This window comes from Mucilaginibacter sp. NFX135 (assembly GCF_048565145.1).
Taxonomy (GTDB): Bacteria; Bacteroidota; Bacteroidia; order Sphingobacteriales; family Sphingobacteriaceae; genus Mucilaginibacter.
Window position 1 is genome coordinate 5245476 of sequence record NZ_CP183412.1, and the last position, 57671, is coordinate 5303146.

Genomic DNA, 57671 nt, shown 5'->3' on the forward strand with positions numbered 1-57671 from the left:
TTATGCTAAAAAACGACTCGCTGCAAGCTGATAAGTTAAGCAGCTCGGCAGGCCAGTAATTCATTTGGAGGTTAATATTGGTGGTGAACTTACTGCCCCATGGCGGTGTCAGCAGGTTGTTCCACAAACCCTGTAAATTCGCCGGGCCATTACCCGGTCTTGATGAGGAGATGAGTAAATACCTGCCATACTGCACATACAAGCTGATAAAAGAAGGATCAGGAGAATGCCCAAACTTCAGAATCCGCTCATCAGTTGGCAGATCAGCATTTTCTCCTTTGCCTAAATCAACGGAAAACGTATTGAAATACTTTTGATAATCCTTGACATGGGCCGCTTTGATACCCCCATAACTCTTATGGACTATAGCAGCGATCTGTTTTCTGCAGATAGCTTCCGGACTACCCGATACATCATGATAGTTTTTAAAATTGGTTGCCGCCGTAAGATAAAAAGTTGCCTCGTTAGCTTCCGTAATTGATATATTTTTTGAGCTTACAACTACGTTACCGCCAGTTGCCTGTACACACAGATAGCTTACGCCACGTAAAACGCCACCTTTTACTTTCAACGACAGCGCAATTGTATGGTCATCAACTTTACGGGTGACGTAGTTTTTATGCAGACTGCTCAGCAATGCTTTCAGGGTAATTTTACCGGGCTTATCCGCCGTCAGATGCACAGCCATAACCTGATCTGGTGCGCTGCTGAAATATTCACGGGTGTAGGTTACGCCATCGGCTTTGTAGCTTACATGAGCCGTTGCATTGGTAAGATCGAGATCACGTTGATAATTTGTTACTTCCTGCTTTGGAAATTGCAGGTACAAATCGGCAAACGACTGATAATCTCCATTATAACGGGGATACGACGGTGGATTATCATCCTCTATCCAATATTTCCATTTTCCGGCAAGACTGATAGCGGCGCTTTCATCTCCTTCAGGATAAATTGATAGCGTTTTGGCGTTGCTCGTAAAACCACCCTTATCATAAAAATTAACTACCAGGACTGATAGCTCATTACTACCGAAATGCAAGTCGCCTACCGGGATAGTGTATTTCCGGTAGGCAGTGCCATTGGTTGTTCCAATACGCTTCCCATTGATGTAAGTAAAATCTACATCGCGGATGCGGCCAAGATTTACAACCAGGTTTTTACCTTTCCAATTGGCAGGTACATTAACGGTCGTCGTGAACCAAACTGCACCATCCAGCCCCTCCATGCTGGGCGTTGTTTCCCAGCCCTGCTCGGTTGGCAAGGTAATGTTTTCCCATAATTTGTCTTCAGCTTGCGGTCTTTTGGCCTGTATAGATGCAAACCACTTAGCCGAGTCAGCAGCATAGCTTAGCTCGCTGCTCTTCATCCCCATAAAATGCTGTTGCGCCAATGCTTCCCCCTCAGCTTGCTTACCTTCGGACAGCAGTTTGCGGATAGGCTCCAAATATTTCACAGCTCCTTTACGGTTGTAGTCGCGGGGACCACCTGTCCACAGTGTTTGTTCGTTGTATTGGATATGGTCTTCGGTAACGCCGCCATAGATCATGCCCCCTATGCGGCCATTGCCAATAGGCAAAGCATCAGTCCATTTTTGGGCGGGCTGTTTATACCAAAGCTTCAGGGGTTGCGACTGGCCAAATGCTTGCGCAATTCCAAACATAAATATTACAATAAATAAATTCTTCCTGCCTTTCATAAATCTCAGTTAAAAAGCCAGCGTAAATCTTTGATATTTCCTTCGTTGCTTAAGCCTGCATCGTAAACCGGTACATTGACATCTGCATCAACAATACCCAAAACCAGCGCCGCACCCTTGCCTAAGGTAAGGGTGTTTGCCCCCGCTTTAAATGTATAAGTATGAATATTCACAGGCGGCAAGCCATCAACTTGAATAGCATTTGCAATTCTGATATCCGCCTGACCGTAATCATTGGCGCTGGCATCTGTTTCCAGTTGCGGCTCGGGCAGGTATTGGGCCATTTTGCTGTTAAAAAAGCCAACCAGTACTTTTACTGGCTTATCACTTTTGAAATTGATCGCCGTTCCGTTCTTCTGTTGATCCGCCTTGGACAGCTTGATGCCTTTTAAACCTGCCAATTCTTTTGCTATATTTTTGATGATCGCGGTAGTATCCGTGTATACCTGTTCTCCGGCTTGTAATTGATAGTTGCCGGTATTAAGAATCACTGGCGCATCTTTCAAAACCGTAACCTCTTTTTGTTTTTGCTGCGTTTGCGGCGAATTCAGCGAATCGATATTCCTTTTAAAGTTGTCCAGTTCCTTTTGATAAACAGGCAATAACTCAACCCAGGTTTTCATTTTTGCATCATTACCGCCAATCGGGATTTTGCGCTGTTTAGTTTGCATGCTGTTGGCGTACAGGTAAGTATTTTCGGTTAGTTTAACCAGTTGTTTATAGTAATCCAAACTGGTTTGCAGCTCGGGCAGTGCCTTTTCCAGGTCGGCAACGCTGTCCGAATATTTATAGCGCAGTACCCATAAGGCTGCCTTTGCCTTGTAAGCATAACTTTTGGCCATCGCGTTATAGCAGTATATATCGTTCTTTAAACGGGTAAATTCAGCTTTATCTTTACTTACCCGGGGAAAGGCTTTGTCGATAGCCTCGACCGCTTTTTGCCCTTGCTGTATTACACTATCGATAACCTTAACCGGTGTTTCGCCGGTGTGAGGTTGGTGTCTCCACTCCTTTTCGGCATACTCGCTCATCATTTCACCAACCGGGCCTTCCGAATTATACAGTAAAGAAAACAAGCCAAACTTTTCGGGATTGACCAACTGGCTCATCAGCATTCCTAAAGTCATGGTTTGGCGGTTACCGTCAGTAATACCGAAACGGCGCAACAACTCTGGCGAGATATTGCCTGATTGTTCATAAGCTTTTAAAATGGCCTCGCCGCCGGCCTGATCACATCCATATTTATTGGCCAGTTGCTTTGCCCAGTAACGGATCTCGCCTGCCCGGTCCCTCTTGCTATCCCAGGCATAGCGCGACCATGCTTTGTACCAGATCCAATCCCTATCCAACTGCAACAAACGCTTGCCTCCTGTATTATCGGCCGTGTAAGGCCAGTCCCAGTAGGATGCCTGCGGATATAAATGCAGGGCATTTGCACCGTAAACTGTATGCATGGCCTGCACGCATTTTTGTATAAAATCGGCTGAGCCATAGCGGAATGGCTCCAGGTTGGCGAGGATATGTACATTTTCTATCTGCACGGTACCGATATTACTCAAGGTGCGGTGCAGATCGGCCCATGGGCCATGTACCTCGTAAGTGGTGAGGGCTTCACCATTGTATTTGGCCATAGTATACAGGTTGTGATACAACGGTTTGGCATATTTCATTACCGCCGGCGCATCACTGTCATGTGCGCGAAGTACAATCGGCGGTTCATCCGTGCGGCCTAAAGCTTTTAAGCCATCCTTCACTCCCGGAATAATGGTTTGCGTAAACCAGTCAATATCGTCCTGGCCAACGCCTTCCATGGCTTCGCCAAGGGTAACCAGCAAACCTACATGTGGGTATTTTTGTACAAAGGCAGCGATAGATTTACGGGTATAATCGGCAATTACAGGTAAGATGTGCCGGTTCCTGTCCTGTGTTTTGAGGTTATTTTTTTCGGCGAAGGGTTTGGATACAATAATATTGTAAAATCCCTGGATAAGCCAGATTCCCCGCTTATCAGCTTCATCGGCCAAAAAACTATAAATCTCTTCGTTTTTTTTGAAGGTAGCATCATCAACCTCAACAGCATAAGGATATTCTTTAACCCTCACTAATGATGCAAAAGGGTGTCCATTCCACAGATACAATGAATTCATGCGGTTTTGGGCCAGTGAATCCAGGTAGCGGATCCATAAAGCCTTGTCATAAAACCAGGGAAAGTTTTGCGGTGTATAAGGATACTCATAAGTACCGCGACCGGGCAGCAAGGCAGGCTTCTGTACGCCCACGCAGGCACCCCGCAAAACCATTTCAGGCTGGTCATGCACATTAATATTTACAGGCAGCTTTTTATTCAGGGCTATCTGGTCGGTCAGTTCAAGGCAGCCGTAAAGCGCGCCGGAATTGTCAGCACCACCTATTAGCAGTTTATTTTTAAGCCCATGATCACTGATGATAAAGCCTTCTTTGCCGGGAGGATTAATTGCAGAACCGACTAATTTCATAACTGGCGCATCAGTAAGTAAACCGACAATTATTGCATTGCCTGAGGGCATCGCGCCTTTATAGGATTGTTCTGCAACCGAATAGCCTGCGTGCTGCAAGGCAATCGTTAGCTTTTGCACGCCATAACTTATCCTTGCGTGATGTTTAGGCAAGGTAATAATGGTGATTTTTTTTGAAGGTTTTTGCGCGTGTAAGCTTGAATGAAAAGAAAAGATCAGCGCGAATAACAGCAGGAGATAACGATTGGACATCTTCATTTTCATTCGTATTAAACAGGCTTACCAAAGCCCGTTTTTTTAAAACGAAGGCTTCAGTATCTCAAACGATACCTTTGGTTGTGAACTTAATTGGTTGTATAGTATTCAAAAATATCAGTACGCTGCTGTAATTTCATCTGATATTTTCTCTATCTACTATACGATATTATCATCATTTAAGCCAGCAAAGCCAATAAAAGAGAGAAAATGAGTCAGGATTAAGCCGGGAGCTTTACCAGTACATGTTTTAATTGTACACTCCTGGATATCACCTTACCGTCGGCATAAATGATGAACCCCTTGCCCTTGTGATATTTTGTGCCTGTTTTATCCCAAACCACGCTGATAGTGTGCCCGTGATAAAGTACATTATCCAATGCAAACCATTTCCATTGGTTTTGGGGAACCAGCGGGAAGATTTCCAAAATATTATCCTCGCGGGGCTTTAAGCCCACAAGATCGCTGATAATCAGATCACAAAAGCCGGAATGGTTATAATAGCTGCTCCTTGGGTTATCACCTTTAAGCCAATAGCCTGTTTTTTCGTCCTGGTATTCACCCAAATAAGGCTGTCCCCGCTTAATGTGTGAAAGGGCATATTTATGCAGTTCATTATAAAAAACACCCGGCGTCATAGTGCCTTTATTTTGATACGCGGTAAGCAGATTGGCCAGTCCTTTTAAGGTTTGCGTGGTGGCAAATGGCCACACCGCTCCATCCCATTCGCAACCATGCCCGGTACCGTGGGTGCGGAACAGTGGGTGCCTGCGTTCGGCAGTGGTAATGCCCCATGGCGCGTTGAAACCTTTGGGATTTATCAACTGATCCCATTGTTTGGCATATACCGGCTTATCATCGGGCAGGTTAAAATACCAGGGGATAAAGCCCAGTTCCTCACGAGCACCGGCAAAATGCCCGTCGGGTTTGCGCACTTCAAAAAAGGAAGCGCTGTCATTCCATAAACTATCCTGCACCAATTTCTTTAGGTCGATAGCCTTTTGTGCGTATTTTATTTTCAGCGAATCATTGCCAGTTAGCGCTGCCATTTTTGACAGGGCTACCGCATTACCATACATATAGCTGTTAATAGTAGGCCGGATGTTTTTGACCTTGCGCGCCCCGCTGATACTTTCTTCCATCGCGTCGCGCACATCAAACTGCCAGAACAGTTTGGAAGGCAGCTGCTTTTCAGTTTCCCATACACGATAGTCGGTGTTGAGCAAAGGCAGGGCCTGCTCCACAAACTTTTTGTTAAGGTTTACGAGGTAGTAATTATAAACCGCGTCATCTATCCAGCTGCTGAAAGCATGGAGGTGCGGCTTCTTTTGCTTAGGATCGACATAAAGCCAAAAGTGAATATACTGATTGATATATTGCGGATCATGCAGCCAGCGCCCCTCATAAACCTGGTGACCGAGAGCACTGCTTGAACTATTATAAACGCCCGTAAAACTTACCGGAGTTATGAATTCGGTAAAAATAAAGCCGTCCGGCGTTTGTTTGAGGTGTTTCCTGAACGTCCACCAGCGGTAATAATAGATCTTCTGAATTGCCGAATCGGGACATTCAAACAAAGGAACATTTTTGGCAAGCCATTCGTAGGCATGGTCATTGGTAATGTAATTCTTTACCGTTTCGGTATCTATTTTATTAAAACCGTTTACGTAGGTTTTTAGCTTTTCAAAACCCAGCACAGGCTTTTGCTGTGCGAAAGCATTTACCACAACGCAAAAAAACAAGCCGATCAAAAACGCCCTTTTCATTATCACTTATACCTCCACAATTGCTTTTATAACTCCGTTGGCGGGGTTAAGCCAGCTTTCAAACTGATCTTTTATTTCATCGAAAGCCACCCGGTGGGTGATATACGTTTGCGGGTTTACCAGTCCGCTTTTCATAGAACGGATCACATGCTCAAAATCCTCGCGGGTGGCGTTACGGCTGCTCATTAAGGTAGATTCTCGCTTATGAAATTCGGGGTGACTTACAATGATCTCGTCACGCTGCAAGCCAACCAGCACGTATCTGCCGCCATGCGCCAGGTACAGGAACGCACCGTTTATAGCCCTTTGATTGCCGGTCGCATCGATAATCACCGTAGGCATATCGCCATTGGTGATCTCATTCACACGTTCGGCTACATCTTCGTTCTTTACGTTGATGGTATAATCGACTTTCAGGTTTTCGCGGCAAAAGTTAAGGCGCTGTTCATTTACGTCGGCAGCTATGACCTTTGCACCGGCAATGCGGGCAAATTCCATAATGCCTAAGCCAATCGGTCCGGCGCCTATCACCAGTACAAATTCGCCGGGTTTAACATTGGCCCGCCTAACGCCATGCGCACCGATGGCCAATGGCTCCACCAATGCCAGTTCATCAAAACTCAATCCCTCGCCATGAACCAGTAAATGCGATGGAACCTGCAGGTATTCGGCCATGCCACCATCGGTATGTACACCGCAAACCCGGATATTTACACAGCAGTTTGGCTTACCGGAGCGGCAGGCAATACAATGCCCACAATTGAAATAGGGAATAAAAGTTACTGATTCACCCTTTTCAAAACTTTCGGCATCACCGGTTTCAACCAACTCAGCGGCAAGCTCGTGACCTAAAATTCTTGGATAGCTAAAAAAAGGTTGTGTCCCTTCAAAAGCATGCAGATCGGTACCGCAAATACCTATGCGTTTTATTTTGAGCAACGAATAACCCGGTTTTAATTGCGGCATATCGGCATTGCCGTATTCCAGCTGACCGGGTGTGGTACAGGTTAATATTTTCATTAGTTTTTCGTCATGTTTCTCTCCTGTTTCCGTGTCCTCACGAAAACCTGGTGTTTTTTATTTTGGCTATTTCTTCCTTCTAACTCTCTTCATTCCATATAACCCTCAATACCTGTCTACGTGTGTTTGTGGGGACACGCACACGGGTGGAAAAAGTAAATATGCAATTTAAAGCGAAACTCCTCTTTTCCACGGGATAAAATCATCCTGTCCGTGACGTACCGCGTGGACTTCAATTTCTCCGCTCGCCACTTTTACAACATAGTCCAAAATGCGTTCTCCTGCTTGTTCAATGGTTTCATCACCCTCCACAATAGTACCGGTGTTGATGTCGATAATATCGTTCATACGGTTAAATAACGCGGTGTTGGTTGCAATTTTTACAACCGGCGCTATCGGGTTACCGGTAGGTGTCCCCAGGCCGGTGGTAAACAGTACGATGTTGGCACCTGAGCCAACTTCGGCGCTGGTTGATTCAACGTCATTGCCTGGTGTACACAGCAGGTTAAGACCCGGTTGTGTTACTTTTTCGGGATAATCTAACACATCGGCCACCGGCGATGTACCTCCTTTTTTAGCCGCCCCGGCAGATTTGATAGCATCGGTGATCAAACCATCTTTAATATTGCCCGGCGATGGGTTCATGTAAAAGCCTGAACCGGATTCCTCTGCGCGTTGACTATAAGTACGTACCAGGTCGGCAAAGCGTTCGGCCTTGGTTTTATCCAGGCAACGGTCAATAAGGTTTTGCTCCACGCCACATAGTTCCGGAAACTCGGCCAAAATAACGGAACCACCCAAAGCTACCAGTAGATCCGAAGTGTAACCGATAGCTGGGTTTGCCGAAATGCCCGAGAAGCCATCTGAACCGCCGCACTCCAACCCAATGGTCAGCTTACTTAAAGGAGCCGGTTTACGGGTATACTGATTGGCGTGCATCAAGCCAGCAAGTGTTTGCCTGATCGCCAGTTCCATCAAATCGGCCTCCTTGCCCGTTTTCTGTTGATCTAAAATATATAAGGGTTTGTCAAACTGTGGTGAGCGTTTGTTGATCTCTTCCTGCAAAGTTTTCACCTCGGCATTCTGACAGCCTAAGCTCAAAACCGTTGCTCCGGCTACATTCGGATGCGTAATGTAACCAGCCAGCAAACCGCAAAGCGCAGTCGAGTCTTGACGGGTACCGCCGCAACCACCTGTATGCGTTAAAAACTTAATGCCGTCAACGTTAGGGAAAACCTTGTTGCCTGCGCTTTGCGCGGTATCATTGCCTATTTCAGTATATAAAACCTCATCTATCTCTGCCCCCGCCTTTATTTTGCCAATCAACTCCTGTGCCTTGATCTCGTATGTTTTTTTTCGGCCATAGCCTAAAGGTTTAACCAAAGCTTCCTGCAATACTTCAATGTTACGATTTTCGCAAAACACCATCGGCACAACCAGCCAGTAATTTGCGGTGCCTACGCTGCCATCGCCCCGGTGATAGCCGTTAAATGTTTTGCCTTCCCATTTACTAATATCCGGCTTGTGCCAATCGGTATGGCTTTGGCCTGTTAAAAAGCTGTTTGCCGCGTGTTTTACATTGGCAGTACTAAGCAAACCGCCAACCGCTATTGGACTTTGAGCCTTACCTACCAATACCCCATACATGATGATCTCGCCCCCTTCAGGGATTTCCACAATGGCAAACTTATGTTTAGCCGATACTGGTTCCTTTACTGTATAACTTTCACCTTTGTAAGTAACCTGCTCGCCGGCCTGTAGATCGGTCAATGCTACCAGTACATTATCGGCAGGATGTATTTTTAATATATTCTGTTTCATCTCTCTTCCTGTTTAAATAGCACTTATTTCCAGTTTTCCATGTTCGTTAATAAGCTTAAACTGCGCTGTCACCGCTTCCGTAAAGCCGGATAACGTTGTCAGATCGGCATCCCAAAGGCCTTTATTTTTAAGGATAGAGGCTATGGCTGTTTCGACATCGGCAGCGTTCCATGCTTTGCTTAAAGTGGGTGCCTGGTCATCAGTTACCGCATAATTCTCTGAATACGCTGTTCCGGTGTACTTACCATCGGCAATTTCGGTAATTTGCATAAAGCGGATAAAAGCCGCGAAACCAAGGGCCATCAATTGAGGTGCTCTATTATTTTGTTTGTAATAGTTTAATAATAACGGAATAACCCTCATTTTAATTTTAGTGGCGTACTGCACCGAAATGCTTAACCATTCGTGCCTGATGTTCGGATTGCGAAACCTGTCGAGCACCTTATTACCAAAATCGCGGGCTACATCTTCATCAATCTGATAAGGGATGGACGGCATGATCTCGGTAAACATGAGCTGGGTAATGAACTTTGTAAAATGGGCATCGTCCATTGCTTCCTTTACCGTTTTAAAACCTGAAAGATAAGCTACGGCACAGCTCAGTGTATGCGTACCGTTAAGCAACCGGAGTTTTAACTCCCTGAACAATTCAATATCAGGCGTGATTACCACGCCTTTATCTGCCTGGGCAAAAGATAATACTTCGGCAATTTTTTCATCGCCCTGGATAACCCAAAGACTATAAGTTTCAGACATGATACTAAGGTTATCGGTATAACCGCGCTCGGCTTCCATGGCGTCGCTCATTTGCTGATCTGGTCTGCCGGGCACTATCCTGTCCACCAGCGAATTGCAAAAACTATTGCTGCTTTCCAGCCAGTCCATAAAAGTGGGCTCCAGTTTATTCAAATGCGCAAGTTCCAGCACAATGGATTCCAGTTTTTTGCCGTTATCGATGATCAGCTCGGTTGGGATGATCACCAAACCGGTATCAGGCCTTCAGTCAAATGCCCTATAGCGCTCATACAATATAGCCAGCAATTTGCCGGGAAATGATGCCGGCGGATGTTTGCGCACATCTTCCTTCACCAGTTGGATACCCACTTCAGTTGTGTTAGAGATCACTACCTGTAAATCTTTACTGCGGGCTATTTCCAAAATCTCCTCCCACTCGCTTGAAGCAGAAAGCACGCGGCTGATTGCCGAACAGATCACCTGCTCATTAACCTCTTCGCCGTTTTCAATCCCCTTGGAGTAAATGGTGTACAAACCATCCTGCATATCAAAATCAGTAGTTGAGCCTTTATCGGTAGATTTAACAACCGCTACCCTGCCGTTGAAGATCCCGGCACGATTAGCTTTATCGATAAAGTAATCGGGAAGGCCTCGCAGTAATACCCCCGTTCCGAACTGCAGCACTTTTTCAGGCAGATCGAATACATTAGCAGGCGGTAATTCAGTTGCCGGTACAGTTGTTTTGTTTAGGTTATATCGTGATAATATCATGTGCTTATGGGTTGTAATGAAGTTGCTATTTTTTTGTTTGAGGGATTTGTTTAACCAACCAGCTTACTAAATCGTTGGCTGCTTTAAAATTGTCATATTCGGGAGGCAGTTTCCGGCCGTCTGTATATTCGTTATAAAACCAGGGATCGCCAACTGCAAACACGGTGCCCTTGCCATATTTGGCAGTAGCTACAATGATATCTTTACCATTGATTAATTGTGGAACAGCGGGATTGGTTAGCTGCAACGTACTCAACTCCTTGATGTAAACCTTGCGCGCCGTTTTAAAGATGGAATTGCCGGCGGAAATATTAATTGCCCCTTGTTCAAAGTTGCGCCCTACTACCCTGTTAACACTATTTAGGTTAAAACTAATACCAAATTTTGCCATCAGTTTGTTCAGGTGCACAAACTCGGCATTGCCCGTATCGTTGTTTAATACAACCAATACCCCGCCATTTTTCACCCAGTTGCTAATCGATTTAACATGCGGTTCTTCAATATATTTAGCATCAGGGTTTTCCTTTGGGATATCGGGATCAACAATAACATAGGCTGCTGCCTTTTTGAGGTTATTCGCATCCGGCGCTTCATTTAAAGTTTTGGTTTGCAGACCGTAATTGTTAAAGATCTGCCCTAAAAACGAAAAGCCATTGTTATCTTGCTCCTCCCATTTGTAATGGAACGGGATACTTTTGCCGGTAACATCATTGTGATGCTCATTATTAAAATAGCTGTCCAAAAGCACGGTTTTTCCTTTGCCTAAATTCAGGTTAGTTAGGCGCTCCATCTCCACACTTGCTAACATAAAAGCGCCTACACCTTTGGTTTCGTTAGTAACAGTTTTTACGCCGGTGTAGTATTCGTAACTACCGTCGCGGTATGGCTCACCACCAACACCAACAGCGCCTGCCGTGCCGTTAAAGTTTACCTGCCCATCAGCATCTATTTCGATGAAATTTTTGATAATGCCATCATATGATTTCCGGGCTGCCGGTAAATACTTTCGAGGCAAATAGCCTTCCCTTACACCTTTAGCCAGCGTATAAACAAACATACAAGATGCGGATGCTTCCAAATAATTACCTTTTTTGCCCCCCTTATCAAGCACCTGGTACCACAAACCCGAGTTTTTATCCTGGCTACCTTGTATCGCCACAACAAGGCGGTTCAAAATGGCGAGCAGCGCGGCACGTTTAGGGTGATTGGTCGGAAAATAGGGTAACACATCAACCAGTGCCATGGCATACCAACCATTGGCACGGGCCCATAAACTTGCCGACAGGCCAGTTTGAGGATTTGCCCAGCGCTCCTTTTTACTTTCATCCCAGGCATGATACAACAACCCTGTTTTGCTATCCCGCGCATGTTGCTCCATCCAGATAAACTGATCGGCTACCTGGTCAAAATCGACATCCTCATGGTAAACCGATGCGTATTCTGCATAAAAAGGTTCGGCCATATATAAGCCATCCAGCCACATTTGATTGGGATATCTTTTTTTATGCCAGAAGCCTCCTTCAGCTGTTTTGGGCTGCCCATTTAATTGCTTACGAAGTAGTGAAGCTGCTTTATAGTACTTTTCGGCACCTGATACCTGGTGCAGAAACAACAAACTTCGGCCCGAAAGGATATTATCCAAAGTATAATCATTGGCCTTATAAGTGCGGATGGTTCCGTCTGTGCCTACATACCTATCCATTGATTTTTGGATATAACTAAAATATTCGCCTTTTGCCGATTGCTGCCAAACGCTTTGCAGTCCCTGTAAAACGATCCCCTGATCATACGACCAATTAGTTCCCGGCAACGAATCTTTCCAAATACGAATAGCGGTGTTAGCCATCCGCTGCGACCATGGCTGTGTTTGTGCCCTGAGCCCAATTCCTGCAGGCAGGAAAGCACATAGCATCAATATTTTCTTCATCATATAGCTCATTTTATCAATGTTACATCCGGTTATCATTCCCGGCACAGGTGCTGTTCAATGTATTTTTTCAATCAGCCACAATCTTTGTTTCGCCATTCATTATTTTGAACTGGTTAGCGTGCTTTCTGCTGCGCCTGAAACAAACTCAACTTTGTTTTTTGCCTTTGAGGCATCCGTATCAAGCAATTTAATTTGCTGCGACTTTTTCCCGGCGATCCTGAACAGCAGCCTGGTATCGCCATAGGTAATATGGTTAAAAGTTACGCTGCTGCTGTTTTGAATATTGATGAGCGGACTGGTTTCTTTGCTTTTGAAGCAGATATTTTTTAAGAAAATATTCTGTGCCTCTATTACATCGGCACCTTTAACAGTTTTGAAAGTGCTGTTTTCGATGTGGATGTCTTTAATCCCCATTTCCGGCAATCCCCTGATCATGAGCGCTTTTTCGGCACCGTTACAAACCACATTGTCCACATAAAACTTGCGAAATGAGGGTGTAGCTTCTGTTACCGCCACAACGGTCTGATTGTTTACATCATCTGATTCGCCCGGCGATTTACCACTGTAGTACATATCAAAAAGAATGGCCTCATGGGCAATATCCCTCATGCTGATATTTTTGATGAAGATATTTTCAACCATACCTCCGCGGCCGCGCGTGGTTTTAAAACGCAAACCGATATCCGTACCAATGAATGTACAGTCAGACACGAAAATATTACGCGCCCCGCCCGACATTTCACTGCCTATTACAAAACCACCATGGGCGCGATAAATCACATTATCCCTTACGATTACATTTTCGGTTGGCCTGCCTCGTTTACGGCCCTCTTCGTCCCTGCCCGATTTGATGCAGATGCCATCATCGCCCGCATCAAAAGTGCTCCCTTCAATCAAAACATTCCGGCAGGATTCCACATCAATGCCATCACCATTCTGCGCGTTCCAGGGATTTCTAACCCTTATATTCTGTACAGTAAGGTCTTCGCATAATAAAGTGTGAATATCCCAGGCGGGCGAATTTTGTAAAGTAACACCCTGCAGCAATACTTTTTTACAGTTGGTAAGCACCAGCATATTAGGCCGGAAAAAGTCTTTAAAAGGTTCATTGTCCCTGAGGGTTTTTCCATTACCTATTACACCTGCTCCCGAAGTTTTGAGCCCTTTAACATAGCTTTGGGATGGATACCACGATCTGCCATTTTCGCTCACTATACCGCCCGATGCTACGAGCTTATTCCATTCGGCTGCGGTGAGCCTGTCTTTACTGACCGCCCGCCAGGCCTCGCCGTGCCCGTCAATGATCCCCTCACCGGTAATAGCAATATTTGTAAGATTAGTACCGGATACCGGCGATTCATTACGCACCGCGACATGGCCTTCATAATTGCCTTCAACCAGTTTATACTGGCTTTTATCGTTAGTAAACTGCAACAGCGCTGCACGGCTTACATGCAGGTTTACATTGCTTTTCATAACCAGCGGACCAGTTAACCACAAACCCTGCGGAATGAGCACCACACCGCCGCCCTTTGCACTACATGCGGCAATTGCTTTGTTGATGCTGGTTGTATTTAGCGTAAGGCCATCTGCCTTAGCTCCATATTTTAAAATATTGATGGTATCCTTTTTAAACACGGGCTTACCTGCCTGCGGCAAATGCTGCCAGGAATATTGCTGAACCTGCGCCCGCGATGTAAAGCAACCTGCCAAAAGCAAAACCGCTATCCCAAACCTTATTTTTATTACCGACATGTTTTTATTTTAACACAGCTATTTCTCGCCTTATAATTGGAAGGACCGTTAAATCCTAAACAAGATTAGTGGCTGACAGCAAAAAAAAAAAGGATTTGGCTAACTAAAAACGTGCAAACGTTCCCAGAAACGTTTGCGCAAATTTTGAGCGGTCTGAAAGCCGCACCGAGTTTCTATTTTAAATCAGGATTAAAATGACATATCGAGGAACAAAGCAGTCCAAGACGTGCAGGTAACTATCTTTGGTCAATGAACTTACTTCGTCGCGCTCTTGGCCGCGCGAGAGCCAGTTACTTTTTTTGCCAAAAATGTAACCAAAAAGGCTTGCAGCAGAAAGGCTTCTTTGCGCTCAAGCCTTTGCCTGCAAACCGGACTGAACCACGGGCTGCAATTATTTTGCCCCGCTTCGCCGCTCTTACCCCCACTTCTGCAAAAACTTGCTATGCCCTTTCCATTACACATACCCACCATCGTTCTGCCTGCTTTCGCCCGAAGCTGATCCGCTGCGAAAAAGCATTCTCTTTTAACTTGGGTATGGTTAGTATTGACACTTGACTTACTTACTACCTTATTAAATTATTCACCTTTGATTTTGATAATTTATCAAATTCCACCATACCTACCCGGGTGGCCCAGGCGCTGTACATTGCTTCGAGTTCAGCTACTTTTTGAGGATATTTGGCGCTCAAGTCATTTAATTTGGAGCGGTCAGTACTGATTCCATTTATTCTCAGGTCGTTGCGATACTAATTTCCAGTCACCCAATCTTACAGCGTGGCTACCTTCGTGCTCAAAAAACAATCCGTTATGCTCTTTCCAGCTTTGTCTGGATATTCTGGGAGGCTTGACCAGGCGATTCCGTGCAATGTGAAGCACCGATTTGTATTATCACTTTTAGAGAATTACAATTATTGATCAATGAATTAATATGATCAAAGTGTTGCAGAACAAATGGTTCGTTATTTCCATACATGGTGATCAAGGGCTTCGGAATGTCCACTCAGAGACTATCGTCATGTTAAACAGACTTCAGTTCGACAGCGTTCTCAAAAAATTCATTTTTATATGTCTCAGTTTTTAAACAATTCCAGTTTCGAAAAAAAATCGCCGAACATTAACCGGGTGTCGATATGCTGATATACCCTAATTTTTCTTCCGCTGGGATTTGATTGGTAAACACCTGAGCTCGTAATGATGGGGCAAGGATTGTTCATGTAATCACTTGATGACGGATCGGCCTCGAACGATGATTGAAGAGCGGTTAGCAAAACCAACGGGCTATCCCCCAGCACATAGGTTTCGCCGATATTAAACTTGTATTTTTGCAGTCTTCCTATCAAATTCTCAAGGGTGTTGAAAAGGTACTTGCCGATCTCTCCATTTGGTTTGATCCGCGTTGCCAATTCCGCATAAGATATTAATGCTTGCCGGTAAACATTTCGCGGCACCTGCCATAAATTTACCTGGCTGCGGTTAAATAAAGCTCTTGCGGCAAAAATATCGATATTCAGGTTATACTCTACTGCCGAACCATTGGGTGGAGGTAAGGCAAGACCGCTGTACTCAGCGCCGCCGATCCATATTAGTGTTAGCTTTTCAGCAATTTCCGGTTTGGTTAATGCCGCCGAAGCAATTTCGGTAAGCCCGGCGCCGCATAACACATATAATGGCAACTTGGTATCGGTGCGTAATGCTTCCTTTAGAATAAAATCAACGGCATCGCTTTTTACCGGCGTGCTGTCGTTTGGCATGCCGGTATTGGATCCGGCTATAAGCGGGATCTTCCCATCCATTTTCATCACCGACAATAATTCATGCGCTTTTTTTGCAGCGTTATCCGCCTGTGTTTTAGAAGGGTCGAAACCATCGCGGGCATTTAGGTGCGTACCGATAATAGCCCTTATCTCAACCGATGGCGACAACAGCAGGTGTGTTAATTGGAAAAGACCGTCCGGATCACCGCCAAAATCATTGTCTATGATTACACGCATACGCGGTGTTATCAGAGGGGCCATTTGGCAATTGGCGATTAAAGGAGATACGAAGATCAGCAGAAAAAAAATGGTCTGGAATATTCTCATGGCAATTATTGTTTGATTAAATCTATATAAGCCCTCTTTCATTGTCTTTGGAAAATCTGTGGTATAAACCGCGGGCTTTCGGGCTATACGTCCCTTTAAAGTATGAAGATTTATTAATAATTTTTCTTTTGTGATCATGCTCAGGATAGGTCTTTTATTTCCGCCGTCTTCATTAATGGCAAGCTCATTACTAACTAAATTGAATAGCCTAACAAAATTTCAATTGCTTTAAAAAAAAAGAATCTATTACACAGGTTTACCATTGGTATAACATCTTCGTTTCCCGATTTGAAGAAAAACATAGTTGTTTCAAAATTTATGTTGAATTCGTAATTCACCTTCTTTTGAATACATTTTTTTTATATCATTAAATTTGTAAGTAAACTCCCGTCCAGTTGGCTTAATAAATGTAATAAAACCGATAACTACTTTAATGTACTTTTGGAAAATGTTTTTTTCGTGAGAATAAAGTGAAAATAATATATGAGCATCTCTTTGCAAATCACTTTCTAACCTATCCGATAAATAAACAGTCCAATATTTTTCAATAGTTCTGTAGAAGTTCAACATCGCCCCTTGGGAGTTAATGTCTGAGGTTTTCTTAAAATCACCTTCCCTAACTAAAAACAGTTTTCCAGTTACTCGGCTTAGGCACACATACACATAATTGGTTTGTTGATATACATAATTTCTTTTAACTTCCGTATAATGGGAATAGAAATCAGTCATTTCATTGAAATTAACATCTAAGTCAATAGGCAAATTTTCGCGGTTATCCAGGAACGAAAACTGTGCAAAACCGTTTATACCTATGAACAAATTCGTGTGAGTGAAATCATTGTTTGCGGCAACTGCGAATATTGAACCGCTACTTAGACCGGCGATGAGCACGTTAACCAAAATCAAATACAATCTATTAAAAATCAGAAAGTTATAACAAGAGGCAATTAATCGGTTCGATGTACCCCCAAAAATTCACTTTCGAAGAATTGCAACATCGAACCGCTTTTACAAGTGAATTATACTCTTGTATCTACTTGATAACAGCGAAATAAAAGGTAAAAAAGAAGACCAAACGACCGTTTTTTGGTGCTTGCCCATTCTGGCTCCAGACTGGACATAATTCGAACCACTTGATTCACCAGCTAAAGTTATTGAACGAACTAAAAGTTGCTTAAGAGATTCGACAAGGATATTGCATTGCTTTTTGGATGACTTAAAACTATTGGCAATTAAGATTTTTTAGATGCTAAACTGAGAAGTTTTTAATCCGGCGAATGACATGAGGCATGGAAAATGATATTAATACCTCATGTAAACATCATAAGCCGCCTAAGCCGAGCTGTAAAGAGCACAATAATAAATTGACTTCCGCTACAATCTTCATCGTTTTACATTAATAGCGGGTCTAATTGTTACAGGTCCGATTAGCCCTGCCGACATCACCTGGTCATCACTGGCTTTAAACTGCAGGTATCGTTGATCCCCGCTTTTTGCCTTTCCTATAAAGCTGTTTAACTGGCCGGTGGCCACACGTATCTCTATTTTGTTGCCGCCTTCCCCGGACTTTCCGTCCAAAGATAAAAATTTAAAAAAATGAAAGATCTGACACAAAGTAGCCGAATGCTGATTGATGAGAACACTGAACTCTTATTCTAAATTAATATTGATCGTATGATTTCTTTAAATCACTATTTTATTTTGTAGAGCGAAAAGCTCTAAAAGCGGAAGTCGCCGCTTTTAGGTTTGCTTTGATTTGTTAGTGCTGATTATTTCAGCGCATAATTTATAAAACCGCCGTCGGCAATCAGTTCGCATCCTGTAATAAAACTTGCATCTTCGGAAGCTAAGAATATAACTACTTTGGCAATTTCGTCAGCACTTCCCATTCTCTTTACGGCGGTGCTGGAAGCATAGTGCGCTTTAAATTGACCTACCGCTTCTTCAGGGAAACCAAGTTTAGAATAGTTAGGGGTATCTGTTGGCCCAGGGCTAACAATATTTACACGGTTGAAAGTAGATTATGAATTGACAGATTTTGGCAAATCTCTTATTCCTTTACTTAAATCCATCGCTGAATGGGGAAAAGAAACGGCAGAAAAAAACAAAAACATAAAATACACCCCTAACGAAGGTATGGATTGTTCAATCCAGAAATAGTTTCTTGCGCATCAAATCCTTAATCGCCTACACAGTTCTAAATGTTCAGCATAAGTTGCTTGACATCCAGGTTTGAATTTTATAATTTTGTGCATGAAAGATCAAACGCCTCGCGCAGTTTCGGAATTTAACAAGGAACTTAAACTAAAAGGCTTTAATATATTCAAAATTGAGGAAGACAGTAACGCCACACGCATTTACAGCCGGAAAGACTTTTATAAAATTTGCTTAACGACCGGCAAAAGTATTATTCATTATGCTGACAGAAGCTTTGAAGCCAATGACACGGTGTTGTTTTTTGGCAATCCCCATATTCCTTATTCCTGGGAGACGCTTTCAACCACTTATGTCGGTTATACATGTCTTTTTTCTGAAGATTTTTTAAAGCTTTCTGAGCGCTCCGAAAGCTTACAACAATCTCCGTTTTTTAAGATTGGTGGTACGCCGGTCTTAAAAATTAATCATCAGCAGCGGGATTTTTTAAATACCATCTTTCTGAAAATGATTGAAGAACAACGCACAGATTATGTTTACAAAGATGACCTGATCCGTAATTATATCAATCTTATCATACATGAGGCACTTAAATTACAGCCTTCAGAGAACTTTGATCAGCATAAAAATGCGGCGTCCCGCATCACATCGGTTTTTCTTGAATTGCTTGAACGTCAGTTTCCGATAGAAACGGCTGACCGTCCCCTGCAATTGAAGACCGCACAGGATTATGCCAGGAACCTAAATGTCCATGTCAACTATCTCAACCGGTCAGTTAATGAAATTACCGGGAAGTCAACGACAGCGCACATATCCGAACGGGTACTTCATGAGGCCAAGGCCATGCTGCAGCATACCGATTGGAACATTTCTGACATCGCCTATGCCCTCGGCTTTGATTATCCTTCTTACTTCAACAACTTCTTTAAAAAATTAGCAGGCACGAATCCCCGCAATTTCAGGGCGTCCGAGATTTGAAATTCTTAAGTATTGGTTTGAAATCTTTTAACTTGGGCGGCAATGCCTGCAGTACTTTTGCATCTGAAAAACAAATCAGATGCTATGAACATCGCAGGAAAGGAAAGTCCGGAATTAAAATTTGATACGTCTGTTGCAGATCTCCAACCATCCTGGAATGCAGTGTACGCTATTTCTCTGGGTGTAGCTTGTCTGATCATTTCGGAGTTCTTGCCAGTCAGTTTGCTGACCCCAATGGCTAAAAGCCTAAATATAAGCGAGGGAACAGCCGGTCAGGCAATATCGGTAACGGCAATAGTTGCCATGGCCTCAAGCCTGTTTACGGGCGTGTTAACTAAAAAAACGGACAGGCGATGGGTACTGTTAGCATTTTGCGTGTTGCAGGTCTTATCCAACCTCCTGGTAGCGCTCTCACCGAATTTTACATTTTTGCTGGCTGGCCGAATTTTATTAGGCATCGGGCTCGGCGGATTCTGGGGTATGGCCGCAGCGACAGCTATGCGCCTGGTACCACCTAAATTGGTTCCCGGAGCACTCTCCATCATATTTGGGGCAGTATCTGTTGCCACAGTAGCGGCGGCACCATTGGGAAGCTATTTGGGAACGCTGCTCGGTTGGCGAAACGTTTTTTTCATTGTATCAGGACTAAGTGTAGGTGCGCTGGTCTGGCAGGCGGCAACGCTGCCTTCGATGCCAACACAAAACCCGCCCGGTTTAGGTTCCGTGTTAAAACTGCTGAAGCGCCCCGCTGTCAAAGGAGGTATGCTGGGGACGTTCTTCATGTTCATCGGCTATGCATCGTTATTTACTTATCTCCGTCCGTTCCTGGAGAAAGTTACTGGGGTTGCTAATGACCAGCTTTCCGTTTTGCTCCTAGGGTTCGGTGTCGCGAATCTTATTGGAACAGTACTATCGAAATACCTTTTTGAGTGGAGCTTACAACGCTCTCTGATCCTTATGCCATTTTTAATGTGCGGCATAGCTGTTCTTCTGCCAATATTCGGGAACATCATCCCGGTCGCTTTTTTATTGACTGCATTTTGGGGAATGTTTTTGGGGGTAATCCAGGTAGGCTGGACGGCGTGGCTGACACGTGCGGTACCGGATGAAACTGAAAGCGGCGGCGGCTTGCAAATCGCGATTATTCAACTTGCTATAACCACGGGTGCGGCATCAGGCGGAATCATGATGGATCACACCGGCGTTAAAGGCGTTTTCCTTGCCAGCGCTGTTTTTACGTTCGTCGCTGCCCTGGCCGCTATGCTGGCCTTTAAGAAAAGAGAAAACAAATAATATAAATAATTAAACACATAGACCAATGAAATACTTAGCAGGAATAGTGCTGTTCTCAATGATGATGACAGGACATATACAGGCACAAACACAAAAAAACAAATTGAAAATGGAACAGATCTCAGCAACAGGCTTTACTACCTTTAAGGTAAGCGATAAGGTAAATTTATACCGGGTTTCTTTTTTAAACCAGTATCAGATGGAGGTTATAGGCCACTTTTTTATTCCTAAAAATCTCGATCAGAAGCAAAAGCAACCCGCTATCATCGTAGGTCATCCAATGGGCGCTGTTAAAGAACAGGGTGCGGATGTGTACGCCTCTACACTGGCAGACCGTGGATTTATTACACTGGCCATAGATCTGTCCTTTTGGGGAGAAAGTGAGGGTAAACCGATTAATGCGGTCTTGCCGGATGTGTATGCCGAGGACTTCAGTGCTGCGGTCGACTTTTTGGGTACACGTTCATTTATTGACAAAGAGCGCATCGGCATTATCGGAATTTGCGGTAGCGGAAGTTTTGTGGTGAGTGCGGCTAAAATCGATCCGAGGCTGAAAGCAATTGCAACCGTGAGTATGTATGATATGGGTGCTGTTACCCGCAATGGGTTGAACAAGTCGCAAACACTTGAACAGCGCAGGCAATTCCTGGCTGCGGCTGCAGAGCACCGTTATGCTGATTTCTTGGGCGGGAAACCCAATTATATGAATTATCTGCCGGAAAAATTACCTGCGGACGCTGATACAATACGCAAGGAGTTCTTTGACTTTTACAGAACAAAGCGTGGTATTCATATCCCCAAGGGACATACCCTGATGGAAACAGAGAACCGGACCAATTCTGCGGAAGTAAAATTTATGAATTTTTATCCTTTTGATGATATTGAAACCATTTCGCCGCGCCCAATGCTTTTTATTACCGGTTCAAATGCCCATTCAAGGGAATTTAGTTTTGATGCATATAAAAGGGCTGCGGAGCCGAAGGAATTGGTTGTAATTCCAAATGCCGGACACGTTGACCTTTACGACCGGACAGATTTGATTCCTTTTGATAAGCTGGAAGCTTTCTTTAAAACCAATTTAAAATAAAACACCTGAAGACAGTCGGTGCCCTGCGATTAAGAAGCCGGATCGTATTAACAATTTTGAAACAAATAAAATGAAAAGAACAAGTTTAATCATCTGTTTCCTGCTAATCACAGCTACAGGTTTTGCCCAGAAGACATTTACGCTTTATAGTAAAGACCTGCAGGGGCAGGCTACCATGAAAGAAAGACTGAATGGAGCCGGCTGTACCGGTCAAAATCAATCTCCGCAGCTTTCATGGACAAACGCTCCGGCAGGTACTAAAAGCTTTGCTATTACGATGTACGATAGTGATGCGCCGACCGGAAGTGGTTGGTGGCATTGGATTATGTTCGATATTCCCGCTAACGTTAATGAGCTTGTTACAAATGCCGGAAAGATTTCGGCAAACCTGGCTCCAAAAGGTGCAATACAATCTCTCACCGACTTTGGTGTTGGCGGGTATGGTGGGCCTTGCCCGCCTGCTAATACAGGCATACACCAATATATTATAACGGTGTATGCACTTAAAACCGATAAACTGGGATTAAATGCAAGCACCCTTCCTCCTGGCGTCGGATTTACGATTTATAAAAATACCCTGGCGAAGGCAAGTTTGGTATTTTACGATCAATATTAAATGGGTAAGACTAAAAATTAGCATGGCAACTGTATTTGGCATTTAAACAGGATAGCAAGTATCTAAAGCATAACTACAGGGAGGGCACATGATGTGCCCTCCGGCTCTTTGACCAGTATTTCCCGCCAGGACCAGGGTTTAGCATCGGGCGGATAGCAATGCAATGTCCTCATTAAATTTCTTCCAGAAAATCAACTACTATAAAAAATCAAATAATTACCTGTAAAACAGTAAATTAAAATAAAAAAATCGTTAATATATTTGCCCACTGCCCGTAAGGAGAATGGGCTTGAACCAAAATGTGCCCCTATTTCACTTAAACGCAGGTTTAAAAATGGGATAAAATTAAAAATGGCTTTTACGATATCGTAAAAGCCATTTCGCTCCCCAGACTGGACATAACTCGAACCATTTGATTGAACAACTGATGATTTTGAACGGATTACAGATTGCTTAGGACAGTAGTCAATTCCGGTGTGACCTACGAAGATTCTTTGCGAAAGTTGAGCGGCTTTTTGTTTTCTTATAATTCGGTGAAAACATCGAGATCTAGCTGAACATAGATTATTTTCGTGATTTTTGTTCATAAAAACCCATTCACTATTCCAAAATAAAATCTTATTTCGTGGTGTAACATAGGGCAAAATCGGATATCTTACAAGCATACTTTATATTTATGAACTTTACAAATACTATCAAAATCCTTTTAGTTGCAGCTTTTCTCACACCAATTTCTTCGCAAGCACAAAACCTTACATCCGACAGCATTGATGTGTTTATTAAACAAAAGATGCATCAGAAACATATCCCTGCATTGCAACTTGCTATAATACACAATAACAAGATCATTAAAACAACAACATATGGTACAGCTAATCTTGAATATAATATTGCTGCTACCGATAAAAGTATCTTTTCTATAAACTCTATCACAAAAGCCTTCACAGGTGTGGCTATTATGCAATTGGCCGAGGAAGGAAAACTCAAAATCACAGACCCTATATCCATGTACCTGGATAGCTTGCCTGTTGCATGGCAAAAAATTACTTTACAACAGGTGTTGACGCATACTTCCGGATTGCCCGATATACTTGACGAAGATGAAATGGTACTTGGACATGGAATAGAAAAACTTGCATTGAAACAGGTAAAAGCCTTGCCAATGGAATTTAATAGAGGTGAAAAATTCAGTTATAACCAAACAGGTTATGTATTGCTTGGCCAAATCATCAATAAATTAAGCGGCATGCATTTCACTCAATTCATTGAAGAAAGACAATTCAAAGTGGCTGGCATGCCTTTAACCCGGTTCGGAGACTCTTATGACGTCATTCCAAATACTGCAGGTGCTTATAGGATGACCAAAATGGTTGATGGTCAATTTACGATGAACAAAACGCCTGGTACAGCATATATCCAATTTCCTTTGTTTTTTAGAACCGCAGCTGGTATATTGTCTACAGCTGGGGATATGGCTACTTGGATTATTGCATTAAAAGAGGGTAAGCTATTGAAGGACAAAGCAAGTATTGAAACCCTGTGGAAACCGGCGATCCTGAATAATGGAAAAATAGGCGGATTTAACGGACTAACCAATGGTTATGCTTTGGGATGGCCAACAGTTACCAGGGATGAGCATCCTGCTGTAGGCCCGGTAGGCGGCGGCAGGTCTGCACTGTTTGTTTACCTAAAAGATGATCTTTCCATTGTTGTATTGACCAATCTAATGGGTGGTAACCCTGATCAGTTCATCGACGAAATCGCCGGGTACTATATCCCCGATATGCATGAGGCAAATGGTTTTGGCTTAGCTCCGAACCTTAAAAAATTAAGAGCCCAATTATTAACAAAAGGTTTTGATAAGGCTGTTTCTGTTGCTTCTTATTTAAAAAAACGAGATACTTCTTTCCGGTTGGAAGAAAATTCACTTAACACCTGGGGATACCAGTTGTTGAATCAAAAGAAAACTTCCGAAGCACTTAATATCTTTAAATTGAATACGATCCTCTATCCGGGCAGTGCTAATGCCTATGATAGCTATGCAGAAGTATTGGAGATAGCCGGTAATAAACCCGAGGCACTCACCAATTATAAAAAATCAATCCAGCTAAATCCAAATAATAAAAATGCTGCAGAACAAATAAGGAAACTTACTTCAAATTAGATTTTCACCCTGAGCCTGGGCTCGAACCAGCGATGTTCTTATTGATAGTCAAATCTAAAATATCACAAAAAACTCAATATAAACAATAGTCACAACTAATTAAAAACCGAGCGCTTGCTTCTGTCCACATCATTCAAAATTTTCAGAATATCATCATACTTATAGTAAAGTATACCACCTATTTTAGAAAAAGGGAGTGTACCATTATCTCTTAACGTTTGCAAGGTGTTTGTTGAAATTTTAAGCAGATTTTTAACCTGGTAACTCTTTAACCATTTTCGAGGTTCTTCGGTTGATTTGCCTACGATTGAAATAATTTTATTAATTAAACGCTCTTCGAACTCCTGCAAGTCCTCCTTCGTAATAATCTCTGCTGCCATAATCGTTATTTATTATTTGGTGATTAAACTGACCCAATTTCACTATTTCCCAAAACGATCTTATCCGATTTACTCCGACTCGGAGTAACAATTTTTAATTTATATATCAATCTACTGTTAAAATTTTTTATTTATTTTTGCAAAGCAGAACGTTAATAGCGTGCAGATTGCTGATTAAATTTCGATTTTAAAGTCAATACCTAACCGGTAACCTTTAAAATTACATACTTTGTAAGCATTTAAAAATCAATAGATTACGACTAAAGGTTCGATCCCAGCTGATACCACAAAAAAGCCTTCTCATTTAATATGAGAGGGCTTTTTAATTAACATTGACCGCCGGTTCCTCATTCTTATCCGTATAACGATCCGCGATCTGCTCATCATTTTCCAGACCAATACTACCCAGGTCTTTTATTCCCTGGTTATCACGTCCATTGCCGGAAGGGTTTCCTTTCGGCGGCGTAAAGCCGCCATGTGCTGTCTTTGCCATAATCTGTTCTTTAAACAGGCATCCGGAGCAAATAACGGCGATGCCAAGCTTATTCAGAACAGCATGCTATCGTTCTATTCAGTCCATATCTTCGGTCAATGCTGACTTGCGGATGCCTTGCATGATGGCTTCCCGGCAGGCGCTGGCCTCGCCGAATATATTGATCAATGGTTCCATCATCTTTTAACCGGCGCTTTACCACAAATGGCGACCGGCTTTTTTTGCTTAATCGTTTTGCGGGCGTACCAGGCATAAATCAAAGAGGTAGTTACCAACAGCAAAAAGGCTATCAGCAAGGTGAGTAAAAACTTTTTTCCTTCTGTTTTCATTGCACATAACGAATCGATACGTACTTCGCTGTCATCAGGTTAATGCCCGGCGAACAGCCACCGAAATAAATCAATAGGAGCAGCAAGATCAGCGTGGCCAGGTTTTGCTGGTAGCTATTACCAAAATTGCCGCTAATCGCTTCCATTGGTTTTGACGATCTTATTATAAATACCAAGAAGTAAAAAAGGCGCGGCCCACTGGCCGACAAAAAGCGCCTTATCGTCTTTTTTCATCAGTTTACAGGTTAACGATATCGCCATGGCCGCGATCGCGGCGCCTAAAAAAACGGTAGACGGGATCTTTGCCGTTTGTTCTTCGATCTGTTTGGTTAAATTTCCTTCGCTGTGTTCGGGATTGTTCAAATTTGTCATGATTTATTTTTTAAAGTAATTGCCAATTTAGCGTTGATTAAATGCGGTTTACTCGTTGCTGACCTGGGTTTGCAGGGTTTGCGAATCTGTTAGGTGTTCCTTTAACGTCGGCAGCTTACCGGAAGCAAAATTGCGGAGGTCGGCATCGGGCACCCCGCTGTTACCGGCAGCGTTCTGGAACAAGGCGATGGTCTCCTGGTGCGAGGTGATCATCATCATGGCAAACTGCTTGTCAAAAGCGGTGCCGCTTAGTCCAGCCAGCGTATTGTAATTATTTTGCTCTTTCGTTGCCATGGCGGTCGGCACCGTCCAACCTTTTTTAGCCGCGAGCGTGGCCATTTCGGTAGCTGCCTGCCCGTGATCGGTCACCATGTGGTTCCCAAAGGCTTTCACATTGGCGTTGGTGCTATTGTGCAGGGCCAGGTTGCCGGCGGCAATTTCGAACATGTTGCTGCTCGAAGCCTGTGTAACAAAGTCCTGGTTGCTCATGGTATAATGATCGTCACTTCATTTCCACCCAAAATAAGTATACACTGGGCATCTAATACCGATTCAGCAGTTATCTGTTTAGTCATCTTAAATATTAAGTGCAACAAATACAGCGTGCGTGGATTCTTTCTTTTCAGCAGTGTCAAAAGCCTGATTGATATCGTCCAATGAAAAACGGTGCGTGATCATTTTTTTTGCGTTCATTTTACCTTTGGCCAGCAGGTCAAGGCTAATCTGCATTTCCGGATAAATATCCCAATACGAATAGCTTGCACTCATGATCAGCTTGATCTCGGCCATCTGAATATGGCTCCAGTCCAATGCGATCTGCTGTTCCTTTTCAAAACCGCCAACTACGACTACTTTACCGCCGATGCGCACGCAGGAGACGGCCTGCGGCAGCGTCACCGGCATGGCGGTGCCGCCGGCACATTCAAAAACGATGTCGGCACCGCGACCTGATGTAAAGGCTTTTACCTTTTCCTGTATATCTTCTTTTTCCGGGTTGACCACCTGATCGGCGCCGAGTTCCCCTGCCAGTTGCAGTGCGGAGTCTACCTTGTCAATGATCAGCACATCGGCACCGCTTAGCTTAGCCAATTGTAGCTGCCCAAGTCCGATGCAGCCGGCACCGATCACCACCACTTTATCATTCAGTTTGATACCGCTCAACTGAATGGCGTGCAAACCGACCGAAAACGTATCAAGCAGTGCGGCTTCTTCAAAACTGACATGATCTGGCAGTTTATAAAATTTACGGCATGGTCCGGCTACATATTCCGCAAATGCCTGGGATAAAGTGCGCATCCTTACCGGGTAAAGGTTCGGGCATAAGTTATAATGCTGAATATTACACCATTCACAGGTATCATCGCCCAGTAAAGTTTCGATCACTACCCGGTCGCCTGGCTTTATATTTTTCACATCGGGCCCAACTTCCACTACTTCACCCGCCAGTTCATGACCCATGATTTTACAGGTGAGTTCATGCTCGGCTTTTTTCCAGTGGCGCAGGTCGGTGCCGCAGATACCCGCAACACGGATCCGTGCCAGCACCCAATCCGCTTTTTCGAGCTTCGGCCGGCCGACATTCTCCATTTCGAAGGTTCCTTCTTCCGTTTTTAAAGCGGCCTTCATTCCTTGTTCTTTTTCCATTGATAGTTTTAATTAGTTATATTTAAATCAGTTGCAATCTCGGCCGTAAACGGATCTCCACCACATCACAGCGTTCATCCTGCGCCAGTGCGTAACAAACAGCCGCGGCGATATCTTCTGCCGTCATCATTTCCTGTTTATCCACGGCCTGCTGTTTTTCATCCGTAGTCTGAGGCTGCATATCGGTGTCTACTGCTCCTGGTTCAATCAGGGTAATGCGTACACCACTTTCATTCACTTCTTTTCGCAGGCTTTCCGCAAAGCCTTGTATGCCGGCCTTAGTGGCTACATAAACGGAACCGTCAGGCTCCCGCACATCAGCGCTCATCGAGCCGATCAGCACGATATGTCCGCTTTTATTTTTCATGCGGTCCAGCGCCATCCGTGAACAGGCTATATATCCCAATAAATTTGTGTTCACTACCCGCTGCCAGTCAGGATAACCACCTTCCATCACGGAACCGTAGGCCAGGGCGGCATTGTTAACCATAATATCAAGTTTGCCTTCAAAAATCCGGTCGGCTTCCGCAAATAACTGCCTGATCCCTTCGTTAGTCGAAAGATCACTGGCGATCCCATGGAGTTGACCTTTACCGTTCATTTGGTTCCAGGCGGCAAACGTATCTTCCAGATGTTGTTGCTCCTGGCCTGCGATCAACACCCTGCCGCCTAAAACGGCAAGCTGCAATGCTATTTCCCGACCAATACCTGTTGTGCCGCCGGTCACCAGGATACGTCGGCCGCTAATCTTTTTTGTTAATTCTTCCATATGTTTGATTGTTTATTGCACCGAAAGACTGTCTTTGATCGTTCCGTGATATTTTGATTGCACATCTTTAAGCAATTGACCTTTTAACTCAGGTGCTACTGACCCTTTCAGTACCATGCTCGCTGAGTCAATGACGGCCAATGTTTGCGGGTACTTGGCCAGGATGCTGTCTGTTTCGAGTTTCAGCGGCGTTAGTGCATCCAGGGCAATCGGCGTTATTGTTACCTGATAACTGACGCTTTTGATCACATGGATATTACTGATGGTTTGTTTGATCTTGTCAAACGCCTTCTGCGAAGGGCATTCGCCGGTAAAAACAACAGCGCCATGGTTAACCGTGTATTGCAAGCCAGCAAAGTATAGGTCCTGCTGTGCTTTGCTGGCAATATCCGCCCGGATCTCCTGGTCGGAGGTATGGCAACCGGCCAGGCCAAGTAGTGTTAAACCGATCAGTATTTTTTTCATGTCAATTGGGTTTTGGTGATTTCCTCCACAGCAGAGACCCATTTTTCGTTGCCGCAGTTAGGGCAACATGTGTAAGGCTTTCCTACGGGCTTTTGTGGCAGGCCGCATTGCATGCAAAGCTGCTTTTCGGTATGCTCTTTAAAGAAACTCAGCATAGCATCATCCCAGGGCGGCAGCACACATAAACCCGGCACGGGTGCAGGATTGCTGATGAGCGCGAAGTTTCCGCTTGCTTCCATATAGTATCGGCTAACGCTGCCCAGTTGCAGTACGCCCTGCGAACGGAGCTGAGCAAGTACCCGCTCATGTGAAAGTCTGGATATGCCTAACTCCTTCATATTGATCACGCCGTCGCTCACCAGCGTGCTCACCTTGCCTAACACAACATCGCCAAAGCGTTCATTTTGAAAGCTTAACCTGGCGATCAAACGTTCGACAGCGATGAGTACAAAAGCTATGATCACGGCTGGCAAAAGGCCGCGGTCTGGCGCCATCATGGGAATACCGACGGCCGCAGCCAGGGATACCAGCGCTGCCAGTTCGTTACGCGTCAACTGCGAAGACATGCGTTTGCCCATTAGACGCATGGAAACCATTAAGATCAGGTAAACCGCAAAGGCCCTGATGAATAATTCGATAAAAAAGGAGACAGGCACCTCGCCAAGAAGGATGCGTTGCCAGTCGCTGAGATGGATATCTTGTGGTTGCATAGAAAATAGTTAACTGGTTACGGCTGCTGTCCAAGTGTTTGCTCCGCAGCGCGGACAGGTTTTTTGAGCATTTTGTGGTGCAACCGCATAACCGCAGTTTACACAAGCCAAATCGTTCGAATGATGCAATAGGTTTAGCACCTGTTTGTCATCAGGCGGGGTCGTTGGCAGGCCTGCTACAGGTGCATGGGCCTTAATTGTTGTAAATACACCGCAGGCCTCCAGATATACCCGGCTTACATCTCCCAGGTTCAGGATGCCTTTACCACGCAGCTCGGCCAGCAGTTGCTGACGCGATATCCGGCACGAGCGCATCTCATCTAAGTTAAATACACCGTTCTTTAATAACGTACTGATCTTACCCTGGCTTAGTTCCTCGATGCGGGCATTCTTTAACCCCCAGCGGCTAAGCCCGCGCTGGAACAATAGCGTACAGAGCAAGACAAACATGCTTAGCGCAATACCCCGGTCGGGCGTTTGCATCGCTACCGAAACAATGGCACCCAGCGTCAGCATGACCGCCATCTCCAGGATGGTTAGCTGACCACTCATGCGCTTACCCAGCCAGCGCAGCACCAGTAATAAAAAAATATAAATAATTACGCTGCGGATGAATACCTCCAGCAGAAACATAGGTGGCGCCTGTCCAAAAAGGATGCGCTGCCAGTCGGCCAAATGGATTTCGAACTTTTTCATAGTAATTGTTGATGGTTAACAGGCCGTCTGACCTTCCGGTTCGCTGTTTTTTGCAAAACAGGTACTCTGCCCCGGCAAATGGATCAAAATAACGCGCTTCACGCGAAAAATACCGGTGAATGGAGCAAAGTACCTGATTTGCGGTTCCGCTTAAACAAATGAGGCCGGTAGGCATTTTCCTTTCATGCAAGCAAGTGATATCCAATACCTGATCGGCGGTTACACCGGCGCGATTGGCATTTATGATTTTGATGTTCGGGACAGGAAACTGCAAGCTATGGCCGGCTCGTCAGTATTGACAACCCGTCTTATTTATGTCTTGATCATATCGAGTCGTTCAATACGCCATTAGTGAGCAAGAGGAAAGCGGAATGGTGTATGCTTGTTGATCCAGTAAAGAACTTTGGAAACAAATAACTAAAAACAAAACCTATGAAATTTATTAAGAGAAGAACCCACGCCATGTTAGATTACCTGGTAGGTATTATTATGATCGCCTCGCCCTGGCTGCTTGGCTTTGCCACAGTATTCATATCCAAAGCTGTGTTTACCAAATGGTGGTGATTAGATCTGCTTTGGTGCCGGGATGATACAACAGCTTATCAGGTATGACTTTATTAAAGGGGGCATACGAAGAATTACAACCTATGATTAACAGAACCATTAGGGACAAAGGCTCTTATAAATGGTATAGCATTGATAGTAAACCTAATGGTTCTGCTTCTTTTAAAGGATCGGCAGGTGTATTAGCCAACGCTATGGATCAATTAAAAGAGAGGCAAAAATGAACGGTAACTGTTATTTAATCTATGATCGGTAACAAATCAATCAGGTCATTGATGACATAATCGGGGTTAGCTGAAAGTAACTGTTCTTTCGTATGGGCCCCGGTAGTTATACCTATACTCAAGCCGCATCCGGCGTTTTGTCCTTCCTGGATATCTACGGTTGAATCGCCAACCTTAACCACTTCTTTGCCGTTTACTATTCCAAATTTTTTCATCGCGAAGTATATCATATCGGGGTTTGGCCTGTTTTCACCGACATCTGAGGCCGTTACCAGGCTATCAAAATCTATACCCTCTTCCCATCCCAGTTTTTCAATGATCGATTGCGCTGTTGACCTATCATACCCAGTATTCAACACAGCGTATATATTACGCTGTTTCAATGCTGTAAAAAGTGATAAAGCATTATTTTGAGGCATGATATCAGCCATATTGTAGGCTTCTGTAAGCTGCTTCATGAAACTTTGATAGATTTTTTCTATAATCACTTCATCATTAATACCTGCATAAACCGACAAAATCGACCTGATAGCCTGTTTTTTCTCTTTCCCTGCGCCCTCTGTGAGTACCTGATCAAAATTAAAATTAAAACCAGCCTCATTAATGGCTTTCTGAAGAGTTTTATATACCAGATTATTTTCGTTAACTGTTGTTCCGGCCATATCAAAAACGACCATTTTGATGTTATACTTCATTTATTTTTTTATTTCTTGTATTTAATGGTGATGCCAACATGTATGGGCTTACTTTTTGGATAATGGGAATTATTTTGGAAAAGCATTTTAACCACACAAGCATTGTTTAGTAAAACTAAATAATGTTTAATATTTATCTACATTTTACCTATTATGCTTGTGTTAACAATTGATTAAATTTTATGGTTTTCCTAAAAAGCATTAATTCTACGCAATGCTTAACCATTTCACGGTAAAAATCTAAGCGAATGCTCTATTTGCCTGCTAACTGTTTTTTTATAGTTATAAATGGCCAAACTATTAAACACCAGCGCAAACAAAGCGATGCAGCCAAGTTGTGGCGCTATATTTTAAAAACCACTCCCCTTCAGCATGATCATCCTCATCACTTCAATGAGATCAAAAAAGTATAACATTATTAAATTGAAACACAAACGTTTGCGTAAATATTTATACGCAATTTATAGCATCCGTTCAAATTGCGTTCTTAAACTATGCTGCTTTCAGAAATTTATCGATTGAAAATCTCTTTCTTTATTATAAAGGATTGCGTGCTATCCAAAACTGTCATGAATATTCCCATAATTACTGCTTATTTACACAAACGTTTGCGTAACAATAAAAATACAGATCACATCTTTTTGATTTACATTCACTTAGTGTTAGATAGGTTATAACACAGTTATTACGCAAAATACCGGCCGCACCTGATGGCCGGTGTAATTAGGAATTGGCTGTTATCCGGAGTGAGACCTGGAGATGGTTGATTAAGTGGTTAGTATATGGACCCTTTTTAGGAAGGGTCCTTTTTTTTGATATTTTAAAATTTTGAACAAGCCCGGATAAATCTCCGGGCTTGTTTTTTTGTATAAAGTTTAGGCTGTATTTATTTTTTTATCGCAGGTGACGTTCAGATCATTATCATGGGATGAAGTGACCGTTGTTTAAATCGTTCAGTTGCCCCTTTATTGGCAAATTGTTTAAAGTGCACCAAATTTCCGATGTCAGCTAATCGCTGGTTCATGACCACATTATTATTTAATTTACGCAACACCTGAAAATCATCCCGTAAAAGATCGTTTTTTTGAAGTATCCCCTCATCTAAAGCGTCCTTAATAAGTTCGGCCAGTTTCAGGTTGGCATATACATGCTCGGGCTTTTTAAAATAAGCCTCATTTAAACGCCGGAATTGATTTTTGATCCAGTCGCCTGCCTTTTCAGACCTAACGACCATGCAACCATCCTGGATGGTAAGTTCACTGATAAAGTTCCGGATCTCAGTTAGCCCGATAAAGTCTGCCTGGTATAGATCTCTCAGCGTATAGTCTACCCGGTCGGCACAAAGTGCAGGGAGTGGCTGCTCCAGAATAGTATGAGCCTGCTTAAACAAAGAGGTGCTGTTAAACCCATATTTTTTGAGAATGACCGGAATTTCTGAGCGGTTGATCACCTCGTCGAATATGGTTTCATGATAATCTTCATTGGTATTTTCAAACACATAATCAGCAACGTGCGAAAAAGCGGTATGCGAAACATCATGTAACAAAGCGGCTATTTGTTCTTCAATACCTCCGCCAAAATGTTTTACCAGGTAAAATACACCAACAGAATGCGCGTAGCGGTTTTGGTTTAAGGCTGGGTTAACCAGAAATATAGCCCCACCCTGATGAATGTTCTTTAACCGCTGTACAGGTGCCGACAAGATCAATTCTTCCAGCACCGGCCCAACTTCAAAATTACCGTAAATCTTATCCTCAATCTTCATATCACTTTTTTTATAACCGTTATAAGGCCCGATACCGGCCCGATTCCGTGATACAAACCTATATTAAATTTTATTAAAATACTAATATTTTTAGTATTTATTTCATCATTTTAAAAAGCTTTAACATTGCATCAATATTATTTTTAATGTCCTGCTAAAACAAAAAGGCCACCCTCCGGATGACCTTTTACTATTGATAATTAATATAACCTATTTCACTTTCAATTCTTTACCTGCAATATCTTCCCAACGATAGTAGTGGAAAGTTTTGTCATTACTCATCACCACAAAAATGCCATGTTTAAAAGTAGCATTAAGCGGTGTAGCCACAACATCAGAACCATCGCTTTGCTGGGCAGCCACATTGGCAATTTTTACCAGCTTATGTTCAAAAGGATTAGCTTTTGTTCCTTCGCGACTAAAGATCTGGAAACGGTTGGCACCCTGATCCGATACCAGGATATAACCTGTTTTATCTGTTAGCTTATAAATAGAGATACCTTCATGATCGGCTTCAAAACCCGATGTACCAAATATGGCCAGCTGCTTATCACCTTTCTCCGGATCGGCATAGTACTGGCGCACACCTACCTGCTCGTCTGAATAATAAATATAACCCAATTCATTATCTACCGCTATCGATTCAATTTCCTTTTTACCGCTGTACTGGCCAAATTTGCGTACCAGTGTTGCCTTAACGTTTCCGCTGCCATCATCTTCCAGTAAATACTGCCATATATAGCCGCCATCTTTCGGACCATTTTTGCGGCCAACCACCGCGTACATTTTACCATTTTTTGCCGTGTAGATAGATATGCCCATCAGGTCGCGGTACTCGAAACCGGTTTCGCCTGCAAACACTTCAATACCTCCGTTATCCACCGCCTTCATATCCGGCAGGGAAAATATCCGCAGTTTATGGGTCATACGTTCAGTGGTAATAGCAATATCGGTAGACTTGCCACCCAACATCAGGCCATAAGCCAGATCGACATTGTTTGGCCGTTTTAAGCCGCGCACCACTTTGTCTTTCACAATTTTTCCCTGCAGATCAAATACGTATAATGCCCCTTCACTGTTTTTATCGGTACCAATAACCAAACTTTTAGCAGCATCGACCGGGTTTATCCATATGGCCGGGTCATCGGTATCAAACAATACAGGTTCGGTAACAATAACAGGCTTAATAGCCTGCGGGGAAACTGTGGGCATCACATTTCCTTTGTGATCACGTACCTGGCTCTGGCCACAAGCTGTGTTAAACAGCATTACACCTGCTGATATAATTATTATATAACTGCTTAATTTATTCATTAATTATATTTTAAAAAACAGCCCGGCTATATAGCCAGGCTGCATCGTATTCTACATTCAATTATTTTGTTCCGAAAGCGCCAATGTAATTAGCCGGATCCGGCGATATATAGGTTACCCCATTTACCGTAATGCCTGCTGCATGGTGGCGCGTAAAGTTGGTAATACCATGGTTTAAAGCCGGCGAACCGCTTTGCAAATGAAAATCCCAGGCCGTATTAAATACCGCGTTCAGTACCGGGGTCGATTCCGGGTAGTTCACAAACTTAGGATCGTTATCACCGGCTTGGGTACTGATGATATCATTTACACCGGCAACAATATCTTTTGACGGTTGGAACTGGTTTACCGTAGTTTGATCATAACCATAATAAAGGTTATTGCTGATCACCGAACGTTTATCTTCCGGCGCTTTAGTATCTCTTTTGATGCCAAAACGGGTATTGGCAAACAGGTTATTATATAAATCAGCATGTACCGTACTTTCTACCCAGATAGAACCACCTTTGGCCGATGGTCTGCGCCAGCCGGTGTTGATCATGGTATTATTATAGGCAATAATATATGCCTGCGGATTACGATCGCCTGCATTTGACAACTTGAGGGCATTGGTATTGGCGCTATACACCAGGTTAAAGCCCACATCGGCCAAACATCCCGACTTAAAGTTCATGGCCTCGCCACCGGTTACACCTGTGGTATAAAAAGTATTGTTGGCAAAAATGATCTTGCCGCCTTCAATATAGGTACAGTCTTCCTGAAAATTACGAACGATGGAGTTAACCACAATGAGTTTACCATTCACATTAGAAAACCAGAGTGCCGGTAGATTTTCTCCTGATTTAGCTTTATATAAACCCTGTTTTACCGAAGTTGAGGCATCTGATGTGGTATTGCCGCCGTACTCCAGTATAGTATGATCCAAAACCAATTCCTGACAGGTTTTAACTGCCAATACCCCACCCCACAATTTTCCGAATTTTTTGGCATCGGTTTTATAAGCGTCGTTCACCGTAAATCTTATCGGATTTTCCGCGGTACCTCTTGAATACAGATTCCCTTTTACTATAAATTCGGGTTTGGCTATTGTATCCATCAACACAGTCACCCCTTCTTCAATGATCAGTGATTTCCCTTCAGGAATGATCACATCACCCTTAATAACCTGGGTACTGCCTTTTGCCCACACGCCGGATATCTCGCCCAGGGCCGAACCGTCGCCAGAGCTGGTATCAACATCCAGGTTGGCTTTTCTGCAACCGCTAATGGCTATGGCCGATAATAGCAGTGCCGTAAATATTGGTTTTAAGTTCATCTTATTTTTGATTAAAATGATTAATGTTTTAAAGTTTATAGCGCACACCTATCAGGTATGTCTGTTTGTAATAATCGCTGCGAATTAAAGTATGGCCGTTTGATTCATCTATCCCTTCTACATTCGCGTTGGCGGCATTGGTACCTTTTATGAATAATTTATTGGGCGTATTTAGCAGGTTACCTGCTTTTACAAAAACGCTTATACCACTTTTAAATCTTTTTTCGGCAGAGGCATCCATTTGTATAAAGCCTTTTTGCCACAGATCATTATCCAGAAATTGGGATACCGTATTGATCCTCGGACCGGTATAACTTGTAGCCAGCTGTGCATCCCATCCCTTTTTGGTATCCTTATATAAAAGGGAAACATTTGCAATATGCTCCGACTGGCCGTAAAGCGGTCTCGTTTGATTTACAGATTCCAGCTGGGGATTGCCATTGGCATCAATGTATCTGGAGCTTTTTGGAGTGGTAATGCGAGAGTGCGTGTAGGTGTAATTGGCTTTTATACCAAACTTATTAAAGTACTTGATGAAATCAAGCTCTAAACCATAGTTGTGTGCTGTACCAAAATTACCCGGAGTGTAATATATATCCTGCCCGCGTGTAGCATCCGGTTTAAAAATATATTCGATAGGATCTTTAATGGTTTTATAAAAGCCACCAACCAGCAATTGTGTAGATGCACTTGGGAAGAGCTCATATCGTAAATCAAAATTATCGGCTATAGCGCGTTTCAGATCCGGATTACCGCGTTCCTCATACTCTTCATTTACTATTTTGCTGGGCACTATCTCGTAAAAGCCAGGCCGGTTAATTGACCGAAAATAAGACGCATGCAACTGTTCTTTATCGGTTAAAAAGTATTTTAAAGTAAGACTTGGCAACACATCGGTATAAACCTGGTTACCCTTCGGACGCAGTTCACCTTGCGGGAAAAGCAAATTGTATCCCTGATCGGTATGCTCAACCCTTGCACCACCTACTACCTGAACAGCTTTTGTTGTAAACTTAAACATACCATAACCCGCGCCTATTTTCTCAGAAGCATCATAAGTTAAAGGGTTATTTACCGCACCTGTGCCCGGACTGTTTACGGTAAAAGACAGGTCGGTATAATTTTGAAAGTCTTTACCATATAATGCGCTCGCATTAGCTGCGCTAAGTCCGTAATTATTGTAAAAGCTACTGCGTTGTTTATCTCGGTATAAACCACCTGCAGAAAAATCAACATTAACACCGGCAACCGGGGCAGTATAAGTCAAGTCAAGATAACCAGCTTTATCTTCGTCGGTATTACGCTCCCAACGATGAGTAAGCGAGGTACCATTGGCCAGATAGGTACGACGATCTACGCCATTTTCGCGTACACCGTTCAAACTAATGGTGGTATTTTCAGGTACTTCGTTTTCGGCTGATGAATACACTGCCGACCATTGTATTTTTAATTTATCATCAAACAATTTATGATCGCCACGCAGCATACCATTATAAATTTGCTGTTCGGTTAACCGGCTACGGGTTGAATAACTGAGTTGCGCGTTACCTTTCTCAGGCTCGTAATTAGTCGAAAAATTGGTTGAAACCTCATCGCGTACCTGTATGTTAGTCAAATTAACATAGGTATTAAACAAGCTTAATTTATTCCGGCTGTCAATTACGTAATCAACTTTGGAGAACAGGCCGTAACGTTTTTGTTGCTCCGAATACTGCCTGTCGCTTCTACTGGTAATAGAGGCAAATTTATCTGTACTAACAACCTGCGAACTAAAAAACGTACTATTACTGCCACGGTAGGTATTCTGATAGCTACCGGCAACAAGTACGCCTAATTTATTATTAAAAAAACGTTGCCCCAGGGTAAGGCTGCCCACTACGTTGGGGGCAGGGTGTTTTAAAGCATAGCTTAAAGTACCTTTTGAGAAATCATTTTGTGTAGCCTGGTAACTCTTACCATGTATCTCCGAAGGCGATTTATAGTTGATACCCGAGTAATCATAGCTCATAAATTTACGGTCTATAAACAGCTGGCTATAACCTCCGGCTATATTCGCGTTAATCGTAAGGCGGTCCGGAGCATCTTTCATCACCATGTTAACGGCGCCACCAACCGCATCACCTTCCATATTAGGTGTAAGGCTTTTGTAAACCTCCAGGCGGTCCAGCAGATCGGACGGAAAAATATCAAGTGGAACATAGCGGTACTTGTTATCCGGACTCGGGATTTTCACGCCGTTAACCAGGGTATAGTTATAGCGTTTGTCCATACCACGCAATATGGCGTATTGGCCATCGCCATTGCTGTTACGCTCGACAGACACACCTGATACACGGGCAATAACGTTGGCCACCGTTAAATCGGGCGATATTTCAATAGCCCTGCCCGATACCACGTTCAATACCTGGGTTGATTGTTGCTCCAATCTCCTGGCTGTATTCTCAGAGGCCGCATTCTTTTTGGTAGATATGGTTACTTCCTGCAATGCTTTACCGGCTTCTTCGAGGTAAATTTTCAGATGAGGGTTATCTTCCTTTTCAATATCTACTTCCTGTATCACGGTTTTATACATGACATAGGAAATCCTCAGATTGAAGGCCCCTTTTGGTACATCTTTTAATTCAAACGAACCATCCAAACCGGTGGTGGTGGCTTTATTGGTTTTATCCAGGCTAACGGTAGCCCCTACCATGGGTTCGCCGGTTTTACGGTCATAAACATGGCCCTTAAGCTTTGTAGCGTTCGCAGCGGTAACGCATAACAGCAGGAATAATAAGGTTTGTAAATATTTATTCATTTTTGTGAGCGATTGATACAATTGTGTTTGATTCTTTTTGACGGGACAAAGGTGTTTAAACCATCTATATGCTCCTTAATATTTGCCGTTACAAAAAGGAAACAGCGTTACAAGCAACGTATACGGGAGGGCAACAAAAAATTATAAACAGCTTATTTTCAACTATATACCAAACAACAAAACCTCCATTATCATTAGTTTACCGTTACATTAAGGATATGTTAAGGGGTGCGAGGATCGGGGTGCGGGAGCGAGATCGGAATAAGGTTAGTATTAGGTAATTCCTTGTTTACAAACTCGATCCTCGCTTCAGATTCCCGCTCTCGCAACTCGCTCCCACTACAACGCTTGTATAAAGGTGGAAAGGTTATCGCCCTGCTCCAGGTTGAGTTTTTTACGCAGGCGATAGCGGGCAACACGCAGGCTATCATTGGAGATGCCTAACAGTCCGGCAATATCTTTCGAGTCCATATTTACTTTAAGCAGGGCTATCAATCGCATATCCGTAGAGGTAAGATCATTGCTGTGCTGCTTCAGCTTGTCGAAAAAGCGTTGGTGTACCTGTTCAAAGGCCAATGTAAACTCCTTCCATTGCTGCTCGTGATTAAAGCTTTGATTTATTTGCTGGATGATCTGCTGCATCTGCTTTTTCTGATCGCGCTTGTCTTCCTTCACCATATTCTGCAGGGTATTGCGCATGCTTTCCAGCAACTGATTATTTTTGATGAGGTTTAAAGTATGGGTTGAAAGCTCCTGGCTTTTAAGCTCCAATTGTTGTTTCAGGCTTTCTTCTTCTAACTGTTTGTTTTTCAATTCAAGCTGCATCAATTCATGCTGGGCTTCAAATATCGATTTGTTTTGTTCGGCCAAAACACGCTGATCCCTGATCTTTAAGCGCTGCCTGCTGAACGTTACCAATCCCAGCACAATCAGCAGCAATACAATGGTAACTATGGCTATAGTAATTATCTGGTTTATCTTGCGGATATTGTTCAGACGCGTAATTTCATCGCTCTTCTTATCCATATCATACAACACCTGTAAAAAAGAAGTTTGCTTAAGGCTCTCCCTCGAGTATACTTCGAGCGAATACTTACGGCTCAGTTCCAGGTAATGATAAGCGCTATCCATTTGATGCAGCAATTGATATCCCTTACCCAGATCGCGGCAGGCCGAGGCCAACTGATACAGGTTATCATTTTTTACCGATAAGGCATAAGCCAGGCGCGATTGCTCAATTCCCTGTGCATATTTACCCGTTTTACGTAAAATATCGCCAATGTTATTGATCACTTCAATACTGGCAACCTCATCATGGTGCTGTTGGTAAATCTCCAGCGATTTTTTAAAACAGAAGTAAGAGGAATCATAATTGGCCAGGTCTTCATGAATACTGCCCAGGTTTTCGTATATTTTTGCCTGTCCGTAGTTATCCCCTATCTGGTTATAGGTACGCAGGGCCAAATGCTGGTAATAAAAAGAGCTATCGTACCGCTGATGTTTCTCGTACAGATGCCCTATCGCGCCAAATATTTCGGCCTGACCTTTTTTATTGCCCGTGGATCTGTAAAGAGCCAACGCTTTATTATACAATTGGAATGCCTTATCCGATTGCTTGTTATAATAATACAGGATCCCCATTTTACTCATATTCCCGGCCAATAAATCTTTGTTATTTTCCTGGGCGAATATTTTATCGGCATGTAAATAAAAATCAAGGGCCTGTGCATAATGCCCCTGGTTAAAGCATATCTGCCCCATTTGCTGCAAGATCCTGCCAGCGGCTTGGTTATCATTATCCTGAACCGCTTTAGCATGTGCCTTTTTAAGTACAATAAGGGCCGAATCAGGATGCGGCAGCCCTAATGATTGCAATTGTTGCAACTGTGCATTTTTTTCGGATTGGGCTTGGGTGGTTATGCTTAAACATACAAAGGCACCAATTAGTACCAACATGAATGATGAGGGCCAGGCATAAATGCTAACCATACTTTAAAATTGAATGGGCGATCATAGTATTAAACAGGGCATTAACTCGCTATCAGGAATAGCAATCAAAGAAAACATTTTAATGTAACCTTAATGTTAACAAACAAACCGATTACATTAAAGAAACATTGAAATAACAATTCAACAGGAAGAGTGCATCAACGCAAGGAGTCCCTATATTTAGATACCAGGTTTATTTTCGTCATGCTTTTCGGGCTTAATCTCGGAACGGTTCATTTCCTTCTCTATCTTTTTCTTATCCTTTTGATTCTTCCAGGCCAGTAAAACCACAATCGCCAATGCCAGCAAAATTATCAGTGCTATTAAAGGATAGTTCATAACCGGTAAATTGGATTCAGACGTAGAGGAAGGATTCGAACCTTCAGCATGCTGCCATCCAGCGCTCTACTATTACTATAAAAAATTACAGTTCTTTTAATTCAGGGGCAAAGCTAAGCAGGTAATGCTACCAGGGAGTTAATCATATATTAATTAATTGTGCATCGAAAATTAGCACTGATCATCTGTTAATTATCACTATAAAAAAGGACTTGCCCTTATTGGGCGCTTGCTTCTTTTTGTGTTAATTTAATTCTTTAATGCAGCAACGGCCACATCGGCAATGTCCCGGAGTGTTTGTTCTCCGGCACCAGTTCTGGCAGCTACTTTTATCCCGGTGATATTGGCAAAAACAAACCTGGCTAATTTGCGGGCTGTTTTTTGGGTATTAAACTGGCCTTGTTGTTGTCCGTTTTCTATTAGTTTGGTTAGGGCATCTTCCACGCTCAGGTTGTTGTTATTCACCATATCGCCTATCTCTTTATCCTGCCCGGCCAGTTCAACAGCGGTGTTTACCATAAAACACCCTTTCAAAAGCAAGTCTTCCACACTCTCTTTGATCAGGCCTTCAAAAATTTGCTTTACAGTAGCTTCGGGGTTTGTGGCTTTAGCCAGCATACTCAGCATGGCCCCGGTTTCCCGGGTTTGATACAGCGACAGGGATTTTTTAAACAGCGTTCTTTTATCGGTATAAGTATTGTATAAACTCGACCGGTTGATGTTCAAACAATCGACCAGATCCTGTGCCGATGTGCCGTTATATCCCTTTCTCCAAAAAAGTTCTGCTGCTTTAGCAAGCAGTTCATCTTCGTCAAAATCTTTTTTGCGTGCCATAATCCATAATTTTAATGTCTATTGCCTCTGCTCATACAGTCAAACTGTATCCGGAGGTTTTAAAAGCATAGGAATGTGCGATTCCTTCCTCGGGGAAGGGAAGGAAGGGGTTCAGTCAGTCGGTTTTTCCCGCGTATAAACCCCTCCCTGCTACCGCACAGCCACTCAGCACCCCTCCGAGGGAGGGAACTTTACGCTTACAGATAACAGATATTTGTAGTACTGCAGACCAGACAATAAGCCAAAGTTAATAAATTTAACCTATTTGAAACAATCGTTTCAATTTCGAACAATTTTTTAGTACATAATCGCGTTCACGGTTAAACCACCATCAACGGTAATTTCGGTACCGGTTATAAACGAAGCATCGTCAGATGCCAGGAACCGTACCACGTTAGCAATTTCTTCGGATTGGGCAAAACGGTTAAGCAAGATCTTTTGACTTAAAGCTGCACCAAATCCATCAATCTGTTCCTGCTCTAAACCTAACTTATCATATAATGGGGTTGCAACCGGGCCGGGAGAAATAGCGTTTACCCTTATTTTACGTGGTGCCAGCTCACGGGCCAAAACTCTGTTAAATGATAATAGAGCGGCTTTACTGATTGAGTAAACACTGCTATCGGCTACACCTAAAACGGCATTTACAGAGGCATTGAATATAATAGAACCGCCATCATTTAACAAAGGAATAAATTTTTGAACGGTAAAATAAACGCCTTTTACGTTAAGGTTCATGATGCTGTCATAATGATCTTCGGTAGCGGTTTCAACCGGACTAAAAGTGGCTATACCGGCATTCAGGAACAGGATGTCAACCTTGCCAAACTGGTCTTTAACGGCTTGTGCCAATTGATCTATCTGGTCAATTTTGCTTTGGTCTGATACGATGCCTGTAGCGCCCAATTCTTCGGCTGCTTTTTCAACAGATGCCCGGTTACGGCCGGTAATAACTACGGTTGCGCCTTGTGCTATCAGTTCTTTTGCGGCTGCATATCCAATACCGCTGTTACCACCTGTAACTACGGCAACTTTGTTTGTTAGATTATTCATTTTTTTAATGTTTAAGATCGTTGTTTTGAAATGTTGAATCAAAGATAAGTATTTTGAAACGATCATTTCAAAATAAAAATTAATATTTATTTATTGCTTACAATGAGCTGACATTTAGGGAATAAAATGGTTAATTTTGCCGTATTCAAACATCGCCGAAAATTTTATTTGTCACTATTAGGCAAAACCGGCATCTAACCTAAAATAATTTAAAAACAGTGTAAGGGTAAAAACCTTTGAGCGTGTTATACTATACGCCATGCTTTATGTTGCCCTAACCCGGCTCATATAAAACAGGTGTATAATAACACACAAAGCATCTATAAATTAATGACCATCAACCAAAAACTAATCACCCGCGGCCTCGCGTTTTTTATACCCGCGCTTTTTTGCCCCAAACTTTACGCTCAGAATAACCTGCTGAAGGAGATCTCCATCGGTGAGATCAAACAACAGCGCATGAGTACCGTATTAGATAAAATTGCCAGCAAAGGCAATTTTTATTTTGCCTATAATAATAAAACCATACCGGCCGATAGCATGGTATCTGTGGCGGGTTACCGGGGAACACTTTTTAGCCTGCTGGATAAATTGTTGGGTGATAGTTATGAGTTTAAAGAAGTGCCAGGCTACATTGTATTGCGACACGCGCCCGGCAGATTATACATCACCGCCGAAGTAGATAAGGAGCTGGCAATAGTTAAAGGTTATGTAAATGATGTTTCGGGGCAAAAGGCTATAGGCCAAGCCAGTGTTTATGAAAAAAATCAGCTGGTGTCAACCTTGACCAACGACAAGGGTTACTTTGAACTCAAACTTAAAACTACTAATGGCCCGCTCTCCTTAAGTGTAAGCAAGGAAGAGTACCGCGATACCGCCCTTTATATATTGCCCGTAGTGACCGTGGACTCGAAGCATAATAACAGCAAGAATTATAAATATTACCCTGACGAAGGCTCGGGAAACAGCGTGGAGCACAGCCGCTTTGCCCGTTTCTTTATCAGCTCGAAACAATTGGTGCAAGGTATGAACCTGGGCAACTTTTTTGCCACAAGCCCCTACCAGGTTTCACTGGTACCCGGCCTGAGTACACATGGTATGTATAACAGCCAGATCATCGACAAAGTTTCTTATAATCTCCTGGGTGGTTATACTGCCGGTATTAACGGCGTCGAAGCAGCCGGTATATTTAATATCAATCGTAAAGATGTGAACGGTTTTCAGATGGCCGGGATATTTAACGTAGTTGGGGGCAGCCTGAGCGGTTTTGAAATAGCCGGCATATACAACAATGTGCTCAACAACTCAAGCGGCATGCAAGTGGCTGGTATAGGCAACAGAACCAATAAATTTAAAGGCGCACAGGTGACTGGTGTAGCCAACCTTGATCAGGAGGCCAGTGGCTTTCAAATGGCAGGGCTGTTTAATAACGTAAAGAATTTTACTCATGGCGTACAGGTAGCAGGCTTGTTCAATACCGGGCAGCAATCCAGTGGAGTGCAATTTGCGGGCCTGTTCAACTGGTCGACTGGGCAAACGGGCTCACAAATGGCCGGTCTTTTCAACGTAGCCAAAAAGGTAAAAGGCTTTCAGCTTGGCTTTTTATTCAACGTAGCCGATAGCAGCGACTATCCCATCGGCATCATCAACTTTATCAAAAACGGCGAAAAAAGCCTGGCCATTAGTACAGATGAAAATCTGTTCACCCATCTTGATTTCCGCTCCGGTGGCAGGGTCATGTATGGCCTGATAGGTGGCGGCTATAAATTTGGCGGCGCGTCATCCAAATATGTTTTTGATATAGGTTTCGGCGGTCATATCATCAACCATTCCAAATTCTCTCTAAACGGCGAATATACAGTAGAGCTTATTACCGATACTAAAAAGAAATTTTATCAAACCCAATCCTTTAAGTTGCTACCCGGCTATAAGCTTAATAAACTGCTACGCCTGTTTGCCGGTCCCACATTCAATATCACCGGCGCCGATCCTAATGACGATGCCCAAATACGTGGCTGGGAGCTGAGCAAACATATTGGCAGTGATAATAACATCACCACCCTAAGTATTGGCGTAACCGGCGGTTTGCAATTCGTTTGGTAACAAAAAAAGGCGCACGTTATGCGCCTCTACGGTTATAAGAATAGGGGTAAAGAGAGGCTGTGTGATTAATCAAATTGACCATTTTTTGGCTAAAGCCAGTAACTGATCATCTGAAACCCGTCGGTTAAAACCAACGGCAATAAAGGTAAATCAGTTCGCCTTCTATTCATTGCCGTCCCATTTATGGGACGGATAATGGAATAATTTGCTGGCTTTAGCCGAACCAACAATCTTCCGAAAAATTCGCCAATCCAGGCGTCCACGCCTGGATATTATTTTAGGTAAGCGTAGACGCTTACTTAAGTATGGGTTCAAGCGTTGACGCTTGAACCGGCGGAGAAGTGTTTTTAATTTCTCTCAACGGGAGGGGTTTTGTAACACTGAGCACCCGGATAAATTAAAGAAAAAGAGGCTGATCAGGATTGATGATACAGCCTCTTTTGTTATCTGATAATGAAATTATTTCCTACTTGCAGGATATTCATAGCAGGGGTGGTACCTTTTATGGCATTCAATGCATTGTTTAGGGGCTCGGACCATTTAATAGGAATGGTGATAGGGATATTACGCATGGCAGCGTTCTCTATTTTGATATTCACGCTGTAAGCTTCGTTCAATACATTAACCAGGCGCCACAGCGGTATATTATTGGCGTTGAATACTGGGTTCTTGTAATAGCTATACAGATCGTCGATGCTTTTTTCAACCTTCAGTTGTTTATCTTCGGGATTGATGCTCACCATTTGATTACGGGTTAACCTTACCGCGTTGTTGCTGCGGCTTACCTGTACAATCCCGCTCTCTACAATGATCTGGGTGTTGCGTTGCTTGCTTTTTACATTAAAAGCCGTGCCTACATCTTTAATGGTCACATCATTCACGTGCACGGTAAAGGGGGCTGCCTCATCATGCGTCACATCAAAAAATGCCTCGCCGGTAAGTGTTATCTCACGCTTCGATTTAAAAGTACCGGTATAGCTTATGCCCGAATTCTTGTTCAAATGCACCACCGATCCATCAGGCAGCGTATCTACCCGTACCTCGTTATTTGCCTGGATGTTCACCACCCGGTTAGCTGCATTCTGCTGGTATAAAGAATAGCCTATCCAACCACCGCCTATGAGCAATATTGCTGTCGCGGCTATACGCAGCCAGTTGGTGTTGGCGCTCTTGTTCCTGTTTATCGAAACTACCTTAACGGGCTCCCTGTTGGCAGTCGCTCTTTTCTCCTTAAATTTCTCCCAGGCCTCGGCCTCACCCAGCGGACTAACCTCGGCCAGTCGTTTACCGGTTTCCAGGATAATTTTTACCTCTTCAAATTTTTTGGCATTGGCATGATTAGCACGCTTCCAGGTTTCAATTTCCTGCCCTTCATCAGTGCTGGCCTCTCCCAAAATATATTTGATCAGTATATCTTCGCTCATATCCTGTTTCATGATCTAAACATATTAAATAGCATTAATGCAATAAGTGGTAAAAATTCCTTCATTTCTTTTCTTAATATCCGCAGCGCCTTGCCCATGTGGGTTTCTACAGTTTTTATGGATATATCCAGCTGGTTGGCTATTTCCTGGTATTTTAATTCCTGGAAACGGCTCAGCTGAAATATGGCCCGGCATTTTTCGGGCAGTTTACCCAGGGCATTGTTTAAATGATGTTCCAGTTCGCTCATTTTTAGTTTGCCTGCCGCATCATCTGTATCGTTCTTCATGGCATACGCTGTTGAGGTTTGATATTTTAATTGAACTTTTTGCCGCCTGATATAGTTCAGGCTTTCGTGATATACCGATTTGTACAGGTACGATTTAATGGATGTTTGTATATGCGACCATTCGTTTTTTTCCCAAAGTTTAAGGAAAAGAGATTGTACAATCTCTTCCGCCACATCCCAGTCCTTCAATAACGAGAAAGCATACGCGTGGAGTTCCCTAAAATGTTTTTTGAACAGCTGCTCAAAAACGGCCTCGTTTTCGCTGACCAGATCGGCTGTCATCTCCTTATTATCCATTATGGGCTTTTTAGATTAGAATCGAGAACCAAGAGTCAAGAATCAAGATAGGGACAAAATTAATTCGCTTGTTACTATTTTCTTGTCTTGATTCTTGACTCATAATTCTTGACTCCCTTTTATAAACTATTGAAATTTAAAACCAACCCCCAGGCTAAAGATATTGGCTTTTTGACCAAGCTCCTTATTCACCTTGCTTAAACCCAGGCTGTAGCGTGCATCAAAAGTTAAGCTGCCAATATCAACACCCGCGTTAATCACACCACCGGCGCTAAATTTTTTGTATTTAAATCCTTCCGGAGCAATTGGTGTTTTAAGGTTATAATACAGATCCGGACCGGCTGATACCCTGAAATTCAGATCGGCAGTATTTACAATCTTATAACCTACCATTAAAGGGACATTCAATTGCCTGAATTTAGCTTCGTACGAATTAGAATTAAAACGGTATTTATCGCTAAAGGTTACATAGTTTAACTCCGGTTGAAAATACAAGGTTTGTCCGGCCCTGGCAAATATACCCGCGTTAAAACCTATTTTACCCGATTTATCGTTAATAGCGCTCAAGCCTGTTTTTAAGGTAGAAAAGTTAACACCTGCCTTTATACCAAATTCAAGATCTGATGTCGACTGAGCTTTTGCAGAACCTATCCCTAAAGTAACCAGGATAGCTGCCGTTGCAAATAATTTAATTGCTTTCATTTTTTGGTTTTTGTTTGTGATCATTTTATTGAATTATTATCTGTTGTTTGATAGTATGACACGCCCGGTAAACTTTACCCTGACTGTGTTTTGAAAGAAATTTATTTCCCCTACCCTCTTTCCGCCGTAGGCGAAGAGGGTGACCGAGCGGAGCGATGGTCGGGCGAGTCGATTCTGCGCCTTGGCTCTAACCTCACGTGATACATATCGCATAAACCCCTCCCTGCCACAACTCAGCCCATCACACCCCTCCCGTGGAGCTACTGTGTGGACACATCTTTTGAATGCACTAATAGTTAAAAAAAGCTGCTCCAGAGGAGCAAAATGTCGGTAGAAATAATAAAAGTTAACCTCTTTTAGTGCCATAGGTACTACACTAACCGACTTAGGGTCTATTAATGCATTATTATTTGCCCCACGAAGTTAAAAAGTGACGTACCTACGGCACGTAAAAATTTCTTTTGATCCTTCTTCTACCGACATTCAGCCCCTACAGGGCACATTAAAAGATGTGTCCACACAGTAGCCCGTGGAGAGGGAATGTAATTCGATGAGGCTATTACAAAGCCACCTGTATACCTACGGTATAACCCCAATAGAAACCATGCAGATCGCGGCCATCATGGCGTGTCCAGCTGTTGATGTACCTGGTGGTTAGCTTACGCCCTTCTTCGGTATTGGTGTTCACATAATTGATAGACGGACCGGCGAATATGTCCACTTTGTTGGCTATCCGGAATGATGGCATCAGCCGGAATGTCGACTTCCAGTACTCATCCCTATCCTTAAAGCTTTCCAGTCCGCCGTTAACCAGTTCTGTATTCAGGCGGAACGACTGGATGGTTAACACATGTGCGCCAAAGCCGGCCTCGTAAGCATATTTTTGCTTTTTATTATTAAAGTTGTAGCCCACACCTACAATACCGTAAAATACTTTACCGCCGGAGCGAAAGGTTAACAATGCGGTTTGATTTTCGTCGATAGTAGCGCCGAGGCTTTTCTCGCCGTTTTTGGCTATGTTGATGATGCCTATCTGTGTACCGGCGCTATCAGCAATATTGATAAAACCTATTTGTGTACCTTTTGATTTTTTAGCCAGGTTCATAAAACCGGCAATCTGGGTGCCTTTATTGTCGCGGGCTATATTCATAAAACCAGCCAGCTGCAAGGTTGAAACATTACCGCCTTTATTCAGGAAGCCTGCTATCTGGGCGCCGCTGCTGTTGGCCGCTATATTGGCAAAACCGGCAACCGCTACCCCATGACCGCCGCCATAAGTATTTAAAAATCCGGCTACCATGGTACCATCGGCGTTTTTCCCTACGTGATTTGAAAATCCGGCTATCTGGAAACCACGCGCGTCATTGTGAATAATATTGGAGAACCCGGCAATGGTGACCCCGCGCTCAGCGGCTGATACACCGGCAATCAGATTTAGAGAAAAGCTATTGGTATCGCGTGGTGCTTTTGTCCAGTTGCTGCTTAACGGGTAAACTAAACCCACATTGGTGCGGGCACGGTCATGATCCTGAGCCTGGGCATTGGTACCTGCAAATACTATTAAAAAAAATGTCCATATTTTTAAAATAGTTAATAAGAGGCTGTCATTGTAAGTGTAAAAGTTCATGTCTATAATATTTATTGTGTTTTTGGAGCTATGACACGCCCCATGAACTTTACCCTGACTCTGTGTTGAAAAAAAATCGGGAACGAGAAACAAGAACCAAGAGTCAAGAATCAAGACCAGGAAAAAACCAATAGATTTATACAGGGATATTACCCTGAGAATTAAAATCCATGGGCCTTGAAGATACAATGACGTATTACATAAGATATGAACCCAATTATTTACAAAGAGCACGTCATTGCGATAGCGTGGCAATCCCCGACTTACAGAGCGACTCTGTATATTGGGGATTGCCACGTCGTTCCTCGTAATGACATGAGGGTGGGTGTCACCCTGAAAGAGGAATATGATTATTTAGGTCCATATATTTCCTAAATTGTTGGATATTTTCTAACTCTACATCCATCGTCTGTGTCCTCACAAACGATTTGCTTTTATGTTTGGGAGCAATAAGTTGTCTGTGAGGACACAGACAACGAAAAGAAAATCATATTTTTCAGTTCCCTCCCCACGGGGCAATGTCATTAAGTTAAGGAATTTTGCAAACCCCATCGGGGGTTAAAGCTTTGTAGAAAAAGGGCAATTTTCAATTCAGTGTCGTAGGTACTGCACTCAGGTTGCATACCTACGGCATGCTGAATACTTATTTTTGCTTTCTACAAAGCTTTTACTCCTACGGAGTATCCTTAACTTAATGACATTGACGGGAGGGGTGCGACAGGATTGCGCACAAATGCAGGGAGGGGCTTATACGAAGTGGCTTAAATTTATCAGGTGATTAAACCCCTTTCTCCCCTTCCCCGAGGAAGAAATCCCACGGACTCTGGCTTTTAATTAAATTAAATATTACCTTAATCAATAATTCACTAACTCAATAATTCAATAATTATAATGGGCGAATTACGAATAAAACGGATATACAACCCAGCCGAAAAAACAGACGGCCTGCGCATACTGATCGACCGGTTGTGGCCGCGCGGTGTAACCAAAGATCGGGCACAGATTGACCGTTGGATGAAAGATATAGCCCCATCAACCGAATTACGCAAACAATATCATGCCAACCCGCAAAACTGGGCCGAATTTCAGCATAACTACATCGTCGAACTGCAACAGTCAAAAGAAGCGGTTAACGAACTGGTGGATCTCATAAAAACCCATGATACGGTTACACTGCTCTATTCGGTTCATGATGAACATCAAAACCATGCGGTGGTGTTAAAAGATTTTTTGTTGACGATGATATAGATCACTTGTCATTGCTAAGGGGCGAAGCAGAATAAAAACGCGCCATTGTGAGTTACCAAGCAATGGCGTGATAGCTAAAAGGGGGGTCACCCTGACTCCGCCGAAGGGTAGAGCGCAGAGGCCTGCCTCTCCATACTTTGACAAGCTAAGCATGACATCCGCCCTCCTTTTAAAGCCTTCCCCTTTAGAGAGGTTTAGATGGGGTTTCCGTTTTCCGGCCCCTTACCAGCATTTTCATACGCTGGCGCTTGAGGGATATTTTCACATAAGGCTGCTGTGTTTTATCAGCTTCCATTTTAAAGGCCGAAATGATATCCCGGTAGGACAATATTCCCATTACCTGTTTATCATCTGGTGATAGTACGGGCAACACTTCCACATCGGTTTTCGACATCATTTCCATAGCATACCGTAATGTATCGGTATTTTTAACAAAAGCCCTTGCTTCCTTTTTTAGCATATCCTGCAAAGGCGAGGCTGGATCAAGATTGCTGCTGTACAGATCCGTCAGCTTTAAAGTACCGTTAAATTCACCATCGTTATTTACTACAATGAGATAATTGTCATGAATGTTATTGGTACTTGCCCAGGCACGCACATCGGCTATGCTGTTATTGATGTTGATGACTGTTGCCTCATCGCTGATCACCTGCGAAACCACCATTTTTTGCAACAGATCGGGCTCAAAGGAGTCAGGCGTAAAAATACCGCGACGGGCTATCTTTTCAGTCATGATGGTATTCTCCATCAGGAAAAACGAAACCATGTACGCTGCCGTACAAGCGCCAAGCAATGGCAGCAGCGCATGTGACTGCATCGTAGCTTCCAGCGCGAAAGTAATGCTGGTTAAATAAGCCCGCGAAGCCCCCGCGAACATGGCCGACATACCGATCAGCGCGGCCATTGGGATACTGATGCCCGAGTTAGGGAACACCAATAAAATAAGCGTGCCTGTAAGCGCCCCGGCAGCCCCGCCCATCGTGAGCAATGGAGCCAGAGTACCGCCTGATGTGCCGCTCCCCAACGCAATAGCCCAGGACAAGAATTTTAAAAACAGTAGGTTACAGATAATGATCAGCGGCCATTTGCCCGATAGCAAACCTGTAATATTATCATAACCCACCCCCAGCGTATGCGGCGCAAAAAACCCGATAATACCTACAGCCAGACCACCAATGGCCGGCCACCAGATCCAATGAATAGGCAGCTCTTCAAAATAATCTTCAATAATATATACTATTTTGGTGATTCCTAATGATAAAAAGCCGATAATGATGCCCATAAAACTGTAAATACCCAGGGCCAGGTTTGATGGTGTTGGCAAATCGGGCATGGGAAATACCGGGCCTGCCTCAAACAGCAAATGATGGCCAGCCGCACCGGTGATACAGGCTAAAGCCACAGGCAGTATAGATTTGGGCGAAAACTCAAACAACAACAGCTCAATAGCCAAAAACACAGCCGCTATGGGCGTACCAAAGATGGCCGACATACCCGCCGTTGCGCCCGAAGCCAGGATGATCTTCCGTTCATTAGCGGTTATCCGGAAAAGCTGTCCCAGCGTCGACCCCAAAGCGCCACCCGTTGCTATAATAGGTCCTTCGGCGCCAAATGGGCCACCAGTACCTATGGCAATGGCAGATGATATGGGTTTTAAAAAAGTAATAGCCGGGTTGATATTGCTTTCGTTAACCAATATTTGCTCCATAGCCTCGGGGATACCATGCCCACGGATGGCTTTTGAACCGTAAAAAGCCATAATACCTACCAATACGCCGCCAATGGCCGGGATAATAATAACCCATGGCCCCAGGTGGTTGTTCGCCGGTGAGTGAAAACCCAGGCTGAATGATCCGTAAAAAGAAATATTGGTAACCAGATTGATAAGGTAGATCAACACTTTAGCGATAAGACTGATAGCTACAGCTACGGCCACCGATAAACAGGAAATAAATATCAATCGTTTTTTTTGGACAAAGCCGTTTCCTGTATTGGACGGGTTCTCGATATAATTTAATGCGGGCGATATGGGTATCCCGGCTTTATTTACAGCTTTTTTTAATGGTTCCATTTTATGATGCCGGCAATTGATTGTTAAGGCCAGCTTTTCAGGGTACAAAATTAGGTTTTTTATTTATAAATATTGTATAAACAATATAATTAAAACATTAATTTTACATTTTAATATAAATTACATTATCTAAACAATAAATAATTATTAATACCCTGTTGTAGAATCGACTCACCCAGTCTACGCTTCGCTGGACTACCCTCTCTTCGCCTGCGGCGGAAAGAGGGCACGAAAATCTCTCCGCGCTACGCTCGCGATGACGTTGTTTTTTACCCTCTTTCCAGCGAAGCTGAAGAGGGGGTCGACAAGCGTAGCGATGTCGGGGTGAGTCGATACGCATCTGATTTAAGTGAGGCTAAGTAATTATTTATTTATTATTGCATCTTCAACATTTTATGACAAAAGCCGCCCATACCTGCGATCTGAATACCTGTTTTTTGTGCCGCAACAGCCTTAAAGACTGGCTTCCGGCGATAGGCGCCCATAAACAGAATATCACCCTAAAAAAGGGGCAGCAGCTGTTTAAGGAAGGCGACGATGTAGCCGGCATCTATTTTATGTATAAGGGCGTGGTAAAGGTTCACAAACAATGGGACCAGGAAAAGGACCTGATTCTGCGTTTTGCCAAACAGGGGGATATTCTGGGGCATCTGGGCTTGGGTGATACGTCAACCTACCCTGTCTCGGCTACGGCTGTTGAACCGGGGATTGTGTGTTACGTTGAAATGGATTTCTTTGAGTCGTCATTAAATGTAAACAGCCAGCTTACGTACAAACTCATGAAGTTTTTTGCCAATGAATTGCAGGAGTCGGAAAAACGGATGCGCAACCTGGCGCACATGCCGGTAAAAGAGCGCATAGCCCAGGCACTGTTATCGCTCCGTAACCAGTTTGGTTTGAATGAGAATGGCTTTGTTGATATCGAACTCACCCGTCAGGATATCTCCTCTTATGCCAGTGTAGTGTACGAAACCTTTTTTAAGGTAACGCAGGAATTTATACAAAATAAGCTCATCACCCTCGATGGTAAAAGCTTCAAGCTTTTGAATGAAGATGCTTTGAAAGAAATGACTTTGGGACGGAAGAAGTAAAAACTCGGGAGATGCAAATATACGTCTCTACAAATACTCGCTCCCGCGAGATTAGCGTAGCGTATCTCGTGGGTGGCATGGTTAAAGCTTCCAACTTCAGTTCGCTGAAAACTGAAGCCACAATACCATTGGGCAGAAGTCCGGGTACTTCCGAAATTTTTCTTAATTTATATTAAAGGCAGCCCGCTTATTTTTTTACCGGATAAGCGTGCTGTTTTGTTAAGGGATAAAATGGATCAAAAGTTCACCATTTAACATAGTTATTTGACAATTAGTTAATACTTTTTAAAGTTTCAAAAGCTGCTCATAACCGCGTTAAAATTTGTTAAAAAGTGTTAAAATGAGGGTTTCTTGAGCAACTTTTGAGTGATTTTCATCCAATTTAGGCCTGAAAAGTGTTAAAATAAAAGGTTTAAAAAGCTTTTGTCGCCATAAAATGAAGCAAAGGCAGATGAGTGAATTTTCCGGATTTAAATATCTTAGCCCTTGCTCCAAATTTATGCCTAAATTGCAGCCGGGAGGTTTTCATTGAGCAAGTACAGTAAATTAAAACGTTTTCATAATTTTTTTAAGTTTCAGCGCGATTTCAGGGCCAACAGTGTTCAAAAGGTCAGGAGTTATGAAATAGTGCTGCTTTGGGTACGCAATTACCTTTCACACAGCCACTTCCTGATACTATCAGGTATCCTGGTTGGTTGTACGGCTGGTTTGGCCGGAGTAGTTTTAAAAATGCTGGTGCATTATATTCATTACCTCATCACCTCCCGGTTCCAGTTTGAGCAGCAGATCGTTTTTTACGTGGTATTCCCCTTGCTGGGCATTGTACTTACCGCACTGGTGGTATTATACATTTACCGTGGCAATGATCGTAAAGGCATCCCGGCCATACTGTATGAAATTGCCCAGAACTCCAGCCTGGTATCACCGGTAAAAATGTACTCCCAGATAGTGCAAAGTGCCATTACGGTAGGTTTGGGTGGTTCGGCGGGTTTGGAAAGCCCTATCGCGGTAACAGGCTCGGCCATTGGCTCCAACTATGCCAAAACCTATAAACTGGATTATAAGGACCGTACGCTGCTGCTGGCGGCGGGTGCTACAGCGGGCATAGCCTCTGCCTTCAATGCGCCCATAGCGGGTATGATGTTCGCCTTTGAGATATTGCTCACCGGCGTTGTTTTTACCGATTTTATACCCCTGGTTGTGGCGGCCGTTTGCGGTAGCCTGGTGTCCAGGATCATTTTAAATGAGGAAGCACTGTTTCAATTTACATCAAGGCAGGCCTTTAACTATAAAAATATACCGTTTTATATTGTGCTGGGCATTGCCTGCGGTTTGTATGCCCGCTATTTTGTGGTAATATCTCAATGGGTGGAGCATCGGTTTAAACACCTCAAAAGAAGCAGGCTGCAAAAAGCTATCATAGCCGGGCTGTTGCTATCTATACTCTGTGTACTATTCCCGCCGCTATTTGGCGAGGGGTACTCCACCATTAAAGTGTTTGCCACCGGCAAGATAGAATCGGTAGTAGCTGTTAGCTTTTTTAAATATTTCACTTTTCATGAGTGGTTTATTTTGTTGTTTCTGGGTTTTATTTGCTTGTTAAAGGCCTTTGCTACATCCATTACTATTTATGGCGGTGGCAATGGTGGTAATTTTGCGCCTTCGTTATTTGCCGGCGGCACACTGGGCTATTTTATAGCGGTGGTATGCACTCAGATCGGTATCCCGAATGTCCCGGTAACCAATATGGTAATTGTGGGTATGGCCGGGGTAATGAGCGGGGTTCTATATGCGCCTTTGACAGCCATATTTCTAATCGCAGAGTCGAGCTCGGGGTATGATCTTTTTCTACCGCTGATGATTGTTTCGGTGGTGTCGTTCCTAATCGCCAAACGCTTTTCGGCCATATCGCCCGATTTAAAGCAACTGGCCGAAGAGGGTAAGATATTTACCCGCGAGCACGATCAAAACCTGCTCCTGTTGTTGCATACGTCTGATCTGATTGACCGCGAGATCCAGGAGATCAGTATATACGCTTCATTTCCGGAATTGATCGAATTGATCAGTGTTGGAAAGAAAAATTTTATAGCGGTAACTAATGACGACCATGTATTGGAGGGTATTATCCGGTTGGATGATATCAGGCCGGTTATGTTCAATAAGGACTTGTATGATGAGTTGAACGTGCAAAAAGTGATGGTCACCCCGCCAGCCATTATCGATGCAAAAGACGATGTACGGGAAATTGTGAAAAAATTTGATGAAACCAATACCTGGAACCTACCCGTGGTTGATCAGCATAAATTTGTAGGCTTTATATCCAAATCAAGCGTACTTAACCGTTACCGGCAGTTGCTCAAAGAGTATTCCAGTTAAAACAATTAATAACAATGACCAAACTAAATGCCGCTTTTGAGCAATTTGATGCCTACAATCAAAAAGATCCCAACATCTTTACCTGGGAAAATAAAAGCTATCCGCAGGAGTATTTTTTGGCTATTGAACTGTACAACTGGGTAAATAAACTGGATGCTAATGCCAGCGAAGAGTTATTGCTTGCCTCACGGAGCCAGCATATCGGTCGCTGGGAAATACCGCGTAACACCTATCCCGAAGGCCGGGAAGCCTATTTAAAATGGCGTAAGGATCTGGCCCAATACCATACCGAAAAAGCAGCTGCCATTATGGAAAACGTTGGGTACGGTACCGAGCAGATTGCCCGGACAAGACAGATCCTGCTTAAGCAAAAGATAAAGGTTGACCAAGATGTACAAACTATGGAAAACGCCCTTTGCCTGGTTTTCCTGCAATTTCAGTATGAGGAATTTCACCCTAAATACGAGGCCGATAAGGTGATCAACATCCTCAAAAAATCACTGCTTAAAATGGATGCGCATGGGCACAAGTTTGCCTTAACCCTACCTTATTCCGATCAGGGTTTACACTACATACAGGAGGCTTTGAAGCTGATCAACAGTAAATAACTACTTTACCGATTCCTTTCTGCTACCAAAAGCAATCGACGAGTTAACAAAGTTGATGGTCATGCTGGTAAATTGCGCAAACATGTCCTGCCCCATGTTGCCGTAGTAATATTTATCGCTCACTTGTGTTTCTTCGAGGTTCACCTGCGTGTTATTAAAAAGCACCTGTTTATGATCAATGGTAAAGGTCAGTTGCGGTACTTTTAAGGTTTTCATTCGCCTTGAGCCACCGGCACCGCCCATATGCAAACTGTCTTTTTTGGCGATGCTATCCAAATGAGGCTTAAATTGTTTATAAAAATTATCGCTAAACAAAGTTACCTGCGCACCGGTGTCAAACGTAAAAGGCAATGATTTACCGTGATACTCCATGTAAATCACAGGCTGCAGCAGATCAAGTGCCAGGTTGTGCGGAACAGGCTCTGTATGTATCACCAACGGTATCTGCATAGTATCTTTACCAATGGTTATTT

General features: G+C 43.4%; 52 protein-coding genes (2 of these 52 cut by a window edge). 13 read left to right on the forward strand and 39 right to left on the reverse strand.

Annotated elements, in window-relative coordinates; all coding sequences use genetic code 11:
* The 13 genes from ACNURT_RS21790 to ACNURT_RS21850 all read right to left on the reverse strand — a co-directional run.
* Nucleotides 1–1696: the 5' portion of a glycosyl hydrolase family 95 catalytic domain-containing protein gene (locus ACNURT_RS21790; RefSeq protein WP_370997035.1), read on the reverse strand. 1103 nt of this gene lie to the left of the window's left edge; the window shows 1696 of its 2799 coding nt (coding positions 1–1696); it begins with the start codon at nucleotides 1694–1696; the stop codon falls past the left edge of the window.
* Between the two features lie 5 nt (nucleotides 1697–1701).
* On the reverse strand, nucleotides 1702–4449 hold the full coding sequence (locus ACNURT_RS21795) for a hypothetical protein (RefSeq protein ID WP_370997036.1): 2748 nt from the start codon (nucleotides 4447–4449) through the stop codon (nucleotides 1702–1704).
* Between the two features lie 218 nt (nucleotides 4450–4667).
* A complete protein-coding gene (locus ACNURT_RS21800; protein WP_370997037.1) occupies nucleotides 4668–6212 on the reverse strand; it encodes an MGH1-like glycoside hydrolase domain-containing protein in 1545 nt (514 codons plus the stop codon).
* A gap of 6 nt (nucleotides 6213–6218) precedes the next feature.
* Nucleotides 6219–7232, reverse strand: coding sequence for a zinc-binding alcohol dehydrogenase family protein (locus ACNURT_RS21805; RefSeq protein WP_419699489.1), 1014 nt, complete (start codon nucleotides 7230–7232; stop codon nucleotides 6219–6221).
* A gap of 168 nt (nucleotides 7233–7400) precedes the next feature.
* Nucleotides 7401–9053: a UxaA family hydrolase gene (locus ACNURT_RS21810; protein ID WP_370997039.1), complete on the reverse strand. Its 1653-nt coding sequence runs from the start codon at nucleotides 9051–9053 to the stop codon at nucleotides 7401–7403.
* A gap of 12 nt (nucleotides 9054–9065) precedes the next feature.
* Nucleotides 9066–10034, reverse strand: a complete 969-nt coding sequence (locus tag ACNURT_RS21815; RefSeq protein ID WP_419699490.1) for a tagaturonate reductase — start codon at nucleotides 10032–10034, stop codon at nucleotides 9066–9068.
* A gap of 18 nt (nucleotides 10035–10052) precedes the next feature.
* Nucleotides 10053–10559 (reverse strand): hypothetical protein, encoded by a 507-nt coding sequence (locus ACNURT_RS21820; protein ID WP_419699491.1) that lies wholly within the window; start codon nucleotides 10557–10559, stop codon nucleotides 10053–10055.
* 25 nt (nucleotides 10560–10584) lie between these two features.
* Entirely contained in the window at nucleotides 10585–12489 is a 1905-nt protein-coding gene (locus tag ACNURT_RS21825) for a glycoside hydrolase family 88/105 protein (protein ID WP_419699492.1), read from the reverse strand.
* Nucleotides 12490–12588: 99 nt separating this feature from the next.
* Nucleotides 12589–14244 carry a glycoside hydrolase family 28 protein gene (locus tag ACNURT_RS21830; protein WP_419699493.1) on the reverse strand — a complete coding sequence of 552 codons (1656 nt, stop codon included), beginning with the start codon at nucleotides 14242–14244 and terminating at the stop codon, nucleotides 12589–12591.
* A gap of 1070 nt (nucleotides 14245–15314) precedes the next feature.
* Complete coding sequence (locus ACNURT_RS21835) at nucleotides 15315–16259, reverse strand: nucleoside hydrolase (protein WP_370997044.1); 945 nt, start codon at nucleotides 16257–16259, stop codon at nucleotides 15315–15317.
* A gap of 375 nt (nucleotides 16260–16634) precedes the next feature.
* Nucleotides 16635–17216, reverse strand: coding sequence for a hypothetical protein (locus ACNURT_RS21840; protein WP_419699494.1), 582 nt, complete (start codon nucleotides 17214–17216; stop codon nucleotides 16635–16637).
* A gap of 492 nt (nucleotides 17217–17708) precedes the next feature.
* Nucleotides 17709–17903 carry a hypothetical protein gene (locus ACNURT_RS21845; protein ID WP_090463400.1) on the reverse strand — a complete coding sequence of 65 codons (195 nt, stop codon included), beginning with the start codon at nucleotides 17901–17903 and terminating at the stop codon, nucleotides 17709–17711.
* A 191-nt stretch (nucleotides 17904–18094) separates the two neighbouring features.
* Nucleotides 18095–18325 carry an SDR family oxidoreductase gene (locus ACNURT_RS21850; protein ID WP_090463397.1) on the reverse strand — a complete coding sequence of 77 codons (231 nt, stop codon included), beginning with the start codon at nucleotides 18323–18325 and terminating at the stop codon, nucleotides 18095–18097.
* 10 nt (nucleotides 18326–18335) lie between these two features.
* Here ACNURT_RS21850 and ACNURT_RS21855 point away from each other — a divergent pair, with 10 nt between their 5' ends.
* From ACNURT_RS21855 to ACNURT_RS21880, 6 genes are all read left to right on the forward strand, one after another.
* The gene (locus ACNURT_RS21855) at nucleotides 18336–18485 is read left to right on the forward strand and encodes a winged helix-turn-helix transcriptional regulator (RefSeq protein ID WP_255366831.1); all 150 of its coding nucleotides are present in this window, start codon (nucleotides 18336–18338) and stop codon (nucleotides 18483–18485) included.
* 93 nt (nucleotides 18486–18578) lie between these two features.
* Nucleotides 18579–19457 (forward strand): helix-turn-helix domain-containing protein, encoded by an 879-nt coding sequence (locus ACNURT_RS21860; RefSeq protein WP_090463391.1) that lies wholly within the window; start codon nucleotides 18579–18581, stop codon nucleotides 19455–19457.
* A gap of 42 nt (nucleotides 19458–19499) precedes the next feature.
* A complete protein-coding gene (locus ACNURT_RS21865) occupies nucleotides 19500–20750 on the forward strand; it encodes an MFS transporter (RefSeq protein WP_419699495.1) in 1251 nt (416 codons plus the stop codon).
* A gap of 25 nt (nucleotides 20751–20775) precedes the next feature.
* The gene (locus tag ACNURT_RS21870) at nucleotides 20776–21837 is read left to right on the forward strand and encodes an alpha/beta hydrolase (protein ID WP_218128192.1); all 1062 of its coding nucleotides are present in this window, start codon (nucleotides 20776–20778) and stop codon (nucleotides 21835–21837) included.
* A gap of 70 nt (nucleotides 21838–21907) precedes the next feature.
* Complete coding sequence (locus ACNURT_RS21875; RefSeq protein WP_090463385.1) at nucleotides 21908–22453, forward strand: YbhB/YbcL family Raf kinase inhibitor-like protein; 546 nt, start codon at nucleotides 21908–21910, stop codon at nucleotides 22451–22453.
* A gap of 676 nt (nucleotides 22454–23129) precedes the next feature.
* Nucleotides 23130–24617 carry a serine hydrolase domain-containing protein gene (locus tag ACNURT_RS21880; RefSeq protein WP_090463382.1) on the forward strand — a complete coding sequence of 496 codons (1488 nt, stop codon included), beginning with the start codon at nucleotides 23130–23132 and terminating at the stop codon, nucleotides 24615–24617.
* A gap of 95 nt (nucleotides 24618–24712) precedes the next feature.
* Here the strand turns inward: ACNURT_RS21880 and ACNURT_RS21885 are convergent, their stop codons facing one another.
* The 11 genes from ACNURT_RS21885 to ACNURT_RS21935 all read right to left on the reverse strand — a co-directional run bounded on the left by ACNURT_RS21885 (nucleotide 24713) and on the right by ACNURT_RS21935 (nucleotide 30475).
* Nucleotides 24713–24997, reverse strand: coding sequence for a helix-turn-helix domain-containing protein (locus ACNURT_RS21885; protein WP_090463133.1), 285 nt, complete (start codon nucleotides 24995–24997; stop codon nucleotides 24713–24715).
* 322 nt (nucleotides 24998–25319) lie between these two features.
* Nucleotides 25320–25490, reverse strand: coding sequence for a hypothetical protein (locus tag ACNURT_RS21890; protein ID WP_419699496.1), 171 nt, complete (start codon nucleotides 25488–25490; stop codon nucleotides 25320–25322).
* A 176-nt stretch (nucleotides 25491–25666) separates the two neighbouring features.
* Nucleotides 25667–25819 (reverse strand): hypothetical protein, encoded by a 153-nt coding sequence (locus ACNURT_RS21895; RefSeq protein ID WP_419699497.1) that lies wholly within the window; start codon nucleotides 25817–25819, stop codon nucleotides 25667–25669.
* Entirely contained in the window at nucleotides 25816–25965 is a 150-nt protein-coding gene (locus ACNURT_RS21900) for a hypothetical protein (protein ID WP_419699498.1), read from the reverse strand. The genes ACNURT_RS21895 and ACNURT_RS21900 overlap by 4 nt, the downstream gene beginning before the upstream one ends.
* Nucleotides 25952–26191 (reverse strand): hypothetical protein, encoded by a 240-nt coding sequence (locus tag ACNURT_RS21905; protein ID WP_419699499.1) that lies wholly within the window; start codon nucleotides 26189–26191, stop codon nucleotides 25952–25954. Before ACNURT_RS21905 ends, ACNURT_RS21900 begins: the two co-directional genes overlap by 14 nt.
* A gap of 48 nt (nucleotides 26192–26239) precedes the next feature.
* Nucleotides 26240–26680, reverse strand: a complete 441-nt coding sequence (locus ACNURT_RS21910) for a DUF4142 domain-containing protein (protein ID WP_419699500.1) — start codon at nucleotides 26678–26680, stop codon at nucleotides 26240–26242.
* Between the two features lie 87 nt (nucleotides 26681–26767).
* Nucleotides 26768–27835, reverse strand: a complete 1068-nt coding sequence (locus ACNURT_RS21915; protein ID WP_419699501.1) for a zinc-dependent alcohol dehydrogenase — start codon at nucleotides 27833–27835, stop codon at nucleotides 26768–26770.
* A gap of 22 nt (nucleotides 27836–27857) precedes the next feature.
* A complete protein-coding gene (locus ACNURT_RS21920; protein ID WP_419699502.1) occupies nucleotides 27858–28604 on the reverse strand; it encodes an SDR family oxidoreductase in 747 nt (248 codons plus the stop codon).
* A gap of 12 nt (nucleotides 28605–28616) precedes the next feature.
* Entirely contained in the window at nucleotides 28617–29069 is a 453-nt protein-coding gene (locus ACNURT_RS21925; protein WP_419699503.1) for a BON domain-containing protein, read from the reverse strand.
* Nucleotides 29066–29635, reverse strand: a complete 570-nt coding sequence (locus ACNURT_RS21930; protein ID WP_419699504.1) for a YetF domain-containing protein — start codon at nucleotides 29633–29635, stop codon at nucleotides 29066–29068. The genes ACNURT_RS21925 and ACNURT_RS21930 overlap by 4 nt, the downstream gene beginning before the upstream one ends.
* Before the next feature lie 153 nt (nucleotides 29636–29788).
* Nucleotides 29789–30475 (reverse strand): YetF domain-containing protein, encoded by a 687-nt coding sequence (locus ACNURT_RS21935; protein ID WP_419699505.1) that lies wholly within the window; start codon nucleotides 30473–30475, stop codon nucleotides 29789–29791.
* 432 nt (nucleotides 30476–30907) lie between these two features.
* Here ACNURT_RS21935 and ACNURT_RS21940 point away from each other — a divergent pair, with 432 nt between their 5' ends.
* On the forward strand, nucleotides 30908–31039 hold the full coding sequence (locus ACNURT_RS21940) for a hypothetical protein (RefSeq protein WP_419699506.1): 132 nt from the start codon (nucleotides 30908–30910) through the stop codon (nucleotides 31037–31039).
* 83 nt (nucleotides 31040–31122) lie between these two features.
* Complete coding sequence (locus ACNURT_RS21945) at nucleotides 31123–31263, forward strand: hypothetical protein (protein WP_419699507.1); 141 nt, start codon at nucleotides 31123–31125, stop codon at nucleotides 31261–31263.
* A gap of 14 nt (nucleotides 31264–31277) precedes the next feature.
* Here ACNURT_RS21945 and ACNURT_RS21950 read toward each other — a convergent pair whose 3' ends face one another.
* From ACNURT_RS21950 to ACNURT_RS21990, 9 genes are all read right to left on the reverse strand, one after another.
* Nucleotides 31278–31958: an HAD-IA family hydrolase gene (locus ACNURT_RS21950; protein ID WP_419699508.1), complete on the reverse strand. Its 681-nt coding sequence runs from the start codon at nucleotides 31956–31958 to the stop codon at nucleotides 31278–31280.
* A gap of 910 nt (nucleotides 31959–32868) precedes the next feature.
* Entirely contained in the window at nucleotides 32869–33723 is an 855-nt protein-coding gene (locus ACNURT_RS21955; protein ID WP_419699509.1) for an HD domain-containing protein, read from the reverse strand.
* 210 nt (nucleotides 33724–33933) lie between these two features.
* Nucleotides 33934–35037 carry a phytase gene (locus ACNURT_RS21960; RefSeq protein ID WP_419699510.1) on the reverse strand — a complete coding sequence of 368 codons (1104 nt, stop codon included), beginning with the start codon at nucleotides 35035–35037 and terminating at the stop codon, nucleotides 33934–33936.
* 61 nt (nucleotides 35038–35098) lie between these two features.
* Complete coding sequence (locus ACNURT_RS21965) at nucleotides 35099–36352, reverse strand: right-handed parallel beta-helix repeat-containing protein (protein WP_419699511.1); 1254 nt, start codon at nucleotides 36350–36352, stop codon at nucleotides 35099–35101.
* 28 nt (nucleotides 36353–36380) lie between these two features.
* A complete protein-coding gene (locus ACNURT_RS21970; RefSeq protein WP_419699512.1) occupies nucleotides 36381–39149 on the reverse strand; it encodes a TonB-dependent receptor domain-containing protein in 2769 nt (922 codons plus the stop codon).
* A 339-nt stretch (nucleotides 39150–39488) separates the two neighbouring features.
* Entirely contained in the window at nucleotides 39489–41138 is a 1650-nt protein-coding gene (locus ACNURT_RS21975) for a tetratricopeptide repeat protein (protein WP_419699513.1), read from the reverse strand.
* A 180-nt stretch (nucleotides 41139–41318) separates the two neighbouring features.
* On the reverse strand, nucleotides 41319–41477 hold the full coding sequence (locus ACNURT_RS21980) for a hypothetical protein (RefSeq protein ID WP_419699514.1): 159 nt from the start codon (nucleotides 41475–41477) through the stop codon (nucleotides 41319–41321).
* Between the two features lie 249 nt (nucleotides 41478–41726).
* A complete protein-coding gene (locus ACNURT_RS21985) occupies nucleotides 41727–42311 on the reverse strand; it encodes a TetR/AcrR family transcriptional regulator (protein ID WP_419699515.1) in 585 nt (194 codons plus the stop codon).
* Between the two features lie 297 nt (nucleotides 42312–42608).
* On the reverse strand, nucleotides 42609–43364 hold the full coding sequence (locus tag ACNURT_RS21990) for a glucose 1-dehydrogenase (protein WP_419699516.1): 756 nt from the start codon (nucleotides 43362–43364) through the stop codon (nucleotides 42609–42611).
* A gap of 330 nt (nucleotides 43365–43694) precedes the next feature.
* Between ACNURT_RS21990 and ACNURT_RS21995 the strand changes: the two genes are divergently transcribed.
* Entirely contained in the window at nucleotides 43695–45467 is a 1773-nt protein-coding gene (locus ACNURT_RS21995) for a hypothetical protein (RefSeq protein ID WP_419699517.1), read from the forward strand.
* Nucleotides 45468–45910: 443 nt separating this feature from the next.
* On the opposite strand, the gene ACNURT_RS22000 is transcribed toward ACNURT_RS21995, so the two are convergent.
* The 4 genes from ACNURT_RS22000 to ACNURT_RS22015 all read right to left on the reverse strand — a co-directional run bounded on the left by ACNURT_RS22000 (nucleotide 45911) and on the right by ACNURT_RS22015 (nucleotide 49804).
* Nucleotides 45911–46903, reverse strand: coding sequence for a FecR family protein (locus tag ACNURT_RS22000; RefSeq protein WP_419699518.1), 993 nt, complete (start codon nucleotides 46901–46903; stop codon nucleotides 45911–45913).
* On the reverse strand, nucleotides 46900–47475 hold the full coding sequence (locus ACNURT_RS22005) for an RNA polymerase sigma-70 factor (protein WP_419699519.1): 576 nt from the start codon (nucleotides 47473–47475) through the stop codon (nucleotides 46900–46902). The genes ACNURT_RS22000 and ACNURT_RS22005 overlap by 4 nt, the downstream gene beginning before the upstream one ends.
* Nucleotides 47476–47601: 126 nt before the next feature.
* Nucleotides 47602–48177: a porin family protein gene (locus tag ACNURT_RS22010; RefSeq protein WP_419699520.1), complete on the reverse strand. Its 576-nt coding sequence runs from the start codon at nucleotides 48175–48177 to the stop codon at nucleotides 47602–47604.
* 559 nt (nucleotides 48178–48736) lie between these two features.
* Nucleotides 48737–49804, reverse strand: a complete 1068-nt coding sequence (locus ACNURT_RS22015) for a hypothetical protein (RefSeq protein ID WP_419699521.1) — start codon at nucleotides 49802–49804, stop codon at nucleotides 48737–48739.
* Nucleotides 49805–50695: 891 nt separating this feature from the next.
* On the opposite strand from ACNURT_RS22015, the gene ACNURT_RS22020 reads away from it, so the two are divergent.
* On the forward strand, nucleotides 50696–51052 hold the full coding sequence (locus ACNURT_RS22020; RefSeq protein WP_419699522.1) for a DUF488 domain-containing protein: 357 nt from the start codon (nucleotides 50696–50698) through the stop codon (nucleotides 51050–51052).
* A gap of 184 nt (nucleotides 51053–51236) precedes the next feature.
* On the opposite strand, the gene ACNURT_RS22025 is transcribed toward ACNURT_RS22020, so the two are convergent.
* Entirely contained in the window at nucleotides 51237–53123 is a 1887-nt protein-coding gene (locus ACNURT_RS22025) for a chloride channel protein (RefSeq protein ID WP_419699523.1), read from the reverse strand.
* A gap of 395 nt (nucleotides 53124–53518) precedes the next feature.
* Here ACNURT_RS22025 and ACNURT_RS22030 point away from each other — a divergent pair, with 395 nt between their 5' ends.
* From ACNURT_RS22030 to ACNURT_RS22040, 3 genes are all read left to right on the forward strand, one after another.
* Complete coding sequence (locus ACNURT_RS22030) at nucleotides 53519–54214, forward strand: Crp/Fnr family transcriptional regulator (protein ID WP_419699524.1); 696 nt, start codon at nucleotides 53519–53521, stop codon at nucleotides 54212–54214.
* 528 nt (nucleotides 54215–54742) lie between these two features.
* Complete coding sequence (locus ACNURT_RS22035) at nucleotides 54743–56590, forward strand: chloride channel protein (protein ID WP_419699525.1); 1848 nt, start codon at nucleotides 54743–54745, stop codon at nucleotides 56588–56590.
* 14 nt (nucleotides 56591–56604) lie between these two features.
* On the forward strand, nucleotides 56605–57198 hold the full coding sequence (locus ACNURT_RS22040; RefSeq protein ID WP_419699526.1) for a DUF4202 domain-containing protein: 594 nt from the start codon (nucleotides 56605–56607) through the stop codon (nucleotides 57196–57198).
* Here ACNURT_RS22040 and ACNURT_RS22045 read toward each other — a convergent pair whose 3' ends face one another.
* Nucleotides 57199–57671 carry the 3' portion of an aspartyl protease family protein gene (locus ACNURT_RS22045; RefSeq protein ID WP_419699527.1) on the reverse strand. It continues 823 nt past the right edge of the window, so the window shows 473 of its 1296 coding nt (coding positions 824–1296); the start codon falls outside the window, past its right edge; the stop codon is at nucleotides 57199–57201.

Coding starts and splice junctions, on each gene's coding strand:
- ACNURT_RS21795 (WP_370997036.1), bottom strand. CDS start 4,449: ATGAAGATGTCCAATCGTTATCTCCTGCTGTTATTCGCGCTGATCTTT.
- ACNURT_RS21800 (WP_370997037.1), bottom strand. CDS start 6,212: ATGAAAAGGGCGTTTTTGATCGGCTTGTTTTTTTGCGTTGTGGTAAAT.
- ACNURT_RS21805 (WP_419699489.1), bottom strand. CDS start 7,232: ATGAAAATATTAACCTGTACCACACCCGGTCAGCTGGAATACGGCAAT.
- ACNURT_RS21810 (WP_370997039.1), bottom strand. CDS start 9,053: ATGAAACAGAATATATTAAAAATACATCCTGCCGATAATGTACTGGTA.
- ACNURT_RS21820 (WP_419699491.1), bottom strand. CDS start 10,559: ATGATATTATCACGATATAACCTAAACAAAACAACTGTACCGGCAACT.
- ACNURT_RS21825 (WP_419699492.1), bottom strand. CDS start 12,489: ATGATGAAGAAAATATTGATGCTATGTGCTTTCCTGCCTGCAGGAATT.
- ACNURT_RS21830 (WP_419699493.1), bottom strand. CDS start 14,244: ATGTCGGTAATAAAAATAAGGTTTGGGATAGCGGTTTTGCTTTTGGCA.
- ACNURT_RS21835 (WP_370997044.1), bottom strand. CDS start 16,259: ATGGCCCCTCTGATAACACCGCGTATGCGTGTAATCATAGACAATGAT.
- ACNURT_RS21860 (WP_090463391.1), top strand. CDS start 18,579: ATGAAAGATCAAACGCCTCGCGCAGTTTCGGAATTTAACAAGGAACTT.
- ACNURT_RS21865 (WP_419699495.1), top strand. CDS start 19,500: ATGCCTGCAGTACTTTTGCATCTGAAAAACAAATCAGATGCTATGAAC.
- ACNURT_RS21870 (WP_218128192.1), top strand. CDS start 20,776: ATGAAATACTTAGCAGGAATAGTGCTGTTCTCAATGATGATGACAGGA.
- ACNURT_RS21875 (WP_090463385.1), top strand. CDS start 21,908: ATGAAAAGAACAAGTTTAATCATCTGTTTCCTGCTAATCACAGCTACA.
- ACNURT_RS21880 (WP_090463382.1), top strand. CDS start 23,130: ATGAACTTTACAAATACTATCAAAATCCTTTTAGTTGCAGCTTTTCTC.
- ACNURT_RS21885 (WP_090463133.1), bottom strand. CDS start 24,997: ATGGCAGCAGAGATTATTACGAAGGAGGACTTGCAGGAGTTCGAAGAG.
- ACNURT_RS21890 (WP_419699496.1), bottom strand. CDS start 25,490: ATGGCAAAGACAGCACATGGCGGCTTTACGCCGCCGAAAGGAAACCCT.
- ACNURT_RS21895 (WP_419699497.1), bottom strand. CDS start 25,819: ATGAAAACAGAAGGAAAAAAGTTTTTACTCACCTTGCTGATAGCCTTT.
- ACNURT_RS21900 (WP_419699498.1), bottom strand. CDS start 25,965: ATGGAAGCGATTAGCGGCAATTTTGGTAATAGCTACCAGCAAAACCTG.
- ACNURT_RS21905 (WP_419699499.1), bottom strand. CDS start 26,191: ATGACAAATTTGAACAATCCCGAACACAGCGAAGGAAATTTAACCAAA.
- ACNURT_RS21910 (WP_419699500.1), bottom strand. CDS start 26,680: ATGAGCAACCAGGACTTTGTTACACAGGCTTCGAGCAGCAACATGTTC.
- ACNURT_RS21915 (WP_419699501.1), bottom strand. CDS start 27,835: ATGGAAAAAGAACAAGGAATGAAGGCCGCTTTAAAAACGGAAGAAGGA.
- ACNURT_RS21920 (WP_419699502.1), bottom strand. CDS start 28,604: ATGGAAGAATTAACAAAAAAGATTAGCGGCCGACGTATCCTGGTGACC.
- ACNURT_RS21925 (WP_419699503.1), bottom strand. CDS start 29,069: ATGAAAAAAATACTGATCGGTTTAACACTACTTGGCCTGGCCGGTTGC.
- ACNURT_RS21930 (WP_419699504.1), bottom strand. CDS start 29,635: ATGTCTTCGCAGTTGACGCGTAACGAACTGGCAGCGCTGGTATCCCTG.
- ACNURT_RS21935 (WP_419699505.1), bottom strand. CDS start 30,475: ATGAAAAAGTTCGAAATCCATTTGGCCGACTGGCAGCGCATCCTTTTT.
- ACNURT_RS21940 (WP_419699506.1), top strand. CDS start 30,908: ATGAAATTTATTAAGAGAAGAACCCACGCCATGTTAGATTACCTGGTA.
- ACNURT_RS21945 (WP_419699507.1), top strand. CDS start 31,123: ATGATTAACAGAACCATTAGGGACAAAGGCTCTTATAAATGGTATAGC.
- ACNURT_RS21950 (WP_419699508.1), bottom strand. CDS start 31,958: ATGAAGTATAACATCAAAATGGTCGTTTTTGATATGGCCGGAACAACA.
- ACNURT_RS21955 (WP_419699509.1), bottom strand. CDS start 33,723: ATGAAGATTGAGGATAAGATTTACGGTAATTTTGAAGTTGGGCCGGTG.
- ACNURT_RS21960 (WP_419699510.1), bottom strand. CDS start 35,037: ATGAATAAATTAAGCAGTTATATAATAATTATATCAGCAGGTGTAATG.
- ACNURT_RS21965 (WP_419699511.1), bottom strand. CDS start 36,352: ATGAACTTAAAACCAATATTTACGGCACTGCTATTATCGGCCATAGCC.
- ACNURT_RS21970 (WP_419699512.1), bottom strand. CDS start 39,149: ATGAATAAATATTTACAAACCTTATTATTCCTGCTGTTATGCGTTACC.
- ACNURT_RS21975 (WP_419699513.1), bottom strand. CDS start 41,138: ATGGTTAGCATTTATGCCTGGCCCTCATCATTCATGTTGGTACTAATT.
- ACNURT_RS21980 (WP_419699514.1), bottom strand. CDS start 41,477: ATGAACTATCCTTTAATAGCACTGATAATTTTGCTGGCATTGGCGATT.
- ACNURT_RS21985 (WP_419699515.1), bottom strand. CDS start 42,311: ATGGCACGCAAAAAAGATTTTGACGAAGATGAACTGCTTGCTAAAGCA.
- ACNURT_RS21990 (WP_419699516.1), bottom strand. CDS start 43,364: ATGAATAATCTAACAAACAAAGTTGCCGTAGTTACAGGTGGTAACAGC.
- ACNURT_RS21995 (WP_419699517.1), top strand. CDS start 43,695: ATGACCATCAACCAAAAACTAATCACCCGCGGCCTCGCGTTTTTTATA.
- ACNURT_RS22000 (WP_419699518.1), bottom strand. CDS start 46,903: ATGAAACAGGATATGAGCGAAGATATACTGATCAAATATATTTTGGGA.
- ACNURT_RS22005 (WP_419699519.1), bottom strand. CDS start 47,475: ATGGATAATAAGGAGATGACAGCCGATCTGGTCAGCGAAAACGAGGCC.
- ACNURT_RS22010 (WP_419699520.1), bottom strand. CDS start 48,177: ATGAAAGCAATTAAATTATTTGCAACGGCAGCTATCCTGGTTACTTTA.
- ACNURT_RS22015 (WP_419699521.1), bottom strand. CDS start 49,804: ATGAACTTTTACACTTACAATGACAGCCTCTTATTAACTATTTTAAAA.
- ACNURT_RS22020 (WP_419699522.1), top strand. CDS start 50,696: ATGGGCGAATTACGAATAAAACGGATATACAACCCAGCCGAAAAAACA.
- ACNURT_RS22025 (WP_419699523.1), bottom strand. CDS start 53,123: ATGGAACCATTAAAAAAAGCTGTAAATAAAGCCGGGATACCCATATCG.
- ACNURT_RS22030 (WP_419699524.1), top strand. CDS start 53,519: ATGACAAAAGCCGCCCATACCTGCGATCTGAATACCTGTTTTTTGTGC.
- ACNURT_RS22040 (WP_419699526.1), top strand. CDS start 56,605: ATGACCAAACTAAATGCCGCTTTTGAGCAATTTGATGCCTACAATCAA.